The organism is Chryseobacterium paridis (assembly GCF_016595215.1).
GTDB classification, from domain to species: Bacteria; Bacteroidota; Bacteroidia; order Flavobacteriales; family Weeksellaceae; genus Chryseobacterium; species Chryseobacterium paridis.
In genome coordinates this window covers 2,427,835-2,485,384 of the sequence record NZ_JAENHK010000010.1, presented here as the reverse complement: position 1 = coordinate 2,485,384, position 57,550 = coordinate 2,427,835, and the positions used below count along the sequence as shown (strand labels likewise).

The following is a 57,550-nucleotide window of genomic DNA, read 5'->3' as shown; positions in this document are numbered from 1 at the left end:
CAATTTCTTTCGGACTAAACTGGTCAAGGATTTTTAAATCCTCATCACTTACATTCGGTGATATCTTTTTCATAGGTATGGAAAGCATCACATTTTCGTAAATTAACTGAGCTATATTAAATGCATGGTCTGTACTTGGAATGGTGATAACGTTTTCATCACTATCATCATATTCTTCTCCAAACTTTACCAATACTTTAATTTCATTCTCAATGGGATGATCGAATTCTACGTTTGTAATATCACATATTAATTCTACAATTCCATCTATTTTTATTTCAAATTCTAAAAAAGTCGTATGCTTTTCTAATAAAGCATCTACATTAATTCTAGGATTTGTAAATTCCTGTTCAGTGTCAAATAATTGAAAGAACGATTGATCTATCTCAAATTTGAACTGATGCTTGCCGTTTTTTAATCCGGAAAAGCTTACGTCATAGTTTCTTAACTTGTCCATAAAATGAGTGTGCAAAAATATGCATTTTTTTTATAATTACAAATAAAATGTCAAACAAATTAATTTAAAATGTATTTGATCTCTCTAGCCTTCGTTTTCATCAGGTAGGTCTTCATCTATTCCATTGTCTACAACCATTTTCCTTGGCTGCATTCTATTGCTCATTAGATCGTTATACTCACTTCTGTTCTTGAAAATTTTAATTGCTGTGAAAATAGCTTCAGTAAAACTTTGTTCATCAGCTATATTTTTTCCGGCAATATCATAAGCTACTCCATGGTCTGGAGATGTTCTGATAAAGGGTAGTCCAGCAGTGTAATTTACCCCCTCTTCGTAAGCTAAAGTTTTAAATGGAGCAAGTCCCTGATCATGATACATGGCTAAGACAGCATCAAAGTTTTTATATTTACTAGGTTGGAAAAAACTGTCTGCCGGAAATGGGCCAAAAGCTAAAATTCCATTATCTGAAAGTTCTTTGATGGCTGGGCTGATGATTTCTATTTCTTCATTTCCGATTACGCCTCCATCTCCAGAATGTGGGTTTAATCCTAATACAGCAATTTTAGGTTTTTGAATACAAAAATCTTCAATTAATGTTTGGTTTAAGGCTCTGATTTGTTTTTTGATTTTTTCTTTAGAAATATTTTCTGCTACCTTCACAATCGGGATATGGTGAGTAGAAACGGCTACCTTTAAATCATCGGTTACCAGAAACATAAGTCCTTTCTTATTGAACTTTTCTTCAAAATATCCTGTATGTCCGGCATGTTTGAACCCCATTTTCATCATCTCGTCCTTATTGATGGGTGCTGTTACAAGCACGTCAATTTCTCCTTTCATTAAAGCTTCTGTAGCAGCTTCCAGGGAAGAAATCGCCATATGTGTGGATTCTTCTGTTGGAGTCCCGAGCTCTACATTAGAATTATCTTTAGCAAGGTTGACCATATTGAGTTTTCCTGGCTGAGCTTGTGAAGCTTCGTTGATGTAATTGAAATTCAGATTCAGTTTGAATATATTTTTCTGATAGGTGAAAAGTTTCCCTGAACCAAAAATAATGGGAGTGAAAAAGTCCGTAATGGTTTTGTCTTTCAAAGACTTCATAATGATTTCAGGACCGATGCCATTGAAATCACCGATTGAAATTCCTACTCGTACTTTATAGTTTTTTGGACTCATTTTGATTATCTTTGAAGATTATAATTTTACAAATTTAGCAAAAAATAATATGTTCACAGGAATTATTGAAGCAGTAGGGGTTATTGAGAAAATTGAGGAAAAGGGGAGTAACATAGATTTTACTTTAACATGTCCTTTTACCAATGAATTGAAAATAGATCAAAGTCTAGCACATAACGGTTGTTGTCTAACGGTTGTAGAAGTTAAAAATGATCAATATGTTGTAACAGCAATAAATGAAACACTGGAAAAAACAAATCTTGGAAAATGGGAGGTTGGAACAGTGGTAAATCTTGAACGTTGTATGAAGATGGATGGAAGACTGGATGGGCATATTGTTCAGGGACATGTTGATAAAACAGGAGAAGTTGTAGGAATTGAAAATAAAGATGGAAGTTATTTTATAACTGTTAAATATGATAATGATGGAGATTTTGTAACTGTTCCTCAGGGTTCAATTACAATGAACGGAATAAGCTTAACGGTAGCTAAAAGTGAAGATTATCAATTTTCGGTAGCAATTATTCCTTATACCTGGGAGTTTACCAATATGCAGCATTTAAAAATAGGTGATAAAGTAAATCTTGAATTTGATATAATTGGTAAGTATATTGCTAGGTTAATTAATAAACAGAATGGCAATTAATAAATACAAAGGATATAGCTTGAGAAATCGTGTGTTTTTCGGTTTCTTGCTGGTATGTCTTTTAAGTGTTGTTGCTTCATCCCTCGTTCCATACTTTGTTTTAAGAAATAATTCTTTACAACAAAGTAAAATAGACATGCAGGAAAAGACCAGTGCCGTTATGAGGTTTCTGGATTATGCTGTAAGTAGTACTATTCTTGAAACGAAAGATCTCCCACAGGTTTTAGGGAATAAAATTTTTGAAATTGCGGATATTAATCAGCACGATATTGTTATTTATGACCTAAAAGGTCATTATTTACTTTCTAATAAAGATCAGGGGCTTATTTCTCAGAAATCAATTCCGGTAGATATTGTCAATAGAATACTTGCAACTGACGCAAGAGTGGATATTAAAGGGTATGATCAGTCAAAAGATGCTGTGTTTACTTCTTCATACATGGTTTTGAAAAATAATGTTTTGGAACCTGTAGGAATTGTTTATATTCCATTGTATCATAATGAATCGGCTTATCTGGAAGTGCTTCATCAGTATGTTAAATACATTCTTCTGGTAGATTTTTTCCTGATTATATTTAGTATCTGGATAAGTTGGGTGACGTCTAACAGTCTGGCGAAAAACATTACCAAATTTTCTGATATGATTACCCGTATTACATTATTTGAAAATGAAATGCGACCTATTAGATATTACAAGAATGATGAACTAAATGCTTTAGCAAGGGCTTATAACAGGATGATCCTTCAGATTCAGGATCAGAAGGAGAGGCTTCGTTTTAAAGCTTCAGAAGAAGCCTGGAGGGAAATGGCTAAGCAGGTAGCGCATGAGGTTAAAAACCCTCTGACACCTATGAAGCTGACCATTCAGAATTTCGAAAGAAAATTTGATCCACAGGATCCTAATGTGACAGAGCGGGTAAAGCTGATGAGTAAAACAATGGTGGATCAAATTGATCTGATTGCTACAGTTGCCTCTGCTTTTTCAGAGTTTGCAAAACTTCCTGAGAAAAATAATGAGACGATCAATCTTAACGCAGAAGTAGAAGATATTCTTCGTGTTTTTAGTGATGACAGTGTTTTTGTTCATACAAACAAAGGGAATATTATGATTAATATGGATAAGATTTATCTTTCCAGAATCATTACGAATCTTGTTACGAATGCAAAGCAGGCGCAAAGCGAGGATCGGAAATTGATAATTAATGTGGATATAGAGCAGCATCAGAGAAGAGTGATGATTTCTGTACAGGATAATGGGGTAGGTATTCCAGATAATATGTATGAAAGAATATTCGAACCGAATTTCACATCAAAAAACAGTGGAATGGGATTGGGCTTATCGATGGTAAGAAAAATGGTAGAAGATTATAAAGGTGAGATTTCAGTGAAATCAGAAGTTGATAAAGGCTCTACATTTACAATCACATTGCCTACCAATCTATAGTGAGACCTTTTAAGTTTAAACAATTTGATATTCTGCAGTCTCCGGAAGTTTTCCGTGTGGGGACTGACGGGGTTTTGCTGGGTGCTCTTGCCAGTGTAAACAAAGCAATGAGGGTTTTGGAAGTCGGAACAGGAACTGGTTTGATTTCATTGATGTTGGCTCAGAGAAATCTCAATGCGGAATTTCTGGGATTGGATATTCAGGAGAGTGCTGTCAATATTACTAAAGAGAATTTTGAAAATTCTTCTTTTAGTACAAGGTTAAAAAATATCTGTCAGGATTTTAAGACTTTAGAAACCGAAGAAACATTTGATCTGATTGTTTCCAATCCGCCTTATTTCGAGGAGTCTGATTCTGATAAAGACAAAATAGCCAGACAGACTATTGAGTTGAATTTCCATCAATTAATATCAAAAGCTTCCTCATTACTTTCTGAGAACGGAATTTTTTCGGTGATCATTCCGGCTGAAATAGGTGAAGATTTTCTAAAAATTGCAATTGAAAATAATTTGTTTTTAGCCAGAAGAATTAATATTAAAGGGATAGAGCATTCAAAAATAAAAAGGCTGATATTGGAATTTTCTTTATTTGAGAATGAGATTGAAGAATCTGATTTTGTAATAGAAAAAAGTCCGAGAAAATACTCGGACCAATATCTTGAACTCACAAAAGAGTTTCATATTTTCGGTAAATAATTATTCGAATAATTCTGTAGTATCAAGTACTGATACCTTTCCGTCTTCGCATCTGATAGCTTCCCCTGGAAAATTTTGAATCATATGGTAATCGTGAGTTGCCATTACTACTGCAGCTCCGTTTTCTAAAGCAACCTGTTTTAGTAATGTCATGATCTCATTAGAGGTTTCTGGATCCAGGTTTCCGGTTGGCTCATCTGCAAGAATAAGATCCGGATGGTTGAGTAGCGCTCTTGCGATGGCTATACGCTGTTGTTCACCTCCTGAAAGTTCGTGTGGCATTTTGTGCTTTTTACTTTTCATATTCACACTCCCCAGAACTTCATTGATGCGATCTTCCATTTTTATCTTATCACTCCATCCTGTAGCTTCCAGAACAAACTTCAAGTTTTTCTCTACCGTTCTATCAGAAAGCAATTGGAAATCCTGAAATACAATTCCTAATTTTCTTCTCAGGTTCGGGATGTCGGATGTTCTCATTTTAGCAAGATCAAAACCTACTACATCTCCATGTCCTGATGCTAAAGGAATATGCCCGTACAAAGTCTTTAAAAGAGAGCTTTTACCTGATCCTGTTTTTCCAATCAGATAGCAGAATCTTCCTTTTTTAATATTGAGATTAACGTCGGAAAGAACAGTAAAGCTTTTTTGAGCAATTTTTGCATGTTGCAAACTTATAATGCTGTCTCCTGATATATTTGTATGTGGCATAATTTAATTTTAAAAGGGCGATTTCTAAAAAAAATCTTTTCAGATTTTAAAAATAGAAAAAAGAAACTTAAAGAACCTAAATTTTAGTAAATTTTAACAACAAAAAATGCCTGAAAAACTTCTTTTCAAGCATGATTTGTATATGATAATTTCGAGATTATCTCTTAGCGCGTGCAGCACTTATAGTTAAACTCTTTCTGCCTTTAGCTCTTCTTGCAGCCAAAACTCTTCTACCGTTTGGCGTTGACATTCTTTCTCTGAAACCGTGTTTGTTTCTTCTTTTTCTTTCTGATGGCTGGAATGTTCTTTTACTCATTACTATATATTTAAATCGTAATTATCTATTTATTTTTCAGGTTGCAAAGATAAATATTTTTTTAGAAGTTACAAATTTATATTGTTTTTTTTTGAAATTATTTCAAATGTTTTTTTGCTAATATTTATGGTGTTAGCTCCAAAAAGGGCTGCTGAGGTTATTTAAATTAATGTCTGTTGATTTATTTAAAAGCTCTATCTTTGGAAACTCAAATTTAAAAAAAACATAATGATGTTTACACCTTCTGAACTTTTAGAAATAAAAACGCTTCTTAGTCCTGAAAATAAAATAGTTATTCTGACTCACTATAATCCGGATGGTGATGCTATTGGTTCCAGTTTAGGTTTAAAACATTATTTACATGCTAAAGGTATTGCAGCAGAAGTACTTGTTCCGAATGATTTTCCTAAGTTTCTTAAATGGATGCCAGAGGCCAGAAAAAGTATTGTTGCTGAATATAAAAGAAAAGTAGCATTCGATCTGATAAATGAAGCTGATGTTATTTTCTGCCTTGATTTTAATTCGCCTTCAAGAATTGGAATTTTAGGAGATTGGTTGGTAAAAGCTAAAGCAAAGAAGATTCTTATTGATCATCATCAACAACCTGAAGCATTTGATTATGTTTATTCTGACACAATTATTCCTGCAACTTCGCAAATGATCTATCATTTTATTGAGGCTATGAATGATGAAGCTTTAGTGAATAAAGATATTGCTGAATGTCTTTACACAGGAATCATGACAGATACCGGAGGATTCCGTTTTCGTTCAACAAGTGCTACAACGCATCGTATCATTGCGAACCTAATTGAAAAAGGAGCTGATCCTTCTGTGATTACTTCAAATACCTGGGATACTAATACAGTTTCTCGTTTGCACTTATTGGCTCTAATTCTAGGTCGAATAGAAGTGGTAAATGAGGGTACGGTAGCCGTTTTATATCTTACCAGAAAAGAACTTCAGGAATATGGTTTCCAAAAAGGGGACACCGAAGGTTTTGTTAATTATGGATTAAGCATCGTTGGGGTAAAAATGTCTGCATTCTTTATGGAGGATTTGTATGAAGATTTCATTAAAATCTCTTTCAGAAGTAAAGACAATGTAGATGTCAATCAGTTTTCAAGAAAGTATTTCAATGGAGGAGGACACATCAATGCTGCGGGAGGAAAGTCTAATGAGTCTTTACCGGATACGCTTGAAACTTTCAAAGCGAGAATTAGCGAAGAGAATTTATAAGGGAAAACAGAAGGAAGGGGCAAAATTGCAAAAAAGCTAAATGGCTCTTTGCTGTGATAGTTTTCAATTTTCAATTTTCAACTTTCAATTTAGTGTATCCTTTTTCTTCCAGCTCAATACACGCATATTCATAAACCTGTTGAAACATTTCATCCATATATTTCTTATTGAATAGGCTAAATTTGGTCATTTTGGGTGGGTCTAAGAAAATATTACAATAATTGACCTTGGAATAAACCGATTTTGCAATGGCTAAATGGAGGATTCTATCAAATTCTTTTAATAAGCTCATATTCTTTAGTTCGTCATAACTTATTGAGTTTACATGAGATGCGATCAGGAAATCACACTTATCAATAATGGGTCCGATAGGTAGGTTGTCTAAGACACCTCCATCTACATATATTTTTTCTCCTATCCTTACAGGTGGAAGTACAAATGGCACACTGGAAGATGCTAAAAGAGGTTGGAAAAGAGGTCCCTCTGAAAAGAAATCTACAATTCCCTGAGTCATTTCTGTTGCAGCGACGTATACCGGGATTTTTAAAATTTTAAAATCATCTTCCGGGAAATGGTCCGTAAATAATTTTAAAATAAAATTTGAACTGAAAATCCCATTTTTAGAAAGCTTTAAATAAGATCTTGAAAAAAAAGTAGTGCTCTTTACGATCTCCATCATTTCGTCAGGCGTTTTACCAAAAGAGTAAAAAGCTCCTACAATAGAGCCAGCACTGGTTCCAGAGATGATTTGTGGTTTTAAATCGTATTCTTCTAACGCTTTTAGTACGGCAATATGAGCAATTCCACGCATTCCTCCGCCAGAGAGCGTCAAGCCTATAATAGATTCCTTTTTGTTGAAAGAGAGTAAACTCATTGAGAAAATTAATCTTCACTAAGATAAAGAAATTTTAATAGACCCGATTGAAATTGGCTGAAATCAGATGGCGTAATTCTTTCTTACGAGAAGATGTCTTTTCTGTTACTACCTTTTGATAATCTAAGCTTTATCTTTTATAAAACTAAATTCTTAGGCATATTGTGTAGTAGCTCAGTATTGATTATTTCTGCGCAGATACTTGGCTTTTCCCAATGCCCATTATGCCCACAATCCAGGATGTATGATTTTATGTTTGTTCTATCAGGAAGGTTGTTGATTGTTGTTTCTGTTTTTACAGCATTGTCATGTTTCCCTGATAGGACCAGAATTTTAGCTTCAAGGTTTTCCAATACGTGCCTTTTATCTGTACGTTCGACCATCCCTTTTACACATGCGAGAGCTCCGAGGTTATTCGTAGAAAGTGCAACCTCTAATGCAGTTTCTATTTTTCCTTCTAAAATATCTCTTTCATTTGGGTTGAATAAATTAGGAACTCCTGCTTTTGCATAATTTGGAAATGCTTCCTGAATAATGCGATAACTTTTTATACGCTGTTTCTTCTTCTCTTCGTCATCAGGAAGGTAAGTAGAGAAAAATAAGGTTAAGCTTTTTAGTGATCCGGGGTATTTTTCAGCAAAGGCTAATGATACATAGCCTCCCATAGAATGCCCTAATAAGTGAACTTTTTCAAGTTTTTGGCTGTCCAGAACTTTTTTTACTTCGTCAGCCATAAGTTCACTGGTGTGAATATCTGCTAAAATTTCAGATTGTCCATGACCTGGTAAATCAATTTTCAGGATATTGAAATTTTCAGACAAATGAGGTTCCATATCATTCCAGATAGAAAGATTTTCCATGAAGCCGTGAAGAAGAACTAACGTTTCTTTTCCGTTTCCTTTTTTTTCAAAATTCAGCATGCTTTCGATATTAAAAGTGAATGTCAATATAATCAACAAATCCCGAGCCGTTTACCATATCCTGAAGTCTCCAGGTTTTTCCACCATCTTTAGATAAGAAAGTTTTCGTGCCTTGTCTTATGTCTATTTTTCCGTTTTCATTTTCAGAAATGCTTTGTGAAACACTTCCTGTGAAATTCATGTGTTTGTCAGAAACAACTTTCATGTAGCCTTCAATATGGACATAATCTTTTCCTGATTTTATATCTCCGAGAACTTTATAATGATCCTTTTCACCTTCTGTCTTTTGGAAATTGACAGAGCCGGACTTTTTGATAAGGTTATGGGTAAATTTGTGATCTCCGCTAAAATCTTTAAAATGATTTTTACTTTTAATACTGTCATTTATTTTTGTTCGGGCGGCATTAATAGAATCAATAATTTTAATGCTGTCTGTTTGATTTGGAGTTGACTGTGTCTCTTTTTTTGAACAAGAAACAAGTAGAGCTGTAATGGCAGCAATGATTATGATATTTTTCATCGAAGAATAAAAATTGTATCCTCAAAAGTAAATAAAAAAGAGCATTGTTAAAATGCCCTTTCTCTTTTATTTTGTTAATTCTTCATAAACTTTTTTCTCCCAGGGTTTGATGTCTGTAACGCCATATCGTTCTTTTTTAGAAATCGCAATATTATCCAGCATGTCTACAAAGTTCTTATAGTTCGAATCATCTGTAGGCTTTACAATGATAGTAAAAATTTCTTTTCTGGGAGCTTTATTGTAGGCTTCAGAAATGACTTTAGAGATATTTAATCCACTGAAATTTGTTTCTTTTAAGTTACTGGTGTTTAAATCTTCTTTCGCCTGTTGGTGATAAAATACTTTATTGTCTCTCCCAATAATAAATGTTATTTGATTTTTAGTATCAATATCTACTGGTGAAGGTATGGGGCTAGGATTATGATCCTTCGCAGGTAATCCCAGATCCATTACATTGGGTTTTGTAAAATTGGTAGTAAACATGAAAAAGGTAATTAATAAAAACCCTAAATCTACCATTGGAGTCATATCAATACGGATTGGTTTTTTCCGTTGTTTTCCTCCTGATTTCTCTTGTGCGATAACTTCAGCCATAAGTACAATTTTTAAATGTTAAACGGTTTTTAATAAAGACTGAGTAATTATTCTTTATTTGAGGAAATCTATACAAAGTTTATACCTAAATGATTAAAATGTCAACAATTTAATTATTTCATTAATGATTTATACTTAAATGTTGTTAAAATCAAGCGATTAAAAAAGCCTTATCAAAATGAATTGATAAGGCTGTATTTATTTTAAATAGAAAAACTATTTATTCTGTTTGTAATAATTAACACCACATTCAAGGAATTTTTTGAAATCCTCTTTTGGCATGTAACCAGATACAGGAGTATTGATTACTTTCCCGTTCGGAGTCACCAACACATAGTGGGGCTGGGAATTGTTATTGAAATTTACCTGCTGGAATAAGCTCCATCTGTCACCGATTGTTTTTACTTTTTTAATTTGTCCTTCTCCAAGATCAATTTTAGTTTTTTGGTCTTCCGGAAGTTCTTCCTTATCATCTACATAAAGAGAGGCAAGAACAACATCGTTTTGAAGGATAGGAAGAATATCCGGTTCACTCCAAACGAACTCTTCCATTTTTCTACAGTTTTCACAACCGTAACCTGTGAAGTCAATCAGGATGGGTTTATTTTCTTTTTTTGCTAATTCCACAGCGTTGAAGAAATCGTGTTCAGGATGCATTCCTAAGATTCCATCTTTTTCGTCATGGAAATAACTTACGTTCAATGGTGGCAGAATTCCACTTAATAATTGAAGTTTTGGACGTTCCGATGGAATTAATCCCTGAATTAGATAAATCACAAAGCCTACACCTAATACACCTAATATTTTTCTCGTAATAGAGATTTTAGGCTTTTTATCGTCATGAGGGAATCTTATTAATCCAAACAGATATAAAGCAAGACCAATGGTTATAATGATCCAGATAACAATGAACAATTCTCTTTTCAAAAAGAAGGTCTTGGAAACTAGATCTGCTTTTGATAAAAATTTTAAAGCCAAAGCTAATTCAATGAAACCTAAAACTACTTTTACGGTATTCATCCAGCCTCCTGATTTTGGAAGACTTTGCAACGCTTGAGGGAATAATGCCAAAAGTCCGAAGATGATTGCCCAAGCTAATCCGAAACCAGCTAAAGCAAAAGTTAAGAGCATAGGCACATTGGTAGACCCGGTAACGGCACTTCCCAGTAAGCTTCCTAAAATTGGCCCTGTACAAGAGAATGAAACAATCACCAATGTTAGAGCCATAAAGAAAATACCAATAATCCCTCCCGCTTCTTCAGCTTTGGAAGATTTATTAGCAATAGAGCTCGGTAATGTAATATCGTAATACCCGAAGAAACTACCTGCAAAGAAGATAAATATGATAAAAAAGGCTATATTCAGCCACACACTAGTGGAAATTTCATTGAAAATATTTCCTGCAATTCCATTAATTAAATGGAATGGTACACTTAATAAAACAAATATTAAAAGAATAAAAAATCCATAAATAAGTGCATCTCTTTTCCCTTTAGCCTTATTTTTATTTCCTTTTGTAAAGAATGAAACGGTTAAAGGAATCATTGGGAAAACGCAAGGTGTTAATAAAGCTATTAAACCTCCGATAAATCCTAGAAATAAATAAGTCCAATAGTTTTCGCTTACCTCAGAAGACTTAGTACCACAATCGGTAAGAGGTTTTTTGAAATCTATGGTCTCTATTTTTAATTGTTTCGGATCTAAATGAGACCCTTGTGTTACTGTAATCTCACTTTTAGCAGGGTTTTCTACAACCGTTACTGCCGCTTTTGTAGAATCTTTAGCAATTTCTGTAGTCGCTTCAGGAGTCACTTCTTCTGTTGCTCCTTTTGGAGTAACCTTTTGGTTGAATTCTAAAGTGTTAGGAGCAAGGCAAACCCTGTCGTCACACGTTTGGTATGTAATTTCTGCTATAACATCAGCTGGTTTTGTAGGGTCTTTAAGTTTGAATTTTTGTTTAAAGCCTGCGGAGTTAGAATAAAAGACAATGGTTCCTCCAAAAGCTTCGGAAAACTCTTCATGTTTTTTTCCGACCTCTTGAAATTTTCCGATCAGTTCAATATTTTTACCGGAGACTTTATATTCTGTAGGAATTCCCGTGTCTTCAGGAATATCTCTGGAGTAAATATGCCACCCACTTTCCATCGTTGCATTAAGAACTGCTTCGTACTGATTATTTCCTAGATCGTTAACCGTGAATTTGAATTTTACAGGATTTTTGATCTGTGCATTAAGTCCCGAAAATAAGAATACCAAAGCTAGTAACAGCCATGCTTTAAATTTACTTTTCATTTTTACTTTTAGTTAAAAAGGTTCAGGGTATATTTTGTTTTTTCAGTACATACAAATCTTCTGTCTTGCCTGTAAGGAATAACACCTAATACATTTTCATTGCCGTCTGCTAATACCCAAATTTTTTGCTTTGCTAAAATAGATAATTTTTCATCCTTAAAAAACTTAGAAACTTTCTTTTTTCCTGAAAAGCTTAATGGATAAAATAAATCGCCTTCTTGTTTTTTTCTCAAGATCAAAGGAAGCTGAATTTTTTCCATATCAAAATTCCAAGTAAAGCTTCTCTTATGTTCATCATCCAATTGAATGAAATTTCCTATGTTGATCTCGATAGATTCAGTATTGAAATCGAATTTCTCAATTAAAATAATATTTTCCTCACTCTCATTTTCAGAGATGTTATTGATGATAATCAATTCATCCCTATTAATGATCAGTTGGTATTCGGTTGAAAAAAAAGAACTTCCGGTTTCAGCAATGAAAATTTTTTTTATTTCTTCCTCTTTATTGAAACCGTATTTTTTTAGAATTTCAAACTTTACAAAATCGCTCTCTTTGTTTAGCTTTTCCTTTGATAGAATTATCTTTTCCAGGTTAAACGTAGAAAGGTTGTTTTCTATCTCCTGAATTTGTTTCTGAACAAAATCCTTAGTTTGATTGAGGTAAGAAGATGTCTTTTTGAAATTTTCCAAAAAATGATCATTTGTTTCCAATAATTTGGGAACGATTTCATTTCTTATTTTATTTCGCAGATAATCGCTTTTTTTATTGGAACTGTCTTCCCTGTATTCAATGTTGTGTTCCTTAGCGAAATTATAAATGTGTTCTTTTGAATATTGCAAAAGTGGGCGCAGAATTTTATTTTCATTGGCAGGGATACCGCTAAGACCTTTAATTCCGGATGCTTTTGATAGATGGATGAGGAAGGTTTCCAATTGATCATTCAAATGATGAGCTGTTACCAGATACTCGAGATTTTCTTTCTTTTGAATATTTTTAAAGAATTGATATCTGATTTCTCTTGCCCAAAGCTGAATGGAGTTTTCAGGTTTGTTATCTTTTTCTGAAACCTCATATAAATGAAATTTAATATGATTTTTCTCACAAAAATCCTGCACTACTTTTTGATCAGCATCAGAGTCCTTTCCCCGCAGTTTATAATTGATGTGTGCGATCTGGAAATTCAGCCCTACACTTTGAAACAGGAAGGCTAAAACCATAGAATCAGCACCGCCACTTACCGCTAAAAGATAGGTGTGTTTTTCGGGTGAGTTAACGAGGTTTTCCAGCTGATCTTTAATACTTAATTTTTTCAACATAGATGTTGAGAATTTCTTTTGTGCAAAGATAATTCATATAATTCAATTGAATTTTCTAACTTTGATCCGTCTAAAAAAGATTATTTATGAAGATATTAAAAATTTTAGCAGTTTCTGCAATGGCGTTGGGAATGACATCTTGTGTCAGCAAAAAGCAGTACGATGCATTGAGTTCTAACTACAAACAATGTATTGAAAATATTGGCGAAAGACAAAGAGAAATTCAGGATCTGAAATCTCAAAATTCTGCATTATCAGGTGAAAATAGTTTACTAAAAAGCCAGCATGATGCTTTGAAGTCATCTTTGGATGCTTGTTTATCTAATACAGGGAAAAGCTCTGCAAATATTGATAAATTAGTAGGAGAGATTAATGCTTCAAATTCTTATATCAAGCAATTGATTTCAAACAATGCTAAAAATGACAGTCTTAATTTAGCGTTATCAAATAAACTGAAAAGATCTTTGGATAATGTAACTGATGATGATGTTCAGGTAAAAGTGTTGAAAGGTGTTGTAATGATTTCTCTTTCAGATAAAATGTTGTATAAAACAGGTGACTACAATATCTTACCTGCTGCTCAGGAAGTGTTAGGAAAAGTAGCGAAAGTAATTAACGATTACGATAAATATTCAGTACTGATCGAAGGTAATACAGATAATGCTCCTTTAAGTTCAGCTAATTTGCCAAGAGATAACTGGGATCTTTCTGCATTGAGAGGTACAGCTGTTGCGAAAATACTACAAACTCAGTTTGGAGTAGATCCTTCAAGAATTACTGCGGGTGGACGTTCAGAGTACAATCCTAAAGCAACAAACATGAGTGTTTCAGGAAGAGCAGAAAACAGAAGAACGGAAATTATCATTATGCCTAAACTGGACGAGTTTATGAAGTTAATGGATATTGCTCCTAAGAAATAATATTTCAAACAACTTATATAATAAATAAATCCCGAATTTCTTCGGGATTTATTCTTTTAATCAAACTACTTCTTCTCTTTCTAATAATGAAATAATTCGCTTAATAAATGAATCGGATAATTTGCGTGTCTTTTTCTCAGAAGAAGGTACATTTTCTAGAGATCCTGTAACTTTTCTCTTTTGTCTGGTTTTACTTACTTCTGTTTCCATGATATATAATAATAATTAGGTGTCTTTACTATCTAGCAAAGGTACCAAAGTGTTATCTGGACAGGCACCGTATTTTTACGGTATTTTGCAGCGTGATTTCCCCCTTTTTAATTTTTATCTTTTGTGGATAATGCGTGGGTTTTATCTTTTATTTGGTTAAATTTGAATAACAAAAATTGGTAACATGAGTTTTTTTGAAGAAAAGAACCCTGAGATGGACAGGTATTTAGAAACACACGCTTCTTCCGAGCCTGAAATTTTAAAAAAATTAAGAAAAGAAACTTTCCAGAAAACGACACAGCCACACATGATTTCTGGCTATCAGCAAGGGAGACTTCTGACGATCATTTCACAAATGTTGCAACCAAAAAATGTTCTTGAAATAGGGACTTTTACGGGATATGCTACACTTTGTTTAGCAACAGGGCTTTCAAAGGAAGGAAAGATAACCACTTTAGATGTCAATGAAGATCTGGCTTATCTTCCACAAAAATATTTTTTGGAAAGTGAATACTCTCATCAGATTCACTTTAAACTTCAGGACGCTAAAGAATTTCTAAAAGATACGAATGACGTTTTCGATTTGGTGTTCATTGATGCTGATAAAGATAATTATGCGGAATATTTTAGATTAATTAAACCCCATACAAAATCAGGTTCTGTTGTGTTGTTCGATAATGTTCTCTGGTATGGAAAAGTTCTGGAAGAAAACCCTAAGCAAAGTTCAACACAGGTAATAAAGGAATTGAATGATTTGATTGCAAAAGATGATGATTTTGAAAATCTTATTTTACCTTTGCGTGACGGAGTAAATTTCCTTCGCAGGAAGTAATTAGAATATTTTGAAGGTTAATTTTTAATCTTTAAATTTTTTAATCATTTAATATAAAAATTAATGAATAAAGGAATTTGTATTGTTACTGTAGCTCCTGTTCGTGCAGAAAACTCGGATAAAGCGGAAATTGTAACAGAGATATTGTTTGGTGAAAGTGCAGATATTTTGGAAGTAGAGAAAAACTGGACCAAAATAAAAATGCATTATGATGGATATGAAGGGTGGATGGATACTAAGCAAATAAAGCCTGTTTCAGATGAAGACCTCGCCAAGAGAAAAGTGACTTTGATTACTGAGGATTTTTCTTCGGTACTGACGAATGATGGGAAGACATTGCTTTCCATAGGCTCAGAGGTGGAGTTTCCTGCTGTAGCATCAAGAAGAAGTCATGATATACGCGAGAGTATTGCTTTAACAGCAAAAGAGTTTCTGAATGTTCCTTATTTGTGGGGAGGGAAAAGTTTCTTTGCTGTGGATTGCTCTGGTTTTACTCAACTAGTCTATAAAATTCATGATATAAAATTACCAAGAGATACCTACCAACAGGCGGAAATTGGAGAGCCATTAACTTTTGTTGAAGAAAGTCAGCCCGGAGATTTAGCATTCTTTGAAAACCCGGAAGGGAAAATTATCCATGTCGGGATCATGTTGGAAAATCAGAAAATCATCCATGCTTCAGGGAAAGTAAGGATTGATACTCTTGATTCCACAGGCATTTTCAATAAAGAAATGAATAGCCATACTCATAAATTGAGAGTTATTAAAAACGTATTGTAATAATCATTAAGATGGTTGCTAAAGGACTGTTGGTTGTAAATATTTTTCTGCTTATTTCAATCTGGATTTTTACCGGATGGAAATATGCAGGGTTGCCTGAAATTGTTCCTACGCATTTTGTTGTCAATGGACCAGCAGATGGTTATGACCATAAAAGAACAATCTGGTTTTTGCCTTCCATTGCAACATTCCTGTTTTTTATTCTTTTTGCTGTTACGAGAAATCCTAATTCTCCAATGCTCAATGTTCCGGATAGTTTTCGAAATAAAAAATCGTTAGAACTGTTTGCATATAGTGTTTTACTTCCTTTGCTTTTATTATTTGGATATACTCTTTTAGAATCGATATCAGTAGCTGAAGGAAAGACAAATACATTGGGAAATTTGTTTTTTGTTCTTTTAGGATTATTGTTTGCTGTAATAGGGACGAACATATTTATCATGTTTAAAAAAGGAAAGAATGATCCAATCAAAAGATAATTCCCAACATTACATTTGGGGTGATCAATGTGATAGCTGGGTTTTACAAGATACTCCCGGACTTTCCGTCAAACAGGAAAAAATGCCCCCTGGGACATCTGAGAAGTTACATTTCCATAACGTTGCCAATCAATTCTTTTATATATTAAAAGGTGAAGCCTTATTCATGATAAATAATCAAAGTGTTTCAGTAAGGGCAGGGGAGAGTATTTCTATTCTACCAACGGTTCAACATTATATATGCAATGATTCTGGTGAGGAACTTGAGTTCCTAGTAATATCCAGTCCGACAACCAATAATGACCGAATTGAAATTGAAAGCAAATGATGGCCTTTATTTATAACATATTTATTAATCTTCTCATTTTTGGAATGAAGGTTTTTTCTTTGTTTAATGAGAAAACTAAAAAAGGAGTTGAAGGTAGGAAAGAGTCTTTATCTCGGGTAAAATCATCATTTTCATCAGCAGATAAAATTATTTGGATGCATGCTGCAAGTTTGGGCGAGTATGAGCAAGGGCTTCCTGTTTTAGAAAAACTAAAAGATAAATTTCCTCAACATAAAATTCTGATCACTTTTTTTTCACCTTCTGGTTATGAAAATGTTATTAAAAAGGAACATATTGCTGATGTTATCTGTTATCTTCCCTTTGATAAAAAGAAAACGTTACAGGAGTTTATAGCCCAATTTACCACTGAAATTTTTTTTACTGTTAAATATGATTACTGGTATAATCTTTTAGCGGAACTAAAGAATAGAAATGCTAAAATTTATGTGATCTCGGCATTGTTCTATGAAAGACAGTCCTTCTTTACATCCTATGGGAAATGGTTTGTTAAGCAATTGCAAAAAAATGTTGATTGGTTTTTTCATCAGACAGAATTTTCATATGCATTAGCCAAAAGCGTGGGGCTTGTAAAATCTTCCATAACAGGAGATACAAGATTTGATAGAGTAAAGCAATTGCGGAACAGGAATCATCACGTAGAATATATCAAGGAGTTTATTGGAGTAGAGAAATCCATTGTTTTTGGGAGTTCATGGCAAGCTGAAGAGAAAATTGCAAAATTGATCGCTGCTATGAATCAGAGTATAAAGATTATTATTGCTCCACATGATTTAAAAAGAGTTCAATATTTAAAAGAGGCATTTCCGGATGCATTGGTATATAGTAAGTTAAAAGATTTACAACCTATTAATTTCAATTCACAACTCTTAATTATTGATAGTATAGGATTGCTGTCAAAATTATATTCTTATGCAGATATAGCTGTAGTTGGTGGAGGATTTCATGATGCCGGACTTCATAATATCCTCGAAGCAGCTACTTTTGCAACACCCGTTATTTTTGGAAACCATTACAGGAAAAATCCCGAAGCAGATGAATTGATTTCTGTAAATGGAGGGAAATCTTTTGAAACCGAATATTTAGCAGCAGATTTTATCCTTTTCCTTACTAATAATGATGAAGAAATTGCAGAGATGTCTGAAAATGCCAGGCACTTTGTTGATGATAAGCCAGATTCTTCAACGCTTATTGTAGAGAAAATCACATCATTTTAAAAATCCCTGAGCTTTTATTTCTTTTATAATCAAATCAAGGTTATCAGGAATTTTATCAGATTTCAGCCAGTTGAGATCAAAGCTGTTATTGATGCATAGCTTCTGAAGATAGCGGTTGTTTAGGATCTTGTTTTCTAACTCTTCTAACGATTCATCGAATTCAATCCAGTAGTCTTCGTCAAGTTTTTTTACAGTAAGTAAAGCTTTTATTATTTTGTTGATCAAATAAAGGTAAAGCTTGTAGATATTATCAAATCGCTGATGTCCAAGTTTGTCATTATGATCTAAAATTTTATTGACCAGGAAAAGATGAAGCGATACCTCTCCAAATTTATCAGTAGTAACTTTTATATGTTCTGTAATTTCAGCACTTATTTTTCGGATAAGCACCAGGAAATATTTTGGGTTGCTTAAATACTTAGCAGCAAAAAGAACTTTTTCTTCGATGATTTCTTCCATCTGTGTCCTTTTCTGATCTGTTGTCTCAGTGTCAATAAGTTCAAAATAAAGTTTTTTAGAAAGAAGCTTATCTTTTTTAAGCAGTCTGAAAATTAAGCGATCCTTTTCTATAGAAGAAAAATTACTAAGAGCAGCTTTGAATTCCTTTGAGTACTCCATTAGTTGAAAATTTTAGAATATTTCATAAATCCGTTTAGCGCCCAGTTAGCGGTATAATATAATGACTTTAATGTAGAAAATTTCATAAAATCCTTGTAAACCAAGTATTGGTCCTTTACAATATGTTGTTTCTTTCTCGAAACGCTCGTGGAGTGCATTCTGTATTTTGCCATTGTTTTAGGAAGTGGTTTTCCTATTGGGATTTTCTTAAGTAAATTCAACCACATAACGTGGTCCTCACGTTTGCTGCCCTCTGGAAAATATTCTTTTCCTACTCTCTGAGAATCATACATTGAAGAAAGTAAAGACAGGCGACATGTTTTTAATAGATTGTCAAATGTTACCTCTTTATCTGCTTTAAAATCTTCTATTTGTGGAACAAGCTGTTCATCACATCTTGCATAATTCGAATAGGCAATCTCTGCGTTTTCCTGCTTCATGAAACTAACCATTTCCTCCAGGAAATCAGGCTCCCAAAAATCATCAGCATCCAAAAAAGTAATATATCTGCCCGTAGCTTTTTCCAAAGAAAGGTTTCTTGCATGTCCTGCACCTCCATTTTTCTCCGCGACAGATAGCTTTATTCTTGGATCATTGATCTTTTGAATAATTTCCACGGAATCATCTGTGGACTTGTCATCCGTAATTAACCATTCCCAATCCGTAAAAGTCTGGTTCATTACAGATTGTATAGTCTCTTCCAAAAACCTGGCAGAATTATAGCATGGAGTGATTATGGAAACTTGGGGCATACGTGTTTTTATGCAAATATAAGGTTTTAAAATATCTGTTTTATTGAAGGAATTTTAAGAAAATGAAAATTATAATTGCAAAACCTAAAAAAAATAACAGAGTATTTAAAAAAAATCATAATTTTAGGCCTTGAAAAATTTGATATATGAAGAAATTAGCATTACTATTTGCAGGTTTATCATTATTAGCAGCGACAGGGTGTAAAGATGACGATCCTCAACAGTTATTTCCTCTTAACGGACTTTGGCAGCCTGTAAAAGAAGTAATCACAACTGTTCCTACAAACGGAGCCGGAGTGTCTGATGAAATTACCTATACTACTTGCCAGAAAGATTCAAGATGGTTGTTCAATGAAGGTAACACCGGAAAAAGAACTGATAAAGATGAAATAGGAACACCAGCAATATGTAGTACAGTTTCTGATAGAAATTTCACGTATACTTACAGTACAAGTGATAACAGGATAGAAATTAAGTATCAGGGTACCGTAGTTCCGGATAAAGGGAAAGTAACCAAGCTCAATGAAAGTACACTTAACCTTATGATTGAAGATACAACAGATCCTAATCAGTATAAAACTAAGACTTATACATTCAAGAGAATTCCTCAATAATATATAAGGTATATATAAGATAAAAAGATCTCATCTTCAGATGAGATCTTTTTATTAAGATGCATTACACTAATTAATTAAAAATTAAAGTTCTATTTCTTTTAAAATCTTTATTTTTGTAATTCTTCAAATTTTTTGAAAATAATTTTAAATAAAATTTATACATAAAGTGTTTTACGATCATCAGCAGATAGAAAAAAAGTGGCAGAAATACTGGGAGGAAAAACAAACCTACAAGACTTTCGATACAACAGATAAACCAAAATTTTATGTTCTCGATATGTTTCCTTATCCATCAGGGGCAGGACTTCATGTCGGACACCCGCTAGGATATATTGCATCTGATATTTATGCAAGGTATAAAAGGCATCAAGGATTTAATGTGCTTCATCCAGTCGGTTACGATAGTTTTGGACTTCCTGCTGAGCAATATGCTATTCAGACAGGTCAGCATCCTGCTATTACTACTGAACAGAATATCACAAGATACGAGGAGCAATTAAGAAAAATTGGTTTTTCATTTGACTGGAGCAGAGAAGTGAGAACTTCTGATGCTTCTTATTATAAGTGGACACAATGGATATTTATCCAGTTGTTTCACTCATGGTATAATAAGAGTACGGATAAAGCTGAATCTATCGAAACTTTAATTCAACATTTTGAAGAAAAAGGAACACAAGGGTTAAATGCTAACCAAAATGAAGAATTAGATTTTACAGCAGAAGAATGGAAAAATGCTTCTGACTTAGATAAAGAAGATATCTTATTGAATTACCGTTTGGCTTACAGAGCAGAAACGACCGTAAACTGGTGTCCGGCTTTGGGGACAGTATTAGCTAACGATGAGGTGAAAGATGGTAAATCCGAAAGAGGAGGCTTCCCTGTATATCAGAAAAAAATGATGCAATGGAGTATGAGGATTTCTGCATACTCTGAAAGATTGCTTCAGGGATTAAATACCCTGGACTGGCCACAACCTTTGAAAGACTCCCAGGAATATTGGATTGGAAAGTCTCAGGGTGCGCAGGTACAATTCAATGTAGAAAATCATAACGAAATTATTGAGGTCTTCACAACGAGACCTGATACCATTTTTGGAGCAACATTTATGGTGCTGGCTCCTGAGAATCCTTTAGTAGATGCAATTACTACAGCAGATCAAAAAGTTGAAGTAGATACATATATTGAAGAAACCTCTAAAAAGACTGAGAGAGACAGAATGTCTGACGTGAAAAACGTGAGTGGTGCTTTCACAGGAAGTTATGCGGTTAATCCGTTCAGTAATGAAAAGATGCCAATCTATATTTCAGATTATGTATTGATGGGCTATGGTACAGGAGCTGTTATGGCAGTACCTGCTCACGATGAACGTGATCATAGGTTTGCAAAGAAATTTAATTTAGAAATCAAAAAGGTTGTTGAAACAGATGAAGATGTTCAGGAGAAATCTTTTGATTCTAAGACCAGCGTTTGTGTCAATTCAGATTTCCTAAACGGATTATCTTATGATGAGGCAAAAGCAAAGATGATTGCTGAAATTGAAAATCGTCACATTGGACATGGAACAACGAATTACAGACAACGTGATGCTATATTCTCAAGACAACGTTATTGGGGTGAACCCGTTCCTATATATTATAAGGATGGGATGCCATATACATTGCCTGCTTCTTCATTGCCATTAGAACTTCCTGAAGTTGAAAAATATTTACCAACAGAAGATGGAGATCCGCCATTAGGAAATGCAAAATCTTTTGCATGGGATGAAGCTAATCAGAAAGTTGTAGCTACTGATCTGATTGATGAGGTCACTGTGTTTCCATTAGAGTTGTCTACAATGCCAGGCTGGGCTGGAAGCTCATGGTACTTCCTTAGATATATGGATCCTCATAATGAAGAAGGTTTTGCTAAAAAAGAATTAAGTGATTATTGGGGACAGGTAGATCTATATATAGGAGGAAGCGAACATGCAACCGGACACTTATTGTATTCCCGTTTCTGGAATATGTTCTTAAAAGATAGAGGATATATTAATCAGGATGAACCTTTCCAGAAACTGATCAACCAAGGGATGATTTTAGGAATGAGTGCATTTGTATATAGAGTAGAAGGGACCAATCAATATGTTTCTAAGGCTTTAGCTAATCAATATAAGACTCAGAAAATCCATGTTGATGTATCCTTATTAAAAGGAACATCAGACGAATTGGATACTGAAGCATTCAAACAGTGGAGACCAGACTACACTGATGCAGAATTTATTTTAGAAGACGGAAAATACATCACAGACCGTGAAGTAGAAAAAATGTCGAAGTCTAAATATAATGTGGTGAATCCAGATGACATCTGTGAAGAATATGGAGCAGATGGTTTAAGATTATATGAAATGTTCTTAGGACCATTGGAACAATCAAAGCCATGGAATACCCAAGGGCTAAGTGGAGTATATGGTTTCCTTAAAAAATTCTGGAATCTATATTTTAATGGTGATGTATTTGAAGTTTCTGATGAAGAACCGACAAAAGCAGAATATAAAGTTTTACATACCCTAATAAAGAAGGTGGTTTTTGATATTGAAAACTTCTCTTTTAATACTTCTGTATCTTCATTTATGATTGCTGTAAATGAGCTGCAAAAAATAAAATGTAACAAACGCAATATTCTTGAACCATTAGCCGTTATCATTTCTCCTTATGCACCCCATATCTGCGAAGAGCTGTGGAGTTTGTTAGGACATGACACTTCTATAGAGTTTGAAAAGTTCCCTGAGCTGGTAGAAGCGTTTTTAATAGAAGATGAAATTGAATATCCGGTAAGTGTAAATGGTAAAATGAGGTTCAAATTATCCCTATCTGCTCAATTATCACCTAAGGAGGTGGAAGATTTGGTGATTTCTGATCCTAAGATGCAACAGATTTTAGAAGGAAAAACCCCTAAAAAAATCATTGTTGTTCCTCACAGAATTGTGAATATTGTAATTTAAAAAAAAATTAACATTGGCAAATTAAAAAAAATGATGGCCTAATTTTTTGAAATTTTTAAAGTATTTTTAAATACTGAGAAATATCATTAAAAAAAAAGAGAATAATTGAAATATCGAAATCGTAATAATATTTCATTATCAAAAAAATGCAAAATGTTTATTTAAGACTCTTGTATTTTAATTAATTTTGCCTTTAATTTACAACCTGTAAAATTTTAAAACAATATAATTTAGTTAAATATGGAAATGAATGTTTCAAAAAATGATGAGCAAGTAATTGCTAGAAAAGCAGGAGGTTTAAACCCGGCTATTATTATTCCTATTTTATTCGTTATAGGAGTTTGTATTTATTTATTCGTGCTAGGGAGTCCTGGTAACTTCAAAGATGCAGATAAACTAGGTAGTGGTTCTGTAGCTTTTTCAAGTGTTGAAGGAAAAGACATTCACCCAGAGTCGTTTTTAGGTATTATCTACAAAGGAGGGGTTATCGTACCAATCTTGATTACTTTCATGATCACTGTAATCGTTTTCTCTTTTGAAAGATATTTCGTTCTTGGAAAAGCAGCTGGAAAAGGAAATTTAGATAGCTTCGTAGTTCAAGTAAGAAGTTTATTAAATCAAAACAAAATTGATGAAGCTTTAGAAGAGTGCGACAGACAACAAGGATCTGTAGGTAATGTAGTGAAGGAAGGTCTTACGACTTACAAAGCTTTATCTCATGATACGACTTTAAACAAAGAGCAAAAAATGGTAGCTCTTAACAAAGCTATTGAAGAGGCTACAACTCTTGAAATGCCAATGTTAGAAAAGAACATGATGATTCTTTCTACTTTAGGTACAGTTGCAACGTTAGTAGCACTTTTAGGAACTGTAATCGGGATGATCAAAGCATTCTTCGCATTAGGTTCAGGTGGTGGTACTCCAGATGCTGCTGCACTTTCTACAGGTATCTCTGAAGCATTGATCAACACAGCTTTAGGTATTGGTACTTCAGCTATCGCTATTATCCTTTATAACTTCTTTACTTCTAAAATTGATGGATTAACTTACAAGATCGATGAGATCGCTATGAGTATCCAACAATCTTTCGCTGAATTCAACTAAGAATTTTTAGCAAGAAATTTGCATTAGCAATAAAAGAAGTTTAATTAAAAATAATAAAAATAATGGCGAGAGTCAAACCAAAAAGACATGGAGTAGTGACGGATATGACCGCGATGTGTGACGTTGCGTTCCTACTACTTACATTCTTTATATTGACCACTCAGTTTAAAAAACCTGACGTGGAGCAGATTAAACCGCCATCTTCAATATCAGAGAAGTTACTTCCTGATGCTAGTTTAATGACTATCAACGCTACTCCGGAAGGAAAGTTTTATTTCCAACCTGTTGAGAATGCATCAGAGAGATTACAGCTTTTAGATAAAATGGGTCAGAAGTATGGTATTACTTTTGACAACAACGAAAAAGCTGCATTTCAAAAAGTACAAGCGATTGGGGTTCCAATGAACCAACTTAAAAGCTATCTTGATTTGTCAGATGACGAGCAGAAGAGTTTCAAGAGTCCTACAGGGATTCCTATGGACAGTACAAATAAGCAGTTAGTAGACTGGGTACAACAGAGTTTAAGCGTAAATCCTCAATACAAGTTAGCGATTAAAGGAGACGTTAGCACTCAATACCCTAAAGTTAAAAGCCTATTTGAAGGTTTAAGAGATATCGATTTTCTTAAATTTTGGTTGATCACATCACAAGAAGGTAAACCTTAATATCAATTAGAAATGGCAGAAGTACAAGTACAGGAAAAAGGCGCCAAGGGCGGCAAGGTCCGTTCCAAGAAGCAGAGTACCAGAGTCGATATGACTCCGATGGTGGACTTGGGTTTTCTATTGATTACCTTCTTTATGTTCACAACCACGTTCAGTAAACCGAACGTTATGGATTTGGGTCTTCCGGCAAAACCGAAAGAAAAAGATAAAAAACCACCTCCAACAGAAATTAAACTTTCTAACTCTATTACCTTATTATTGGGTAAAGACAATAAGATTTTTTGGCATCAGCAAGATAACACATCTTTAACTGAGCAAAATCTTATGGAGACTTCTTTTGATAGAGAAGGTGTTAGAAAAGTAATTGAGCAGGCAAAAGCAAATGCGGCAGATAAAACTAAATTTACTGTAATTATCAAACCGACTGATGACGCTGTATATAAGAACTTTGTTGATATTCTTGATGAAATGGCTATTACAAAAAGCGAACAATACGGTGTTACCGATTTGAAGTCTTGGGAAACAGCTATGTATAACAAGAAAGTTGGAAATAATGGAGCTGCGGCTACACCAGCTACAAAGTAATTTAACCATAAAATTGAAAATCTATGGCAGATGAAAATGTATACGGTCAGAATCTTACTTTAGACGAGATTGTATTTGAAAATAGAAACAAGGAATATGGTGCTTATGATCTGAGACATCAGTATCCAAGACTTCTGACAAAATCTTTTATTGTTGGAACAGCATTATTCCTAGTTGCGGCTTTGTCTCCTTTTATTTATCTTACGATTAAGAGACTTACTGAACCAGAAAAGCAAGAAGTAAAAGCTGATTTGGTTGAAATTCTTCAGGAAGATAAAATTATCGAGCAGCCAAAAGAAGAAGAACCACCTCCACCACCTCCACCTCCAAAAGAGGAAAAAATTGAGGTAATTCAAAACGTGGTTCCGGAACCTGTAAAGGCTCCAAAGATTGAAACTCCACCACCACCAATTTCTAAGCAATTAGAAACAACAACTGGTTTGCAAAATCAGGAGGGGGTTAAAGCTCCGGCTTATACTCCACCACCTCCACCACCATCTACAGGAACTAAGACTTCAACAGCTGAAGTTAAGCCTCAGGTGAGTGATACTCAGGTTTATACCGAAGTAGAGCAAACTGCGGAATTCCCAGGAGGTATTAACGCATTTAGAAATAAAGTGTCTAGTAACTTTGATGGATCTGCAATGAACGGTGATGAAGGTACTGTAAAAGCTGAAGTAACTTTCGTTGTTGAAAGAGATGGAAGTATTACAGACGTTAAAGCGAGTGGAAAGAGTTCAGACTTTAATGCTGAAGCAGTAAGAACTATTAAATCTATCAAGACTAAATGGGCTCCTGCTAAGATTAATGGACAATCTGTACGTTACCGTTTCAGATTACCATTGACAATGAATTTTGAAGGATAATATTTATCTTTAAATAATAATTAAAAAAGAGAAGCATATGCTTCTCTTTTTATTTTTTTTGGTATTTTTGTCGCATGATGTTCAATTGGTTATCCTTAGTTACAGGATTGTTTTATATCGTTTTAGGAATTGTAGTTATTTTTTACAAGTTCTTCTTTATTATTTTAGAGCCTACTGTAGCGTACCCTCTCGGAGGTGTTATGATTTTGTATGGAATCTTTAGAATTTACAGAGCGGTTTCAAGAATAAAAAATTCAGGAAATGAAGAATAGTATGAAAGTTATAGTACTTTTTGTTTTAAGTATTATTGCTATAAGTTGTAAAAAAGAAGAGAAATCTCCGTCTTATTATAAAGGAGATCTTACCATTCTTACAGACGAATCCTTTAAAAGTGTTACAGAAGCATTAGCTGACGGATATATGATTAATTACCCTGAAGCACATATAAAAGTAGTTACCCAAAAAGAAGATCTCGGTTTTTTAGACTTATTGAAAGGTAAAGCCAGAGTTGCTGTCATGTCAAGGGAACTTAGCAATGATGAACTTAATGCTTATAAAGAACAAGTAGGATCTAAGTTTTTACCTGCAAGGTTTGCTGCTGATGCAGTTGTTTTCATAGTTCCTAAAAACTCTTCCAGGACTAGTATATCAATGGATGAAATTCAAAATGGTCTGCTTTCGGAGAATAAACAATTTATTTTTGACGGCGCGAATTCAAGTAACTTAAATTATGTTGCTCAGAAACTGAAAAAACAACCAAAAGATCTAAAGTTTTCTGTGATCCCAGGGAGTGAAAATATTATAGAGCAATTGAATAAATATCCCGATAAAATTGGAGTAATCGGACTTAATACTTTTAGTCGTCCCTATGATAAAGTCTCTATACAATTAAGAGATATGGTTAAAATATTACCTGTTGAAAGTAAAGGGAAATTGTACACTCCTGACATTTCTGGATTAAGAGAAATGAAATATCCTTTTACAAGAATTTTGTATTTTTTAACAAATGAAGGAAACTTTAACATTGCCAATGGATTTATTAGATATTCTTGTACTCAACTAGGGCAAATGATCGTTCAAAAAGAAGGTTTGCAACCATACAATATCTATAAAAGAGAAGTGCAAATGCGTTAAAAAATATTAAATTGATGGTTTACCCTAAATAAATACACTATTTTGGTCTGAAAATTGTGTATGTCTTAACTCGATTTAGAAATATAAAATGAAAGATATAATGATTATGAATGTAAAAAAGATTGCTTTTGGAGCAGCGGTGGTATTTTTTGCCAATTTTTCGTTTGCACAAACATTGCAAGATGGTATTAATAGCATCGATAGTGATAAGTTTGCTCAGGCAAAAACTAACTTCACTGATATGATCTCTAAAGCACCTACTGCTGAAAATTATTTCTACTTAGGAAATACTTTTCTAAGACAAGGTGAACCTGATTTTGCTAAAGCAACTGAGAGTTTTAATAAAGGTCTTGCAGCAGACAGCAAAAGCTATTTGAATAAGATTGGCTTGGCGGCTGTAAAATTAGGAAAAGGAGATAAAGCTGCTACAGCTGAAATCCAGAAAATTGTAAGTGACTCAAGAGAAAAAGATGCTGAAGTATTGTTCAGAGCTGCTGAAGCTTTAACTTTATTTGAGAAAAATAACTCACCAGACTTAGCAATTCAATTCTTGAATAAAGCGATTGAAAGAGCTCAGAAAAAAGAGGTTCCTGCAAACTACTATTATACGCTTGGAGATGCTTATAGATTGAAGAAAATTCCGGGAGATGCAATGACAGCTTACGATAAAGCTTTGCCTCTTGCTAAAAATAAAGCTTCTGTTTACACAAGAATGGGTACTTTATGGATGGCTGCACAACAATGGAAGTTAGCTAAAGAAAATATTGATAAAGCAGTTGGAGTAGATGCAACATATGCTCCTGCTTATAAAGCGTTAGCTGCATATGATATTAAATATCAACAAAACGAAAAAGCGACTCAGGACTTGATCAACTATACGAAATATGCTGATGAAGATCCATATACTCAATTAGAAATTTCTAAGCTTTATTTTACCAATGAAGATTATACTAATTCCAAAATGGTTTTAGATAAGATTTTTGATAAGATTGAAGATCCTATTAAATTCAAATTAAGAGCTTACCAATTATACGCTGAAGGGAAATATGCAGACGCTAAACAAAATATGGATAGCTTCGTTTCTCAAGCAGAAAAATCAAGAGTACAGCCTGCAGATCAAGGTTTACAGGGTCTGATTGCAGCTGGATTAGCGAAAGATGAAAAAGATGCTGCTAAGAAAACTGCTTTAACAACTGAAGCACAGCAAAAAATTGCTATCGCTAAAGCTGCTAAAGACGAAACAATGAAGTGGGATATGGAGCTGGCTAAAATTGCTGGTGGAGGTGCGTCTCAAGGATCTGCTGATGCTGGACCTACTAACCCTACGATTGAAGGATTAAAGCAAAAAGTAGCTGCTAATGCTCAAGATACAGATTCATTATTTAAGTTAGCAACAGCTTATCAGGATGCTAAAAACTGGAATGGAGCAATCCTTACATGGCAGAAGATGAGTACTCTTCTTCCTGACTGGGCACCTGCTTATTACAGTTTAGGGTATTCTTATCAACAAGCTGCTAATAATGATGCTGCAAAGATTGCTTATGAGAAATTCATTAGTACTGTAAAACCAGCAGATATGGAGGCTAACAAACAAACTTTAGCTTATGCTTATTTTGCTGTGGCTTACATGAGCAAAGATTCTGATCTTGCAAAGGCTAAAGATTATGTTGCTAAATCTGTTCAGTTAGATCCAACATATCAGGATGCTGTTAAACTTAACGGAGAGATCAATAAATAATTTAAAATTTAAATTATAAATATTAAAACTTCCCATTCGTAATGTTTGGGAAGTTTTTATTTTAAGCCTTATCTTTGAAAACGTGAAACGCCCTTAGTTGAAAATTCGAAAATATGAGCATGATTTTTGGGCGTTCCATCTGACAAATTCAATAATAAAAAGAACACATGAAAACAGACATACTTGCTTTTGGAGCACATCCCGATGATGTAGAACTAGGTTGTGGCGGTACAATCGCCAAAATGGTATCAGAAGGTAAAAAATGTGTTATTGTAGATCTTACAAAAGGGGAATTAGGAACAAGAGGTACTGATGAAACCAGGAAAGTTGAAGCAGGAGATTCTGCGAAGATTTTAGGGGTTTCTGCAAGAGAGAACCTGGGCATGAAAGATGGCTTTCTGGTTAATTCTGAAGAGTACCAGATGAAGATCGTAAAAATGATCCGCAAATACCGCCCGGAAATCGTTTTGGCTAATGCAATTGATGATAGGCATCCAGATCATGCAAAAGGCGCTAAATTAGTTTCTGATGCGTGCTTTTTAGCAGGGCTTAGAAAAATAGAAACAGTCGAAGGAGGGGAGAGCCAGGAGGTATGGAGACCAAAGCAAATTTTCCATTATATCCAATGGAAACATATTCAGCCGGAATTCGTTATTGATATCTCTGAACATCTTGATAAAAAGATTGAAGCTTGTATGGCATTCAAAACTCAGTTTTATGACCCTAATTCTACGGAACCAGTAACTCCAATTGCTACAAAGGACTTCTTTGAGAGCTTAACTTATAGAGCTCAGGATCTTGGGCGTTTATCGGGAGTCGCTTACGCTGAGGGCTTTACATCAGAGAGATTAATTGCTTTGAAAAATTTTGACGGAATTGTTTTGTAATTAAAAATTCTTTCCTATATTTGCAACCACAAAACGGTGATTGTAGCTCAGTTGGTTAGAGCGTCGGATTGTGGTTCCGAAGGTCGGGGGTTCGAGACCCCTCATTCACCCAAGAAAAGTACACTTTTTAAAAGTGTACTTTTTTATTTTCTACCATATCCAAAAGTTTTCTTTTGAGAAATAAGAAATAATAAAGCTGTTATTTTATTTTAGAAAAAGAGAATTGAATGACCTGAGAGTGTTTTATGGAGAATTTTCAGGAGTGAATGATTGAAAATAGAGGTTTTGACCATTAAGATTCTCATTAAGTTGTTAAGAGTATTAAGAGCTTTCTCCTGCGTCGAAATGATAGCATTTGAAAAAAATCCCTTTGTTATTCAGAGCGAAGCGAAGAATCTCAACATAGTAAGTGCAATAGCTTAAAACCAATACACATAAATAGACATTAAGAGAGAATAAGTTATTAAAAAGATTGAGAGCTTTCTCCTGCGTCGAAATGACAACGTTCAAAAAAAACTACCTCCATTATCATTAACTGCATCGATATAATATTCATCGACTGAAAAGGAGATAATCTGCGATTCCTCAATTCAGCAGTTTTGTTTTTTTTTGCCTTTCAACGTAATTGGGCATAAAAAAAGCACCTTTTTCCAGATGCTTGTGTTTTTAGATATTCTTTTTTTATACTTCGTCGTCAGAATCTATAGTATAAGATTTGCTTTTGAAGTCTTTGTCATGTTTTTCTGAAATTACATCCTCACCCTTCTCATTAATGATGAAATCTGTTGACTCATTGAACATTTCCTGGAAACTTTTAAAATCTTCTTTATAAAGGTAAATTTTGTGTTTCTCAAATGTAGCCTCTCCATTTTCTCCGAAGTTCTTTTTACTTTCGGTGATCGTAAGATAATAATCCCCTGCTTTCGTCTCGCGCACATCAAAGAAATATGTTCTTCTTCCTGCTTTTAACACCTTCGTGAAAATTTCATTTTCATGGCGTTCCTTGTATTCACTCATTGTTAGATATTTTTTAATCTTGTTAAGAACAAATATAAAAGATTTCTTTTAATCACAAAATTTTTTTTATGATTTATTTAACAATTTTGAATGAATCGACTAAGCAGTTACAGAATTGGTAATTTCGGTAAGATTAAGGATTTTATCGGCTTTTTGTGCGCTAGACTCTCTGTGTGTGATGATTATGGATGTCGCATTATTGATTTTTGTGTCAATATTTTCAAGGATATTTTGCTCTGTTTCGGTGTCCAAAGCAGATAGAGAATCATCAAAAATAATGATATTTGGATCCTTAATTAAGGCCCTTGCGATACAAATTCTTTGTTTTTGACCTCCCGAAAGCATCACTCCACGCTCCCCAACGGTGGTTTTATATTGGTCTTTAAATCCGATAATGTTTTTATGGACATCAGCGATTTTAGAATATTCAACTACTTTTTCATGAGATGGATTGTCTATGGCAAACCCAATGTTATTTTCAATAGAATCTGAAAACAGATAGCTTTCCTGCGGAATATAGCCAATAAAATTTCTATATACTTCCAGGTTGTGATCTTTAAGATTTTTTCCATCAATTAAAATCTCTCCCTCCGTCGGATCGATCAATCGGCAAAGAAGTAAAGCAATAGTTGATTTTCCACTACCGGTTTTTCCCATAATTGCTAATGACTGTCCAGCATTAATCGTAAAACTTAAGTTCTCCAAAGCTTTAATTCCTGTATTGGGATATACATAAGAAACTTTTCTGAATTCAATATCTCCTTTGATAGTGTAGTCATCGAAATTTGTATTGATGATTTCAGACTTTTTATCTAAGAATTCATTGATCCTTTGCATAGAAGCTTCGGCTCTCTGGTTAACTGAAGTTACCCAGCCCACCATTGAAAATGGAAATATAAGGGTGTTGATATACATAAAGAAATCTGCAATTTTACCAATACTCAATTGTCCGGCAATATATTTTTGACCACCAATTACGATGATAGCTACATTTAATAATCCAATAACAAATAAGATAATGGTAAAGAAATATGCCTCAGTCTTTGCCAGGTCCAAAGCCTTATCCTGATAGTCCGTGACTTTTACTCCGTAATTTTTCTTAATGTAGTTTTCTCTTGCAAAGAATTTTACCACTCTTATTCCGGAAAAACTGTCCTGTACAAAAGTCGAGATACCAGACTGGCTCTTTTGCATAATTTTCGACTTTTTGTTAATGATAGAACTTACTTTAAAAATCAGATATGATAAAATAGGAAGTGGTAGTAATGTCCATAGGGTCATTGATACATCCGTTTTTATCATATAGATACTCGTGATAAGGAGTAAAATAACGAGATTGACCACATACATTACACCAGGACCCAAATACATCCTTACTGCTACAATATCCTCACTCAATCGATTCATTAAATCTCCGATGGTTGTCTGCTTGTAATCGGTTAAAGACAACTCCTGATAATGTCTGTAAATTTTATTTTTGAGTTCATATTCGATTCTTCTGGATGCTACAATGATGGTTTGTCTCATCATAAATGTGAAAAATCCGGTCAATAATGAACAGCCCACAATAATGGCAACATAAATTAATACTTGCCTGTTAAATCCCATTTGCCCACCTTTAGTAAGCTCATCTACAGATTTTCCTACAAACTGAACCTTGTAAGTATTGAAAAAATTACTGGCAATTATAAATAATAGCCCCCAAAACAGCAGAATCTTGTGTTTCCAGAAGTAGGGGTTCAGGGTTTTTAAAGCTTTCATATAGTTTCACAAAATTACAAAATTACCTTCACACTACGAATTTCATAAATTTTAAATTTTGTATCTTTGCACCCATAAAAAGCTCTTTGAATGTTAGGAAGAAGACAAATCCGTGAAAAAGTGGTGGAAAATGTATATTCATACTACCAAAACCCGATTAAATTTGATGTTTTAGAGAAAAACATGTTTTCAGGTATAGAGAAAATCTATCATCTCTATATTTATCAGCTGAATTTTTTGGTGGGTCTTAAAGACCTTGCTGAAAATCAGATGGAAATTGGGAAGAAAAAATATTTGAAGACTGATTCTGATATTAACCCCAATCAGAAATTTATCAATAATCAGGTGTTGATCAAGTTAGAAGAAAATCCCGAAAGGCTTTTCTTTACTGGCCAGCATAAAGAATTAAAATGGGATTTGCATGATGATCTCTTGGTGAAAACTTTCCAAAGAATTACAGCAGGAAAGCGATATCAAGACTTCATGAAAGTGGAGGAGTATTCTTTCGAAGAAGATCAGAAATTCATTGGTAAATTATTTTTAAGATATATTGCTGAAAATGAAGATTTTCATGACTATCTTGGTGACAAGGAATTAACCTGGTCAGATGATATTCATATTTCCAATTCAATGGTGCAGAAAACGATTGGTTTTCTAAAAGAAGATGAAGAGAGCAGAACATTGATCAAGATGATCAAAGATGAAGATGACAAAGCTTTTGCAGGGAAACTCCTTAGAGATACCCTAAACAATTGGGAGAACAATGAGAAGAAGTTAAGTGAAAGATTAGAAAACTGGGATTTAGAAAGAGTTTCTTTAATGGATAAGGTTATTTTATCTACTGCTATTTCAGAACTTGATAATTTTCCTTTTACTCCTTCAAGAGTAATTATTAATGAGTATATCGAAATCGCAAAAGTATTTGCTACAGATCGATCTAATATCTTCATTAATGGTATTTTAGATAAATATTGTAAAGATCAAAATAGAATTTAACATGAAAAAGACGTTATCAATTATCGCTTTGTCTATTATAGGCTTTGGTTTAGTTTCTTGTAAGAAAGAAAACAAAGAAGTTCAGGGTAGTGATGCTGTAGCTACAGATTCTACTGCAACTGCAACTCCAGCTAATTCTGAAGTAACTCCAGCTCCGGTAGCAGGAGAAACTGCAACTCCGGCTGCGTCTAACCAACCATCAACTACACTTGCTTTGTCAGAAAGTAACTTCGATTTTGGAAAGATCAAAAAAGGAGATAAAGTAGAGCATGTATATGAAGTTACAAATACTGGAAAAAATCCATTAGTAATTTCTGAGGTTAAGCCAGGATGTGGATGTACAGCTCCTGATTTTACTAAAGAGCCAATTTTACCTGGTAAGAAAGGAAAAATTACATTACATTTTGATTCTTCAAGCTTTGATGGAAACGTTCAGAAATATGCTGATGTATATGCGAACGTAGAAAAGTCTCCAATTAAATTAACATTCACTGCGAATATTCAACCATAATTAAAATGAATATGTTAAATATATTTTTACAGGCACAACCTCAAGGTGGAGGATCTTCTATGATGCTAATCATGATGGGTGTGATGTTTGTAGGTTTTTATTTCTTAATGATAAGACCACAAATGAGAAAACAAAAGCAGGAAAAAACTTTTCAGGAAAATTTGAAAGTGGGAAGCAGAGTAGTACTTACTTCTGGACTTCATGGAAGAATTGCTCAGATTCAGGATGATGGTTTTGTTATCGAAACATTATCAGGAAAATTGAAATTTGAAAAAGCTGCAGTATCAAGAGAATTCACTGATAATCGTTTTGGTGAAAAAGCAACAAAAGCAGCTGAAAAAACTGTTGAGAAAAAAGAAATTGAAACTGAGAAAAAATAATTTTCCTGGTTTTATAATATACAATCGGCGCGGTAAACAAAGTTCACCGCGCCGATTCTTTAAGTACTGTTTTCATTTAAATAGAGATGATCACAGTTCTTTACATCTTTGCAAAGTCAATAACCACGCATTTTTATTGTTTAAACTATCTTTGTGCAATGAATCAAAATATCAACAAAATTGTTCTCATTTTAGGGGCTAATTCTGATGTTGCAAAGCAATCTATCAAACAATATGTACAAAAAGGATATGCTGTTATTGCAGCTTCCAGAAATACAAAAGAGCTGGATAATTTTGTCATGGAAAACCACTTAGACCATTCGAAGGTGACGGTTTTATATTTTGATGCAACTGATTTTGATTCCCATCAAAATTTTTATGATAGCCTTTCTGTCAAACCCAATATTGCAATATATGCTGCGGGCTTTCTGGTAGACAACCAAAAAGCTTTATCTGATTTTAATGGGGCAAAGCAAATGATGCAAGTAAATTATATGGGAGGTGTTTCAATCCTCAATATTATTGCAATGGATAAGAGTAATAAGAAGCTTGAAAGAATTATTGGACTCTCTTCATTATCCGGAGTAAGAGGGAGAAAGAGTAATTTTATCTATGGGAGTACAAAATCTGCATTTACTCAATATTTGGCAGGACTAAGACAGGAATTGTCATCGAGAAAGATCATTGTTAATGCACTTGTCATTGGATATATTCGAACCAAAATGAATGAGGGTTTACAATTGAATGAATCTTTAATGATGGAGCCCGATTATGTGGCTAAATTTATTGTTAATGCCGGAAATTCATTTACTATAGTTCCTAATTTCAAATGGAAGATAATTTATTATATTTTGAGAATTTTACCTGAAAACCTGGTGGCGAAATTACCGTAATATTTTTCATTAAATATTTACCTTACTGAATATATTTTCATGAATTTAGATAAATTGATTTATTTTAATTTTTAGCTTGTGTTTGAAAGGGTATGTTTTTGATAAAGTGATCTTTACGAAAGTTGGAGATCCGTGTTTTTTTCATTATTTTTAACCTTTGAATTATTTCTTTTCCAAAGATTCAATTTCAAAAATGATCATTGATTAAGGCTTCAATAAGCCGTTCTGTTGTCCAATCTATTGTTTATGCATAAAATTTACTTTAAGCCAAAAGGTTTAAGGTTTATTTCTTTTTGGGAGAAGAACAGAATTTCATACAACCTCATTTTTTAAATCTATTAGGGAGATTAAATGCAATAAATAAAATTTAAATAAATACAAAAGATGGATGATTTAAAATTAAACAACATTCAACAGCATTGGGATGCTTTTATAACCTCAGCAATTGCATGGGCGCCAAAGATTATTACGGCTGTGATCTCAGCATTATTGATATATGTAATCGGATCATGGTTGATAAGAATGATTAAAAGATTAGTTGAAAAGGGCTTTAAAAAAAGAAATATGGAGCCTTCTTTACAATTGTTCCTTCTAAATATTATTAACTGGGGACTCAATATTCTTCTCTTTATTGTTGTGGTGACACAGTTAGGTGTCCAGACTTCTGCATTTGTAGCTATGATTGGTGCTGCTGGTTTGGCGGTTGGATTAGCTTTACAAGGCTCATTAACAAATTTTGCGGGAGGAATACTTATTTTATTGCTGAAACCATTTAAGATTGGAGATTTTATTTCAGCCAGTTCTGGAGTTTCCGGAACGGTGAATGCAATTGATGTTTTCCACACCAGACTGATTACTCCGCAAAATCAATTGATTGTTATACCGAATGGGGAAATTTCAAATAAGAGTATTACCAATTATACCCAATTGGGAACCCGAAGAACGTGGTTCGATATTGGAGTTTCATATAATGCTGATTTGAAGCAGGCAAAAGAAATTTTGATGGAAGTAATAACAAAGAATCAATATGCGCTTAAAGACCCTGCACCACAAGTTGTAGTGACTGAACTAGGGGATAGTGCTGTTAATTTATCAATTAGAGTTACGACTTCCAATGAAAATTATTGGGCCATGAATGAAGAATTGATTATAACTTGTAAAGCTGCTCTCGATAATGCAGGAATTGAAATTCCTTTTCCTCAGCGAGATGTACACATTTATAATAAATAATTATACCTTATTATTAAAAATATTGATTCCTGCATTCATTACAATGCAGGAATTTTTTAATTATATCTGTAGTTAAAATGCCTAAAGATTCTGCAATAATTCTAAAGCCTTCATCATATCAATACCTTTTCCTAAAACAGGTTTAAACAGATCTCCTTTTTCTTTAATTCTGTCCAAGGAGTTATGAATATTAAAATCAGTAGGTTTTAATCCAGGTTTTACTTCTTCCCAATCTAAAGGCATAGAAACAGAAGCTCCTTCCTTGGGTCTTAGACTGTATGCACTTGCTAAAGTCTGCCCTGTTCTGTTTTGAAGATAATCCAGATAAATTTTCTTGTCATCTCTTTTCTGTAAGCTTCTTTCTAAGGTTGTTAATTTTGGAAGTTTTTCATTCACCTGCTTCATAATAATATGAGCGAAATCTTTTACCTGGTCGAAGTCGTATTTACCACCTGTAGGAATGTAAATATGAATTCCCGTACTTCCGGAAGTTTTACAATATCCTTTAATTTTAATTAAACTTAAAACTTCGTTCACTTGTAACGCTGCTTCTATTACATCATCAAAACTGTTTTTTTTGGATGGGTCCAGATCTAAAACAAGATAATCCGGATGCTCTAAATCAGGAAGGGAGCTGTTCCAGGGATTAAGATCAATGCAGCCAAGATTATTGAGGTAAGCTAAAGTCGCTTTATCATTACAGTAGATATAGTCAATGTACTTATCGTTGGATTCTGAATAGACCTGTGTTGTTTTTATCCATTCCGGAATATGGTCATTTGCATCTTTTTGATAAAAACCCTGCTCATCGATTCCGTTGGGAAAACGATTTAGAGATAATGGACGATTTTTCAAATGAGGTAAAATATATGTAGCTACTGATTGATAATATTCAATGACGTCACCTTTTGTGATGCCGTCTTTAGGAAAGTATATTTTATCCTGATTGGTTAATTTTACCTTATGTTTATCTAACGTAATTTCTTTTTCTGAATTTTCAGCCTTCTTTGATGGTATTTTAGCTTTCATTTCTCTAGATTTTATAATAGTTGAATCATTGATTTCTTCAGGTTCTTTATCTTCACGGATAGCAACAAAAACAGGATGCCGGAAAATCCCATCTTTTGTGATTTCAGAATATTTAATTTCACAAACCAGCTCTGGTTTAACCCATGTTACTGGCATATTTGTTTTAGGGATGGTTTCAAATGGTGAATCCTTTATAATTAATTTTTTCAACCGTTGATGAAGTTGGTTGAGTGATTCCTTATTAAATCCTGTCCCCGTATGCCCGGAATAAATTAATTTTCCATCTATATATTTCCCTAATATTAAAGCTCCAAAGGCCTCTCTCGAGCCTCTAGGTTCTGTGAATCCACATATAATAACTTCTTCAGTATTGGTGAATTTTATTTTAAGCCAATCAGCAGTTCGGTGATTTTCAATATAAAGGCTGTCAGCTTTTTTTGCGATCATTCCTTCAAGTTTCATTTTTTTCATCTGTTTGAAAAAATCGACTCCTTTTTCGAGGACGTGATCACTATATTTAATGACATCTGTTTCGATTAAGGCTTCTTTTAAAAGTTCTTTTCTTTGTAATAAAGGCAGTTCTTCAGTAGAATGTCCATTTAGCCAAAGCAAATCAAAAACCTGATATACCAGCGTGAGATTGGGGTTGTCTCCGATCTGTTGTAACAGCTGAAAATTAGGTTTTCCATTTTCATCATAGGCGACAATTTCACCGTCCAGAATCATTTTATGATTTTGTCGATCAAATTCCGCTGAAACTTTTTTAAATTTTGACAGGAAAGAAATTCCGTTTCTCGAATAAAATAAAGGCTCTTTTTTGCTTAAATCTGCAACAGCTCTATAGCCGTCCCATTTAATTTCAAAAGCCCAATCTGCATCATTGAAAGCCTTTTCAGAGGATTTTGCAAGCATAGGTTTTATGAAAGATGCAAGTTTCTTTTCATTAGTTAAGGCATTGAAGTTTTGAAACCTGGTTTCTGTAGTTATGACTTCTTTTTGCTGCTTTTTAGGCTTTTTTTTTCCTCTAAAAATTTTGTTACCAAGGATTTTGCTGACGTGTTTTCTTCAGCATCATAATTTGTTTTTGCAAAATCATCATTATGTTTTATTAATAACCAGGAGTTATCTTCAGTATTTTTCATTTTAACCAAAGCAAATTCACCTTTCAGCTTTTTACCATGGAGAATAAATTTCAATGATCCTGCATGCAATTCTTTTAACAGCTCTTTTTCATCGGACAGTTTGCTGTTTTCTTCTAATGGTTCATAGGTACCGCTATCCCAGATTTCTACCTGACCGGCACCATAATTTCCCTCGGGAATATTCCCTTCGAAATCTTTGTAATCATAGGGGTGATCTTCGACCATCATAGCGAGCCGTTTATCCTTTGGATCCAGTGAAGGACCTTTAGGAACAGCCCAGCTTTTCAGGACTCCTTCCATTTCTAAACGAAAGTCATAGTGGAGACGTGATGCGGCATGCCTTTGAATAACAAAAATAAGTTTGTCCTTACTTTTTTTTGTTTTCCCTTTAGGCTCGCTGGTCTCGTCAAATTTTCGTTTTTCGTTATAATCTTTTAAAGCCATTATGATGCATTTTTAGATTTTGAATTTTGTAAACTGGCTTTTAATTGTGCCATGAGATCTATAACCTTGCCTTCTTTTGCAGGTTCAGCTTTTTGATGCTTTATATTCTTACCCTTTGCTTTTTGTTTGATTCTTTTCATTAAAGCTTCAGAGTAAGTATCCTTGTAAACGCTTGGGTCAAATGTTTCAGAAAGTTGTTCAATAAGGCTTTTTGCCATTTTCAATTCTGCTGGCTTCGGAGCCTTTTTAGCTGGGATTTTTAGATCTTTATAATCTCTGATCTCCTGATCGAACCTTAAGCGGTTTAATACTAATATTTCATCACTGTAAGGGCGAACCATTCCAATTGCTTCACTTTCACGGAGAACAAAGGTCCCAATTCCAACCATTTTGGTTTCCTGCAAGGCTTTTAGTAAAAGTCTGTATGCATTTTCACCATTTTTTTGTGGTTCCAGAAAATAGGGAGTTTCAAAATAAACACTGTCAACCTCAACTTCTTTTACAAAATGTTCAATAGAAAGGATTTTGCTTTTTTCAGGACTTGCTGCTTCATAATCTTCATCTTCAAGTACGACATATTTGTCATCCATTAAATAGGCTTTTACAATATTCTCCCATTTTACTTCTTTTCCCGTTTTTTCGTTGACCCTTTTGAATTTAATGTTTGAAAAATCTGATTTATCAAGCATATCTAAATCCAATTTGCTGGTTTCTGTGGCGGAATAAATTTTAATAGGGATATTGACTAGTCCAAAGCCAATGGCACCATTCCAAATTGCTTTCATTGTACTATGTTTGTTTAATAACGTACAATGATTGTGCCGGGTGAAAAATATTAATAAAATATAGGTATTTAATTGATTAAATGAGATGGTAATGATCGATAGATAATTTATAATTTGTATTTTGGGCCGAAATAAATAACCAATAATGAAGACTATATTTACTTTTATATGTTTACTGGGGGTAAACATCTTTTTATCTGCACAGAAAATTGAATACAAGAATAATATTATTGCTGTAGATGGCGATAAGATTGGTAAAGTTCAAGTGCAGAAACAAAATTTTGGGCTTACTAAAAATTTTGATCTTTATTCGATGGATGGCCAAAAATTAGTGATTGCAGTATTAAGTACAGAATTTGAAGGTGATAAAAATGACAATGCAAGCATGTACTATCGTTTTACATTTTTGCCAACTAATCAGGTTGGAATTTTTAAACTATCGACATTAGGTATGGAGAAGGGATTCGTAAACTTAATCGGTAAAGGAGGAATCATTGATGGGAACAATCTTAACGCAGATAAAGTGACAGAATTAATAGCTTCAAAAGGTGTGTCACCACGAACGACCGTAAATTATACTTTAGTGTCAAGGAATAAAAATTGGCCAATCGAATTGAAGGAAACAAAATCCATTGAACAGGGAGGAGAAATGATAGGCTTTTTTACTTCTACTGGAAATATGGGCGGGCAGGATTCTTATGAGTTTTTTGTTCCTGATGGTGTTATGGTAGCTAAAGTAAGTTTTGCCGGAGGAAACAATGCTCAAAACTTTGAACTATTTACTGCTCGTGATAAGGTACGAAAAGTAGTTTCTATCCCACAGAAGGATAAAGTAAGTTCTCTGTCATCTGTTATAGATCCTAATTTACTTACGCTTAAAAGAATTACTGCGTGGTTGGTGCAGAATAATTACTTATAGAATGAATAAGAATCTTGTAGTGGTTTTTAGATTTATATGAGATTAAATAGCTGTATTTATTCATAGATACTACTACCTTTCAAAATATCTGAGAAGACCTTCCAATTTACTTTCTCTAAATTTATATTCTGATTTGTATTTTTGTAGTATCCATCAATATCTTCAATATAGCGGGACATTGCTTCCAAATAATCTTCAATAGTTTTATTTTCCCATTGTTCTCTATTTTCAATGAAATCTTTTCTGAGATTATCTATAAAATTGACAAGTTCTTCTTTTCTCATATTTAGAAATAAAAAAAGCGAGGTGAAAAACCTCGCTTTAAATTTATGCTTTTAAATTCAATTGTAATTCCAACTCGTCAAGCTGTGCATCTGCGATGGACGCTGGAGCATCAATCATCACGTCACGTCCTGAATTATTTTTAGGGAATGCGATATAATCTCTGATCACTTCATTTCCATCAAGGATTGCAACCAAACGGTCAAATCCGAAAGCTAAACCACCATGAGGAGGTGCACCATATTTGAATGCATTCATCAGGAACCCGAATTGAGCTTCTGCTTCTTCTTTTGAAAATCCTAATAAGTCAAACATTTTAGATTGAAGATCTTTGTCAAAAATTCTGATAGATCCTCCACCGATTTCGTTTCCGTTAAGAACCATATCGTAGGCATTGGCTCTTGCTTTACCTGGATCGGTTTCTAACAAATGAATATCTTCCGGTTTAGGAGATGTGAAAGGATGGTGCATCGCATGATATCTCTGAGTTTCTTCGTCAAATTCCAATAGTGGGAAGTCAACCACCCAAAGAGGAGCAAATACATTTCCTTTTCTTAATCCTAAACGATTTCCAAGCTCCATTCTTAATGCCGAAAGCTGAGCTCTCACTTTGTTCTCATTTCCTGAAAGGATAAGCATTAAATCTCCTTCTTTTGCTCCAAATTTCTCGATGATTTTAGATAAATCTTCTTCATTGTAGAATTTGTTAACAGAAGATGTTTTTACTCCATCATTCTGGAATTTAGCCCAAACCATTCCTGAAGCTCCAATTTGTGGACGCTTTACCCAATCTACCAATTCGTCGATTTGCTTTCTTGTGTAGTCTGCACAACCTTCAACATTGATTCCAACTACTAATTCTGCATCATCAAATATTTTGAAATCCTTTCCTTTTACAAGCTCGTTTAATTCCACGAACTCCATTCCGAAACGGATATCTGGTTTGTCATTTCCGTATTTTTGCATTGCTTCTGCAAAAGTCATTCTTGGGAAAGCTCCAAACTCCTGACCTGTAATATCTTTGATCAGGGTTTTAGTCATTCCTTCGAATACATTCATTACATCTTCCTGTTCTACAAAAGCCATCTCACAGTCAATTTGTGTGAATTCCGGTTGTCTGTCTGCTCTTAAATCCTCATCACGGAAACATTTCACAATTTGGAAATACTTGTCCATTCCACCTACCATCAATAGTTGTTTGAAAGTTTGTGGAGATTGAGGTAATGCATAAAACTGCCCAGGATTCATTCTGCTTGGAACCACAAAGTCTCTTGCTCCTTCAGGAGTAGATTTAATCAAGACAGGTGTTTCTACCTCAATAAATCCTTCTTCTGAAAGATAATTTCTTACTTTCTGCGCCATTTTATGACGGAAGATCAATTTATCCTTTACCGGATTTCTTCTGATATCCAGGTAACGGTATTTCATTCTTAATTCCTCACCACCATCTGTTTCATCTTCAATCGTAAAAGGGGGAAGTTGAGAATCATTAAGAACTGTCAAGGTTTCAACTAAAATTTCAATTTCTCCAGTTGGAATATTGGGATTTTTACTTACTCTCTCAATTACTTTTCCTTTAACCTGAATCACAAATTCACGGCCCAGCTTCTTGGCTTCTTCCATCAATTGAGCAGAAGAACGATCCTGATCAAAAACAAGCTGAGTAATTCCGTAACGATCTCGAAGATCTATCCAAATCATAAATCCTTTATCACGGATAGTTTGTACCCATCCGGAAAGTGTAACTTCTTCATTAAGATTTTTTAGAGATAATTCTCCGTTTGTGTGCGATCGAAACATTTGTTTTAGATGTTAGATATTATACTTTTGATATCAGCCTTATTATGGTCTGAATTTTAAAGTGCAAAGATAAGTTTTTTGAAGGTCTTATAAATAAAAAAAACTTCCGAAAGGAAGTTTTTGATTTTATTTAGAATATTTTATTTTAAAATTTCCGTAAGAGCAGTCTGCTTGTATTTAATGGAAAAATCTTTTGCAGTTTCTCCTTTTTTATTTTTTGTGTCTTTGTTAGCCCCTAGAGTCAGTAAGGATCTGGCAGGATCTGCCTTTCCATATCTTGCGGCAACCATTAATGGAGTCTGATTATCACATTCTTTATTTACATCTGCGCTATTGGAAAGTAAATAATTAAAAATATTTTTATTGTCATATTTTATACTCAATGAGAGGGGAGAGTAAGAATTTTCTTTTGTGGCAAAACACTTGTTATAATCTGTTTTTGCAAAAACAGTTTTGAAAGCAGCAATATTGTCTGATTGGAATGCTTTCATTTGCTCACTTGTAATTTGCTGTGCGAATAATGAATTAGCAAAAATAGAAATTGAGAAAATTAATGCAGTAGAGATTATTTTTTTCATGAAAATTTTATTTTAAGAATACACAAAGTTAATTTATTTTTTTGATACAATTTACTAAGATTTGAATTTCAGTTTTAGAAATTGTGTAAAATATTTACTATTTGTTATAAATGACGAAATGTATTTAATGAATTATTCTTTTACAAACTCTAGAATGTCTCCCGGCTGGCAATCCAATGCATTGCAGATTGCTTCCAGAGTGGTAATTTTTAAAGCTTTTGCCTTTCCCGTCTTAAGAATAGAAAGATTAGCTTGTGTAATGCCGATTTTTTCAGCAAGTTCTTGTGACTGCATTTTGCGTTTTGCAAGCATGACGTCAACGTTAATGATAATTGGCATATTTTAAATGGTTAAATCGGCTTGTTGTTGAAGTTCCAGTCCTTTTTTGAAAAATTCAACGATAAAATATACCATCGTTCCAAGGAATAAGAAAGTAAATGATGTTAAGAGAATACTGAGGTTAAGCTGTGGGGTAAAATTATAAACCCAATTCAAAATTAATAAAGGAACGTAAATGATGTTCAGTAAGGAAAACCTTTTTAGCCATTTAATGACCTCGGGATTAAAAAGTACGTTCTTACTCATACCATTGAAAATTTTATAAGTTGAAAAGAAGAATAGAGTAACAAAGGTAATTTGGAGTAAATTATTCAGGAACATTTTAAAATTAAATAGTCCTGTTAGCATCTGGGTATCAGTAAAAGGATATTTAAACCTGAAAAATAGATGATCTTTACCAGGAATACTTTCTCCCCAGCTGATTGTGTCCCCAGCATAAAAAGTTTCCGAAAAAATATGACTTCCTGTTTTTAAATTGTAGTAAGAAATTCCATATCCAAATAGTTCATATATAAAATGAAATGCAAAGAAAATAAACAAGAAGAAAAGGACATAGCTTATTGCTGTCGAAATAGATTTTTTACCTAATAATTTCATGATGTAATATTTTGTTGTAAATATATAAATAATTATCGTAATACAATAAATAATTGTTGTGTTTTTTTTTGAATCATGAAAAATTATTCATTCTGTAAGAGCCTGTTTTTCTTTTAGCTATTTGTATTTCAATTCGTGTAGAGAAATCCTAATACAATTGCAACTTTTATTTTATTTAAAATGGAAAATGGAGATGGCTAAAGTTTAGATTTATAAAAATTTTAACATCTGAAGTTCCTCTGTTTTTGTTAAGATTTCTTACTTTAGTACATATCAACAAATAATTATTACTATGGGAAAAGGAGACAAAAAATCGAGAAGAGGTAAAATTAATAATGGGAGCTATGGAAAAAGAAGACCTAGGAAAGCCTCTAAACTAATTGCAGCTTCAGAAGAGAAATCGAAGAAGTAAGAAAATAAAAAAGACCAAAGATTAATCTTTGGTCTTTTTCTGTATTTCAAATTAAATTATTTTCCAAAAATACTTCCCAGAATTCCTCCTAGTCCTCCTTGTTGTTGATTTTGCTGTCCCCCTCCAAGAACACTTCCTAAAATATCATTTAAAGGATTTCCCGAAGATTGAGATTGTCCACCACCAAGTACACTTCCTAAGATGTCATTGAGTGGGCTTGATTGTTGAGCCTGAGCTTGGTTGGATGCATTTCCAAGAATTCCACCTAGTAAATCTCCTAAACCTCCAGCGCTCACATTGTTCTGTTGTTTTTCTTTTCCGATATAACCCATAATAACAGGTGCTAGCATGGCTAGAATCGGACCGATTTTATCGATTGAAATTCCGGTATTTTGAGACAGCTGATTTTCCACATTTTGTTTGTCATTACCAAAAACATGGTTCAGGATTGACCCGCCTTCTGCTTGTCTTGCTTCAACTTGTGAAGAATCATCTAAAATACTTCCATTATGATCTTTATCCAAAGCATTATTTAAAGCTTCAGCTTCTTTTGAATCTTGAGACTTATTTCTCAGATAAGAAATAATTAGAGGTGCTGCTACAGCTAATAGAGCAATAATTTGATTTTTACTGATTCCAAATTTGTTCTCAGCCTGCTCTGCAACCTGGTTACTTGTACTTCCCGTAAGCAAATCGATTAGATTCATGTTTGTGTTTATTTAAATTGTTAAGTAAACCAAAGTTATCAAAAAATATTCCCTATCAATTTTTTTAATCTAAAATAACTGTTAAAGTTTGTTATTTTATATAAGTGATTGACAATGAGTTTAGTTTTTTAAGATAGGAACATTAGAACATGCCTCGCCAAACATCAATGATTTTACAATAGGTTTCAATTGTTCCACGAGTTCCACGTAAGCGTTTTCAGGAATTTCTTTATCTGAGCATCCTTTAACCAAAACTCTTTTTCCCCTCATTTCATCAAAATCATAAGTTTGGATCGCATTGTGCATCAGTATTACTTCCAGATCTTCGCGATTACCAAAAACTATTTTTTTTGCAACATCAGTAAGCTTAGCAGTAATGACAAAGTAAGCCCATAAAGGAACTATTGCATCTGCAGAGTTATAAATATAAATATAGGTATCAGTATATTCTTCAGTATTAATTGCAGCCACTTGTTCACGGAAGTCTTTTTCTTTTAAAATCATTTCCTGAAAAAGGAAATCTTTCAGATCAATACCCTTTCTTATTCCTTTTGGAACAAGCGCAGCAAGATCAAAATTTACGAGGCCGCTTTCGTTTACTTTATTTCTGATTTCAAATTCTTCTGACATTTTTTATCATTATCTTTGAGCAAATTTACAAATTAAGATTCAACAACTTCTTAATTTGTTCTCTATCCTTATTATAGAAATGAAATATTATATCATAGCTGGAGAAGCATCAGGGGATCTACACGGAAGCAATTTAATGAAGTCTTTGAAACAAAAAGATCCAAACGCAGAATTCAGATTCTGGGGGGGAGATTTGATGACTCAGCAAGGAGGTACTATAGTAAAGCATTACCGTGATTTAGCCTTCATGGGTTTTCTGGAAGTTGCAATGAATCTTCGGACCATTTTGAATAATATCAAATTCTGTAAGGAGGATATTAAGAATAATCTTCCGGATGTTTTAATTTTGATTGATTATCCGGGGTTCAACCTGAGAATAGCAAAATTTGCTAAAGAACTGGGAATTAAAGTTGTGTATTATATTTCTCCTCAACTGTGGGCCTGGAAGGAGGGAAGGGTAGAGATTATAAAAAAGTATGTAGATGAAATGATGGTAATTTTGCCATTTGAGGAAGATTTTTATAAAAAACACGGTGTTCATTCTCATTTTGTAGGTCATCCTTTATTAGATGCTATATCCAGTTTACAAGATATTGATAGTAATGCTTTCAAAAAGGAAAATGGATTAAATGACAAAGAAATCATTGCTTTGCTGCCTGGATCCCGAAAGCAGGAGGTTGAAAAAATGCTTGAAATGATGCTTTCCGTAAGACCTTATTTTAAAGAATATCAGTTTGTAATAGCTGGAGCTCCGAGTCTTCCGAAGGATTTTTACGAAATTTATGTAGATGATAATGTGCATTTTGTTTCTAATAAGACCTACGACTTATTAAGGTGCTCGAAAGCAGCTCTTGTAACGTCTGGAACAGCTACACTTGAAACTGCTTTGCTCAATATTCCTGAAGTGGTTTGCTACCGGGGGAGTAAGATTTCTTACGCTATTGCTAAAAGATTGGTTAAAAATATCAAGTATATTTCTTTGGTCAATTTAATCATGGATAGGGAAGTGGTAAAAGAGCTTATTCAAAATGACCTGAATACAGGGAATCTGGTTGAGGAATTAAAAAAGATTCTGGAAGGCGAAAAAAGATCAAAGGTTTTAAATGACTATAAACTTTTGAGGGAAAAGCTTGGTGGAAGCGGAGCAAGTGATCATGCTGCAGAAGTAATTCTAACAGTTTAAAATATTTTAATAATAACATCAATCGCGGAAAGAAATTTCTGCGATTTTTTTATATATGTGATTTTTTATTAATTTTATTCGTGCGTATTCATGGTGAGGTAATTGCTTTTTGAATGCGTCTTTTTTTTGAATAAAAACTAATAACCTAAATGTACTATGACAACAAGAAGGTCTTTTCTGAGGCAAGGTCTACTTGCAGCTGGGGGTGTACTGATTCCCAGTTCATCTTTTGCTAATTTTATTTTATCAGGTAATAAAAAAGTTATTGTAATTGGTGCAGGATTTTCTGGATTGGCGGCAGCCTGTAAATTTGATCCAAGAAAGTTTGATGTTACCGTTTTAGAAAGGCAAAACTCCATTGGAGGAAGGGTCTTTTCTCATACAATGAAAAATGATCTTATCATAGAGCTTGGTGCAGAATGGGTTGGGAATTCACATCAACGTATCCTTACACTTTGCGATGAAATGAAACTGAAATTAGATACCAATCAGATGGATACACATATTCTATACAATGGTATTTACAGCCCTCCTAAAAAGTCACATTTTAGTAAAGAATGGGATGCTAAATTTGACCAGTTACTGGAAGATTATAGAAATTTTAGTGATGAGGATAAAGAGCTACTGGATAAAATGGATTGGTGGCGATATTTAGTTAACAACGGCTGTAAAGGGCGTGATTTAGATCTCCGGGAATTGTTTGATAGTACAGACTTCGGAGAGAGCATAAGACAGGTTTCTGCAAATTCAGCTCTTTCTGAATATTTTGAAAATATTACAGAAGAAGGCCGAAAAAACCATACGAACAACCAAATGGATCAAAAGATTGTTGGTGGTAACAGGAGATTAGCAGATAAGCTTTCAGAAAGATTAGGAGGGAAGAGGATTTTATTAAATCATACTGTAACCCGGATTGAGCAAGGAGATAAGGTAAAGGTATTCTGTGCTAATGGAAAAGTTTTTGAAGCGGATAAAGTGATCTGTACTTTGCCCACCTTTGCCTTAAAAAAAATCGACTGGAAACCTGGTTTGCCAGAAAATAAAATAGAAGCACTTAACGAGCTTCAATATTGCCGGATCAATAAACATGCTATGTTGTTTGATAAACGATTCTGGAAAGCTGAAAATTTTGATATGGTTACAGATCAATTACCTCATTATTTTTATCATGCTACCCAAAAGCAACCAGGAACATCCGGAGTTTTGATTTCTTACAGTATTGGAGACAAAGCTGCGGTAATTGCCAACCAAAGTCATGAGGTGAATTTTAAAAGTATACAAGAGACATTACGTCCGGTTTTTGGAGATGTAAAACCTAATCTTTTGCAACAGGAAAACTATTATTGGGGCAATGATGACCGTTCAAAAGGAGCCTATGCACTTTATGGACCTGGGCAATGGTTCAGAATCAAACCGATTTTGAAAGAACCTTTTTTGCATACGCATTTTGCAGGAGAGCACCTTGCCGATTGGCAGGGCTTTATGGAAGGCGCTATTATGTCTGGCGAAGAAGCCGCAGGAGAGATCATTTGATTCCACAGTTTAAAATATTTAAATGCTTTATAATGAATCGCAGGAATTTTTTTCTGCGATTTTTCTTTTATAAAACGAATTCATTGTTGTTTTAAAAATTCTAAAGTTTTGATGTGCAAGTTTTTATCTCAATACATATTTTTGATTAACACAAATTTTGAATTGAATAAACAACCACTTCTTATTCTCGCTATATGTTTTATTCTTGGAATCTTTTTCCAGGACCAGATATTACTTGGCAAAACCTCAATTGTTATTGTAGTATTTATATGTTTTGGAATAATGACATCCTTATTTTTTCAATCCTGGTCTTTACATAAGCTAAGAGCGATTCTTTTAGCTTTAATGTTTTTTCTTTTAGGGATTACCTTACATTCATTACATACTTTTTCTTTCAGACCTGATGTAAAATCATCCAAAGAACGTATAACTTTTAAGATGTCAAGAAAACTCAATTCAACGGAGAAGTATAAAAAATATGAAATAATTGCAAAAATTGGTAATGATGAGGTTAATTCAATTTTATACATTTCTAAAAGTGAAGAGCAGCTGGATTTTAATCACTATTACAAAGCATTGGTTTTTATTAATAAATTAAAACCTCCTTTGTATGATTTTCAATTTGATTATTCTAATTATCTCAAAAGGAAAAATATTTGGTATCAGATGTATTTGTCAGGAGATGTCTTATCTGTGGCAAGAACTGACCTGGGTTTTAAAGAATTGATTCAACAGCAAAGGCTGGAGGTTTTACAAAACATTGACAGTGTCAATATCTCAGCAGAGACGAGGGAGTTCTTGAAAGGGATTATCCTTGCAGACAGAACGGAAATTGATCCATCAGTTATACAGGATTTTAGCAGATCCGGGTTAGTGCATTTTCTTGCTATTTCCGGTACGCATATTATGGTGATTTTTGGATTGTTTTACTTTCTTCTTAAACTTCTTCTTCCACTGAAATTGAGGAAGTATACAGTTATTGTAAGCTTAGTGTTTATCTGGTTGTTTGCGACATTTATTGGGTTTGGAAATTCTGTAGTCCGCTCATGTACAATGCTGACTGTTTATTTTATTTATGTTTTGCTTCAAAGAAAACCTGATGTATTGCATTCAATGGCATTGTCTGCATTTGTAATTTTATGTATAGACAGTCAACAACTCTTTAATATAGGGTTTCAATTAAGTTTTACTGCTGTTTTAGGGATTTTCTGGTTAAATCAACCCTTGCTAAAGTGTTTCCCAAAGCAGGATAACTATATGAAAAAATTAATTTTCAACACAATATCTATTTCAGTTGCTGCTCAGCTTGCTACTATTCCTTTAGTTTTATATTATTTCCATCAGTTTTCATTGAGCTCAATCTTTGCCAATTTTATCATTGTTCCCTTTTCTGAGCTCATCATCATGTCTTCTTTTTGTATGACTTCATTGTTTGCTTTTACGATAAGTTTTGATTGTGTCAACACAGGATATGATATGATGGTGAAAGGGTTACTGAAATGTGTTCATTGGTTTGCCAGCTTTGATATCTTTTTTATTGAAAATATTTCTATGAGTTTAATTGAAGTTTTTATATTATTCTTATTAGTATACTTGTTAAGGTTTGCAATTCTCAAATTTAATTTTGAAAATAGGATGAAACTGATCATTTTAGTTTTAGTATTTTTTATTACAAGATATTCATTTGATATTATAGAAAACCAAAGACAGGAAGTGCTTGTCCATCATATAGGAAAAGATAAGGTGCTTTCAGTAAAAAATGGAAGTACCGCATTTTTTTGGATAACAGATAATTCAAACAGAGAAAAGATTATCAGATATATTGTTAATCCCTACAGTTCCTCAAGGAGATTAAAAAGAATTGAATTGAAAAATTTAGACAAGTTGACGAAAAAGATTATCTATAATGGCAAAATTTATGATATAAATTAATTGTTACATTTTTATTTTTTTCTTTTATTTATTATACTTTACGCTCTTATTTAGAAAGATTACAAACTGGCTAATAGTGAGATTTCTCACTTTTCAATATTGTTAACATTTCCTAATTTTGTAGAAATTCAAATTTAAACTTAATATGGCAGGTTTAACGAGTTCTACAATAGGTAGAAAATATGCTATGGCATTATCAGCTATGTTTTTGCTGATTTTTCTTATACTGCATTTAACAACAAATTTATTATCTGTTATAAATCGTGATGCATTCAACACGGCATCTGATTTTATGGGGTATAATCCTTTTGTTCAATTCTTAATGCAACCTATTCTTGGTTTCGCAGTACTTTTCCATTTTATTATGGGATTTGTATTGGAAATAAAGAATAATAAAGCGCGTCCGATTAAATATGACTCTAACAACGCTTCTGTGAATTCATCATGGATGTCTAGAAATATGATTATTTCCGGAGCTGTTATATTAGCTTTTTTAGCGCTTCACTTTTATGATTTCTGGATTCATGAAATCAATTATAAGTATGTAGAAGGACTTGCTCCTGATACAGAACGTTTCTGGCCGGAACTGCATGAGAAATTTGCTGATATCTGGAGAGTGGCTTTATATGTAATCTCATTTGTGTTATTGGGATTGCACTTAGCACACGGATTCCAGTCTTCTTTCCAGTCAATTGGTGCAAGACATCCGAAATATACTCCGGTAATTAAAGCAATAGGAACTTGGTATTCAATCCTTATCCCTTTTGGATTTATTTTTATCGCAGTTTATCATTTTATAACTCAATAATATCAATATACTAATATGAGTAAGTTAGATTCAAAAATTCCAGCGGGTCCTTTAAAGGATAAATGGAAAAATCATAAAGATCATATGAACCTTGTTGCACCAAACAACAGAGATAAAATTGATATTATTGTTGTAGGTACAGGTTTGGCAGGTGGTTCTGCTGCAGCTACTCTGGCTGAGCAAGGATATAATGTAAAAGCATTCTGCTATCAGGATTCTCCAAGAAGAGCACACTCAATTGCAGCTCAGGGAGGTATCAATGCAGCTAAAAATTATCAGGGAGACGGTGACTCTACATACAGATTGTTTTATGACACAATCAAAGGTGGTGACTATAGAGCAAGAGAGGCAAACGTTTACAGATTAGCTGAAGTTTCTGCAAATATTATCGACCAATGTGTTTCTCAGGGAGTTCCTTTCGGTAGAGATTACGGCGGTCAGTTAGATAACCGTTCATTTGGTGGGGTTCAGGTAAAAAGAACTTTTTATGCAAAAGGGCAGACTGGTCAGCAGTTATTATTAGGTGCATATTCTTCATTAAGCCGTCAAATCGGAAAAGGAAGAGTGAAAATGTACAACCGTCACGAAATGCTAGAATTGGTAATCGTAGATGGAAAAGCAAGAGGAATTATCGCTAGAAACCTTGTAACTGGTGAGATTGAAAGACATTCAGCTCACGCTGTTGTAATTGCTTCAGGAGGTTACGGTAATGTATACTTCTTGTCTACCAATGCAATGGGTTCAAACGTTTCTGCGGCTTGGAAAATTCATAAAAAAGGAGCATATTTTGCAAATCCTTGTTATGTACAGATTCACCCGACTTGTATTCCTGTTCATGGAACACAGCAGTCTAAGCTTACTTTGATGTCTGAATCATTAAGAAACTCTGGAAGAATCTGGGTTCCTAAGAAAATTGAAGATTCAGTTGCCATCAGAGAAGGAAAATTAAGACCTGAAAATATTAAAGAAGAAGATAGAGATTACTATCTTGAAAGAAGATATCCGGCATTTGGAAACTTGGTACCACGTGATGTTGCATCAAGAGCAGGTAAAGAAAGATGTGATGCTGGTTTCGGAATTGAAAATAACGATACCAAAGAAGGTGTTTACTTAGATTTCTCCACAGAAATCATTAAAAAAGGTAAAGAAGCAGCTATTGAAAAGCATATTCACAATCCTACAGATCAACAAATTTATGATTTAGGTAAAAGTTGGATTGAGGAGAAATATGGTAACTTATTCGTAATGTATGAAAAGATTACCGCAGATGATCCTTATAAAACTCCAATGAAGATTTATCCTGCCGTTCACTACACAATGGGTGGTGTTTGGGTTGATTACAACTTGCAATCTACAATCCCTGGATGTTTCGTAATTGGTGAGGCTAACTTCTCAGACCACGGAGCTAACAGATTGGGAGCTTCTGCATTAATGCAAGGTTTGGCAGACGGATATTTTGTTCTTCCTTACACCATTGCAGATTATCTTTCTGCAGATATCAGAACAGGAGAAATTCCTACGACTTCTGCTGAGTTTGACGCAGCTGAAAAAGAAATTAAAGACAAGGTAAATTTCTTTGTTAATAATAAAGGAACACATTCAGTAGATCATTTCCACAAGCAATTAGGACATATCATGTGGAATAAGGTTGGAATGGGAAGGACTCCGGAAGGTTTGAGAGAAGCGATAGTAGAAATCGATGAAGTGAAAAAAGATTTCTGGAAGAACGTAAAAGTAATGGGAGAAGCTGAAGGGATGAACACAGAGCTTGAAAAAGCGTTCAGAGTAGCAGATTTCTTGGAGCTTGGACAGCTAATGGCAATCGATGCTTTACACAGAAACGAATCTTGTGGAGGACATTTTAGAGAAGATCATGCTACTCCGGAAGGTGAAGCAGAAAGAGATGACATTAACTTCAAATATGTAGCAGCTTGGGAATATAAGGGTGATGATATTAAACAGGAAGTTCTGCACAAAGAAGATCTTATCTATGACAATATCGAAGTTAAAGCAAGAAGTTACAAATAATCTCCAACCTATAAATATAAAATTATGAGTGCAAAAAAAGGCCTTCATCTTACGCTGAAAATTTGGAGACAAAAAAATACGAAAACTAAAGGTCAGTTTGAGACCTATAAAATATCGGATGTTTCCACAGATTCTTCATTCTTAGAAATGCTGGACATCCTTAACGAGAATTTAATTAACGAAGGAAAAGAACCTATCGCTTTCGATCACGACTGTCGTGAAGGAATCTGTGGAATGTGTTCTCTTTACATCAATGGTAGAGCTCATGGTCCTGATACAGGTATTACGACTTGTCAGCTTCACATGAGAATGTTCAAGGATGGTGAGACAATCGTTATTGAACCATGGAGAAGTGCAGCTTTCCCTGTAATTAAAGATTTAATGGTGGACAGAAGTGCATTCGACAGAGTAATGGCCGCAGGTGGTTTTATTTCTGTGAATACTTCTGGAAATACATTAGATGCCAATGCAATTTTAGTTCCTAAGGAAGATGCAGATAAAGCGATGGATGCTGCTGCATGTATCGGTTGTGGAGCTTGTGTAGCTACTTGTAAAAATGGTTCTGCTATGTTGTTTGTTGGAGCCAAAGTTTCTCAGTTCGCATTACTTCCTCAAGGTAGAGTTGAGGCGAAAAGAAGAGTTCTGAATATGGTAAAAGCAATGGATGAAGAAGGATTTGGTAACTGTTCGAATACAGGAGCTTGTGAAGTTGAATGTCCTAAAGGGATTTCTTTGGAAAACATTGCAAGAATGAACAGAGAATATATGTCAGCATTAGTTGATAAAGGATAAAATCAGTTCAAAAAAATAAAAAAAATCGTCTCCTTATCGGATGGCGATTTTTTTAGTTAAATGTTTCATAAAAAGTACTATTTAATTGTATTTAGTATACTTGAAAAACTTATTTTTGCTTAATTATAAAAATCAAAATGAAAAAATATCTTTTATTGTTTATCATTGCAATATTTGTGATGTCTTGCTCTAAAAAAGTAGAAGTAAAAGGAAAAATAACAGGAGGATCTCCATTAGAAAGAATCGAATTTATTGAGGCTTCAGGAGTTGCCACATTGCCATTAGCCAATATTGGGGTGAAAAATGATGGGACATTTTCCGGAAGTTTCGAGGCGCCTAAAAATGGGATGTATCTTATTTCTTATGCTGGAAAACAAAACTTAGTTTATCTAAAAGGAGGTCAAACTCTTAATATTTCAGGAAGTGGAATGAGTTTCCCTAATGACTATGTTATTACAGGAGATGCAAAAAAGAATAACGATTTCTTTACAGCTTCTCAAAAGTATCTTACTAATTATGCTCAAACAGTTAACATGAATGAGCTAATGACGAAAGATGAAAAAGGTTTCCTTGCTGGTATCCAAAAAGTTGAAAAAGATATTGATAACAATATTGAAGAAAATGTAAAGAAATTCAGTCCTGACAGTGAGGTGGTACAATGGAAAAAGAATGATCTTGCCAGTACTTTACTATCTATTATCAGTCAGTATGAGATGAGACAAGGTCAGATGTCTGGCAATCCTTCATTCAAAGTGGGGAAAGCGTTCACTGATTATGAAAATAAGCTTCAGGAAAATAAGGAGGTTATGATAAAAGAAAATCCTTATTACAGACAATATTTATTGGCTAAAATGAGCCCTGAATTTCAAAAATATGCTGAAGCAAATAGCAAGAATAAAACTGATATTACAACTTCAGAATTATTTACTCAGTATTTGAAAACGAAGAAAGATATTTCTCAAACAGCTAAAGATTATCTATTAGCATTTGTAATGGCTCAATCTGATATTCATCCAGGTTCACCAGTTAAAACTACTGATAAGATTAAGAAGATCATTGATGAAGATATCAAAGATCCTACTATCAAAAGTGACCTTACTAAAATTCAGATAGCTGTAAACGGAGTTAAAATTGGAGAAGTTGCTCCAGATGCTTCTTTAATAAAACAAGATGGAAAGTCATATAAACTTTCTGAGAATAAAGGGAAACCATATATGTTGCTTTTCTATGCATCATGGAATCCATATATTGGAGAAGCTGCAGTTCCTGTGTTAAAGGAAGTAGTTAATTTTTATAAATCGAAAATGAACTTTGTATTTGTAAATGTAGATGATACTAAAGATCAGTTTATAAAAACAAGTAATACTCTGTTGAAAGGAATTCCGGGAGTAAATGTTTATGGTGATGGAGGATTAAACTCTGATATTGCTAAGAAATATGGTGTTTATGGATTTAAATTACCTTGTTTTGTAATCATAGACAAAGATGGTAAAATTGCCAGCAGATCTTTTGTGAATTTAGGAGAGCCTGAATTAGTAACAATATTAGATAAATTAACAGGGCTTTCTGCACCAAAAGTTAATCCTAATGTACAATTACAACCAGGTTTAGGTGCTGATCCATCTGCTCAACAGATGAATCCGCAACCAGCAAATCCTCAACCTGCTCCAACAAAATAGTAAACTTTAACATACATGAAAAACCTTGTCCTAGGATAAGGTTTTTTTTATTGTATTTTTGCAAAATGAAACCGAAAGGTTACATTCCAACAGATAGAAAAAATAGAAATTACGGATGAGACAGAAGAAGAACATTATTCTTGAAAATATCAGGTTAATAGCAGCCGGAGCTAAAGGTGTGGCAATAGGTAGAACAGAAGAGGGGAAAACAGTATTGGTTTCAGGAGCTATTCCAGGAGATTTAGTAAATGCAAGAGTGAAAAAATCTAAGTCTAAATATTACGAAGCTGAAGCAGTAGAAGTTGTAGAAAAATCTCCCTATAGAGTAGATCCTAAGTGTGTTCACTTTGGAACTTGTGGGGGATGTAAATGGCAAAACATGAGCTATGAAAAGCAACTTGATTTCAAACAGGAAGAAGTTTATAATAATATCAAAAGAATTGGCGGGATCGATCATTTTGAAACAGTTCCTATTTTAGGTGCTGAAGAACAATATTTTTATAGAAATAAAATGGAGTTTTCTTTTTCTAATGCGAGATGGCTTACTCAATATGAAATTAGTTCTGAAGAAAATTTTGGTAGCAAGGATGCTTTAGGGTTTCATATTCCAGGAATGTGGAGCAAAATTTTAGACCTTAAAGAATGTTTCCTTCAGGAAGATCCATCCAATGCTATCCGATTAGCAGTGAAGAATTATGCAGTAGAAAAAGGGTTAGATTTCTTTGATGTTAGAAATCAGGAAGGGTTCTTAAGAACTTTAATGATGAGACAGAACTCTAAAGGAGAATGGATGGTACTATTCCAGCTTTATAGAGAAGAAAAAGAAAATAGAGAAGAGCTTTTTCAATTTTTAATACAAAAATTTCCTCAAATCAAAACCTTAGTTTATGCTATTAATCCTAAGCAGAATGATTCCATTTATGACCTAGATATTAATGTTTACTTTGGTGAAGGGTTTTTAATGGAAGAAATGGATGGATTGAAATTTAAAATTGGTCCAAAATCGTTTTTCCAAACCAATTATAAGCAAGCATTGGAGCTGTACAGAAAAACCTTAGAATTTGCCGACTTGAAAGGTGATGAAGTAGTTTATGATCTTTATACTGGAACTGGAACTATTGCACAGTATGTAGCCCGAAAAGCAAAGCAGGTTATCGGAATAGAATCAGTTCAGGAAGCTATTGATGCTGCTATCGAGCATGCAGAATTAAAT

The 57,550-nt window shown here is 33.8% G+C and carries 59 protein-coding genes and 1 tRNA gene (2 of these 60 running past the window's edge); 36 read left to right on the top strand and 24 right to left on the bottom strand.

The genetic code is table 11. The annotated features are described in order from the left end of the window. Both JHL15_RS20705 and pdxA read right to left on the bottom strand, forming a co-directional pair. Positions 1-457, bottom strand: partial view of a YceD family protein gene (locus JHL15_RS20705; RefSeq protein ID WP_200248974.1) — the 5' portion only. Its footprint begins 65 nt before the window's first position; only the first 457 of its 522 coding nucleotides appear in the window; the start codon lies at positions 455-457; the stop codon falls past the left edge of the window. 84 nt (positions 458-541) lie between these two features. Further along, positions 542-1,633, bottom strand: a complete 1,092-nt coding sequence (pdxA, locus tag JHL15_RS20700) for a 4-hydroxythreonine-4-phosphate dehydrogenase PdxA (RefSeq protein ID WP_200248973.1) — start codon at positions 1,631-1,633, stop codon at positions 542-544. Between the two features lie 49 nt (positions 1,634-1,682). On the opposite strand from pdxA, the gene JHL15_RS20695 reads away from it, so the two are divergent. Genes JHL15_RS20695 through JHL15_RS20685 form a run of 3 tightly spaced genes read left to right on the top strand, consistent with a single transcriptional unit; the run spans position 1,683 to position 4,418 of the window. Then, complete coding sequence (locus tag JHL15_RS20695; protein ID WP_200248972.1) at positions 1,683-2,279, top strand: riboflavin synthase; 597 nt, start codon at positions 1,683-1,685, stop codon at positions 2,277-2,279. After that, on the top strand, positions 2,269-3,723 hold the full coding sequence (locus JHL15_RS20690) for a sensor histidine kinase (protein ID WP_200248970.1): 1,455 nt from the start codon (positions 2,269-2,271) through the stop codon (positions 3,721-3,723). The genes JHL15_RS20695 and JHL15_RS20690 overlap by 11 nt, the downstream gene beginning before the upstream one ends. Beyond that, the gene (locus JHL15_RS20685) at positions 3,723-4,418 is read left to right on the top strand and encodes a tRNA1(Val) (adenine(37)-N6)-methyltransferase (RefSeq protein ID WP_200248968.1); all 696 of its coding nucleotides are present in this window, start codon (positions 3,723-3,725) and stop codon (positions 4,416-4,418) included. The genes JHL15_RS20690 and JHL15_RS20685 overlap by 1 nt, the downstream gene beginning before the upstream one ends. On the opposite strand, the gene JHL15_RS20680 is transcribed toward JHL15_RS20685, so the two are convergent. Together JHL15_RS20680 and rpmH are read right to left on the bottom strand one after the other, a co-directional pair. Next, complete coding sequence (locus JHL15_RS20680) at positions 4,419-5,129, bottom strand: cell division ATP-binding protein FtsE (protein ID WP_089027955.1); 711 nt, start codon at positions 5,127-5,129, stop codon at positions 4,419-4,421. A gap of 157 nt (positions 5,130-5,286) precedes the next feature. Then, complete coding sequence (gene rpmH / locus JHL15_RS20675) at positions 5,287-5,445, bottom strand: 50S ribosomal protein L34 (RefSeq protein ID WP_034681061.1); 159 nt, start codon at positions 5,443-5,445, stop codon at positions 5,287-5,289. A gap of 231 nt (positions 5,446-5,676) precedes the next feature. On the opposite strand from rpmH, the gene JHL15_RS20670 reads away from it, so the two are divergent. Further along, complete coding sequence (locus tag JHL15_RS20670) at positions 5,677-6,681, top strand: DHH family phosphoesterase (protein ID WP_200249230.1); 1,005 nt, start codon at positions 5,677-5,679, stop codon at positions 6,679-6,681. Between the two features lie 70 nt (positions 6,682-6,751). Here JHL15_RS20670 and JHL15_RS20665 read toward each other — a convergent pair whose 3' ends face one another. The 6 genes from JHL15_RS20665 to tilS all read right to left on the bottom strand — a co-directional run bounded on the left by JHL15_RS20665 (position 6,752) and on the right by tilS (position 13,200). After that, entirely contained in the window at positions 6,752-7,555 is an 804-nt protein-coding gene (locus tag JHL15_RS20665) for a patatin-like phospholipase family protein (RefSeq protein WP_200248966.1), read from the bottom strand. Between the two features lie 137 nt (positions 7,556-7,692). After that, entirely contained in the window at positions 7,693-8,475 is a 783-nt protein-coding gene (locus tag JHL15_RS20660; RefSeq protein ID WP_200248964.1) for an alpha/beta fold hydrolase, read from the bottom strand. Positions 8,476-8,485: 10 nt separating this feature from the next. Next, positions 8,486-8,995: a hypothetical protein gene (locus tag JHL15_RS20655; protein WP_200248962.1), complete on the bottom strand. Its 510-nt coding sequence runs from the start codon at positions 8,993-8,995 to the stop codon at positions 8,486-8,488. 66 nt (positions 8,996-9,061) lie between these two features. Beyond that, on the bottom strand, positions 9,062-9,589 hold the full coding sequence (locus tag JHL15_RS20650; protein WP_200248959.1) for a biopolymer transporter ExbD: 528 nt from the start codon (positions 9,587-9,589) through the stop codon (positions 9,062-9,064). Between the two features lie 216 nt (positions 9,590-9,805). Next, positions 9,806-11,881, bottom strand: a complete 2,076-nt coding sequence (locus JHL15_RS20645; RefSeq protein ID WP_200248956.1) for a protein-disulfide reductase DsbD family protein — start codon at positions 11,879-11,881, stop codon at positions 9,806-9,808. Positions 11,882-11,889: 8 nt separating this feature from the next. Next, complete coding sequence (tilS, locus tag JHL15_RS20640) at positions 11,890-13,200, bottom strand: tRNA lysidine(34) synthetase TilS (RefSeq protein WP_200248954.1); 1,311 nt, start codon at positions 13,198-13,200, stop codon at positions 11,890-11,892. An 86-nt stretch (positions 13,201-13,286) separates the two neighbouring features. Here tilS and JHL15_RS20635 point away from each other — a divergent pair, with 86 nt between their 5' ends. The 6 genes from JHL15_RS20635 (at position 13,287) to JHL15_RS20610 (ending at position 17,984) form a co-directional block, all read left to right on the top strand. Next, a complete protein-coding gene (locus JHL15_RS20635; RefSeq protein WP_200248951.1) occupies positions 13,287-14,120 on the top strand; it encodes an OmpA family protein in 834 nt (277 codons plus the stop codon). 394 nt (positions 14,121-14,514) lie between these two features. Then, positions 14,515-15,162 (top strand): O-methyltransferase, encoded by a 648-nt coding sequence (locus tag JHL15_RS20630; protein ID WP_200248949.1) that lies wholly within the window; start codon positions 14,515-14,517, stop codon positions 15,160-15,162. A gap of 63 nt (positions 15,163-15,225) precedes the next feature. Next, positions 15,226-15,942 (top strand): C40 family peptidase, encoded by a 717-nt coding sequence (locus JHL15_RS20625; RefSeq protein WP_200248946.1) that lies wholly within the window; start codon positions 15,226-15,228, stop codon positions 15,940-15,942. Between the two features lie 11 nt (positions 15,943-15,953). Beyond that, positions 15,954-16,421, top strand: a complete 468-nt coding sequence (locus JHL15_RS20620) for a DUF1648 domain-containing protein (RefSeq protein ID WP_200248941.1) — start codon at positions 15,954-15,956, stop codon at positions 16,419-16,421. Further along, entirely contained in the window at positions 16,402-16,749 is a 348-nt protein-coding gene (locus tag JHL15_RS20615; RefSeq protein WP_200248938.1) for a cupin domain-containing protein, read from the top strand. Before JHL15_RS20620 ends, JHL15_RS20615 begins: the two co-directional genes overlap by 20 nt. Next, positions 16,749-17,984: a 3-deoxy-D-manno-octulosonic acid transferase gene (locus JHL15_RS20610; protein WP_200249229.1), complete on the top strand. Its 1,236-nt coding sequence runs from the start codon at positions 16,749-16,751 to the stop codon at positions 17,982-17,984. Before JHL15_RS20615 ends, JHL15_RS20610 begins: the two co-directional genes overlap by 1 nt. On the opposite strand, the gene JHL15_RS20605 is transcribed toward JHL15_RS20610, so the two are convergent. Together JHL15_RS20605 and JHL15_RS20600 are read right to left on the bottom strand one after the other, a co-directional pair. Then, positions 17,976-18,602 carry a deoxyuridine 5'-triphosphate nucleotidohydrolase gene (locus JHL15_RS20605; RefSeq protein ID WP_200248935.1) on the bottom strand — a complete coding sequence of 209 codons (627 nt, stop codon included), beginning with the start codon at positions 18,600-18,602 and terminating at the stop codon, positions 17,976-17,978. The genes JHL15_RS20610 and JHL15_RS20605 overlap by 9 nt on opposite strands. Further along, positions 18,602-19,354: a glycosyltransferase family 2 protein gene (locus tag JHL15_RS20600; RefSeq protein ID WP_200248932.1), complete on the bottom strand. Its 753-nt coding sequence runs from the start codon at positions 19,352-19,354 to the stop codon at positions 18,602-18,604. Before JHL15_RS20600 ends, JHL15_RS20605 begins: the two co-directional genes overlap by 1 nt. A gap of 146 nt (positions 19,355-19,500) precedes the next feature. On the opposite strand from JHL15_RS20600, the gene JHL15_RS20595 reads away from it, so the two are divergent. From JHL15_RS20595 to JHL15_RS20545, 11 genes are all read left to right on the top strand, one after another. Continuing rightward, complete coding sequence (locus JHL15_RS20595) at positions 19,501-19,968, top strand: lipocalin-like domain-containing protein (protein ID WP_200248929.1); 468 nt, start codon at positions 19,501-19,503, stop codon at positions 19,966-19,968. A 169-nt stretch (positions 19,969-20,137) separates the two neighbouring features. Beyond that, on the top strand, positions 20,138-22,951 hold the full coding sequence (leuS, locus tag JHL15_RS20590) for a leucine--tRNA ligase (protein WP_200248927.1): 2,814 nt from the start codon (positions 20,138-20,140) through the stop codon (positions 22,949-22,951). Between the two features lie 240 nt (positions 22,952-23,191). Next, positions 23,192-24,055 (top strand): MotA/TolQ/ExbB proton channel family protein, encoded by an 864-nt coding sequence (locus JHL15_RS20585; protein ID WP_172280800.1) that lies wholly within the window; start codon positions 23,192-23,194, stop codon positions 24,053-24,055. 62 nt (positions 24,056-24,117) lie between these two features. Beyond that, the gene (locus tag JHL15_RS20580; RefSeq protein WP_200248924.1) at positions 24,118-24,720 is read left to right on the top strand and encodes an ExbD/TolR family protein; all 603 of its coding nucleotides are present in this window, start codon (positions 24,118-24,120) and stop codon (positions 24,718-24,720) included. A 12-nt stretch (positions 24,721-24,732) separates the two neighbouring features. Then, on the top strand, positions 24,733-25,305 hold the full coding sequence (locus JHL15_RS20575; protein ID WP_200248921.1) for a biopolymer transporter ExbD: 573 nt from the start codon (positions 24,733-24,735) through the stop codon (positions 25,303-25,305). 23 nt (positions 25,306-25,328) lie between these two features. Beyond that, a complete protein-coding gene (locus JHL15_RS20570) occupies positions 25,329-26,171 on the top strand; it encodes an energy transducer TonB (protein WP_200248919.1) in 843 nt (280 codons plus the stop codon). Positions 26,172-26,245: 74 nt separating this feature from the next. Next, positions 26,246-26,443 (top strand): DUF308 domain-containing protein, encoded by a 198-nt coding sequence (locus tag JHL15_RS20565; protein ID WP_373428030.1) that lies wholly within the window; start codon positions 26,246-26,248, stop codon positions 26,441-26,443. Beyond that, complete coding sequence (locus JHL15_RS20560; protein WP_200248916.1) at positions 26,433-27,305, top strand: PstS family phosphate ABC transporter substrate-binding protein; 873 nt, start codon at positions 26,433-26,435, stop codon at positions 27,303-27,305. Before JHL15_RS20565 ends, JHL15_RS20560 begins: the two co-directional genes overlap by 11 nt. Positions 27,306-27,393: 88 nt before the next feature. Continuing rightward, positions 27,394-29,043, top strand: a complete 1,650-nt coding sequence (locus JHL15_RS20555; protein WP_200248913.1) for a tetratricopeptide repeat protein — start codon at positions 27,394-27,396, stop codon at positions 29,041-29,043. A 167-nt stretch (positions 29,044-29,210) separates the two neighbouring features. Beyond that, the gene (bshB1, locus tag JHL15_RS20550) at positions 29,211-29,930 is read left to right on the top strand and encodes a bacillithiol biosynthesis deacetylase BshB1 (protein ID WP_200248911.1); all 720 of its coding nucleotides are present in this window, start codon (positions 29,211-29,213) and stop codon (positions 29,928-29,930) included. Positions 29,931-29,965: 35 nt separating this feature from the next. After that, positions 29,966-30,041, top strand: a tRNA-His gene (locus JHL15_RS20545). Positions 30,042-30,611: 570 nt separating this feature from the next. Here the strand turns inward: JHL15_RS20545 and JHL15_RS20540 are convergent. Continuing rightward, complete coding sequence (locus JHL15_RS20540) at positions 30,612-30,947, bottom strand: DUF3276 family protein (RefSeq protein ID WP_034679055.1); 336 nt, start codon at positions 30,945-30,947, stop codon at positions 30,612-30,614. 99 nt (positions 30,948-31,046) lie between these two features. Next, positions 31,047-32,708, bottom strand: coding sequence for an ABC transporter ATP-binding protein (locus JHL15_RS20535; protein ID WP_200248910.1), 1,662 nt, complete (start codon positions 32,706-32,708; stop codon positions 31,047-31,049). Positions 32,709-32,798: 90 nt separating this feature from the next. Between JHL15_RS20535 and JHL15_RS20530 the strand changes: the two genes are divergently transcribed. From JHL15_RS20530 to JHL15_RS20510, 5 genes are all read left to right on the top strand, one after another. After that, entirely contained in the window at positions 32,799-33,704 is a 906-nt protein-coding gene (locus JHL15_RS20530; RefSeq protein ID WP_200248908.1) for a transcription antitermination protein NusB, read from the top strand. 1 nt (position 33,705) lies between these two features. Beyond that, positions 33,706-34,215: a DUF1573 domain-containing protein gene (locus JHL15_RS20525; RefSeq protein ID WP_200248907.1), complete on the top strand. Its 510-nt coding sequence runs from the start codon at positions 33,706-33,708 to the stop codon at positions 34,213-34,215. Positions 34,216-34,226: 11 nt separating this feature from the next. Then, complete coding sequence (gene yajC / locus JHL15_RS20520) at positions 34,227-34,595, top strand: preprotein translocase subunit YajC (protein WP_200248905.1); 369 nt, start codon at positions 34,227-34,229, stop codon at positions 34,593-34,595. Positions 34,596-34,753: 158 nt separating this feature from the next. Then, complete coding sequence (locus JHL15_RS20515) at positions 34,754-35,488, top strand: SDR family NAD(P)-dependent oxidoreductase (protein ID WP_200248903.1); 735 nt, start codon at positions 34,754-34,756, stop codon at positions 35,486-35,488. A gap of 384 nt (positions 35,489-35,872) precedes the next feature. After that, a complete protein-coding gene (locus JHL15_RS20510) occupies positions 35,873-36,718 on the top strand; it encodes a mechanosensitive ion channel family protein (protein ID WP_200248902.1) in 846 nt (281 codons plus the stop codon). Positions 36,719-36,799: 81 nt separating this feature from the next. On the opposite strand, the gene ligD is transcribed toward JHL15_RS20510, so the two are convergent. From ligD to ku, 3 genes are all read right to left on the bottom strand, one after another. Beyond that, complete coding sequence (gene ligD / locus JHL15_RS20505; protein ID WP_200248900.1) at positions 36,800-38,659, bottom strand: DNA ligase D; 1,860 nt, start codon at positions 38,657-38,659, stop codon at positions 36,800-36,802. 71 nt (positions 38,660-38,730) lie between these two features. Then, complete coding sequence (locus JHL15_RS20500) at positions 38,731-39,333, bottom strand: DNA polymerase ligase N-terminal domain-containing protein (protein ID WP_200248899.1); 603 nt, start codon at positions 39,331-39,333, stop codon at positions 38,731-38,733. After that, entirely contained in the window at positions 39,333-40,118 is a 786-nt protein-coding gene (ku, locus tag JHL15_RS20495; protein WP_200248897.1) for a non-homologous end joining protein Ku, read from the bottom strand. Before ku ends, JHL15_RS20500 begins: the two co-directional genes overlap by 1 nt. Positions 40,119-40,263: 145 nt before the next feature. On the opposite strand from ku, the gene JHL15_RS20490 reads away from it, so the two are divergent. Then, positions 40,264-41,037, top strand: a complete 774-nt coding sequence (locus tag JHL15_RS20490; protein ID WP_200248895.1) for a hypothetical protein — start codon at positions 40,264-40,266, stop codon at positions 41,035-41,037. Positions 41,038-41,093: 56 nt separating this feature from the next. Here the strand turns inward: JHL15_RS20490 and JHL15_RS20485 are convergent, their stop codons facing one another. From JHL15_RS20485 to JHL15_RS20465, 5 genes are all read right to left on the bottom strand, one after another. Beyond that, complete coding sequence (locus JHL15_RS20485) at positions 41,094-41,321, bottom strand: DUF7660 family protein (RefSeq protein WP_200248892.1); 228 nt, start codon at positions 41,319-41,321, stop codon at positions 41,094-41,096. A gap of 43 nt (positions 41,322-41,364) precedes the next feature. Continuing rightward, positions 41,365-43,119, bottom strand: coding sequence for an aspartate--tRNA ligase (gene aspS, locus JHL15_RS20480; protein WP_200248889.1), 1,755 nt, complete (start codon positions 43,117-43,119; stop codon positions 41,365-41,367). Between the two features lie 140 nt (positions 43,120-43,259). Next, complete coding sequence (locus JHL15_RS20475) at positions 43,260-43,697, bottom strand: ankyrin repeat domain-containing protein (RefSeq protein ID WP_200248885.1); 438 nt, start codon at positions 43,695-43,697, stop codon at positions 43,260-43,262. 132 nt (positions 43,698-43,829) lie between these two features. Then, positions 43,830-44,036 (bottom strand): helix-turn-helix domain-containing protein, encoded by a 207-nt coding sequence (locus JHL15_RS20470; RefSeq protein WP_200248883.1) that lies wholly within the window; start codon positions 44,034-44,036, stop codon positions 43,830-43,832. Positions 44,037-44,039: 3 nt separating this feature from the next. Continuing rightward, the gene (locus JHL15_RS20465; RefSeq protein ID WP_200248881.1) at positions 44,040-44,633 is read right to left on the bottom strand and encodes a DUF2975 domain-containing protein; all 594 of its coding nucleotides are present in this window, start codon (positions 44,631-44,633) and stop codon (positions 44,040-44,042) included. A 292-nt stretch (positions 44,634-44,925) separates the two neighbouring features. Here JHL15_RS20465 and JHL15_RS20460 point away from each other — a divergent pair, with 292 nt between their 5' ends. Next, positions 44,926-45,045 (top strand): 30S ribosomal protein THX, encoded by a 120-nt coding sequence (locus JHL15_RS20460; RefSeq protein WP_200248879.1) that lies wholly within the window; start codon positions 44,926-44,928, stop codon positions 45,043-45,045. 56 nt (positions 45,046-45,101) lie between these two features. Here the strand turns inward: JHL15_RS20460 and JHL15_RS20455 are convergent, their stop codons facing one another. Both JHL15_RS20455 and JHL15_RS20450 read right to left on the bottom strand, forming a co-directional pair. Then, positions 45,102-45,752 carry a DUF937 domain-containing protein gene (locus tag JHL15_RS20455; protein WP_200248877.1) on the bottom strand — a complete coding sequence of 217 codons (651 nt, stop codon included), beginning with the start codon at positions 45,750-45,752 and terminating at the stop codon, positions 45,102-45,104. A 120-nt stretch (positions 45,753-45,872) separates the two neighbouring features. Further along, complete coding sequence (locus tag JHL15_RS20450; protein ID WP_200248874.1) at positions 45,873-46,382, bottom strand: DUF2480 family protein; 510 nt, start codon at positions 46,380-46,382, stop codon at positions 45,873-45,875. Positions 46,383-46,461: 79 nt separating this feature from the next. Between JHL15_RS20450 and lpxB the strand changes: the two genes are divergently transcribed. From lpxB to rlmD, 8 genes are all read left to right on the top strand, one after another. Next, entirely contained in the window at positions 46,462-47,565 is a 1,104-nt protein-coding gene (lpxB, locus tag JHL15_RS20445; protein WP_200248872.1) for a lipid-A-disaccharide synthase, read from the top strand. Positions 47,566-47,721: 156 nt separating this feature from the next. Next, positions 47,722-49,098 (top strand): flavin monoamine oxidase family protein, encoded by a 1,377-nt coding sequence (locus tag JHL15_RS20440; RefSeq protein ID WP_200248870.1) that lies wholly within the window; start codon positions 47,722-47,724, stop codon positions 49,096-49,098. A gap of 111 nt (positions 49,099-49,209) precedes the next feature. Further along, complete coding sequence (locus JHL15_RS20435; RefSeq protein WP_394369209.1) at positions 49,210-51,030, top strand: ComEC/Rec2 family competence protein; 1,821 nt, start codon at positions 49,210-49,212, stop codon at positions 51,028-51,030. A gap of 145 nt (positions 51,031-51,175) precedes the next feature. After that, the gene (locus tag JHL15_RS20430) at positions 51,176-51,838 is read left to right on the top strand and encodes a succinate dehydrogenase cytochrome b subunit (protein WP_200248864.1); all 663 of its coding nucleotides are present in this window, start codon (positions 51,176-51,178) and stop codon (positions 51,836-51,838) included. Between the two features lie 15 nt (positions 51,839-51,853). Continuing rightward, positions 51,854-53,866 (top strand): fumarate reductase/succinate dehydrogenase flavoprotein subunit, encoded by a 2,013-nt coding sequence (locus JHL15_RS20425; protein WP_200248863.1) that lies wholly within the window; start codon positions 51,854-51,856, stop codon positions 53,864-53,866. 24 nt (positions 53,867-53,890) lie between these two features. After that, the gene (locus tag JHL15_RS20420; RefSeq protein WP_200248861.1) at positions 53,891-54,658 is read left to right on the top strand and encodes a succinate dehydrogenase/fumarate reductase iron-sulfur subunit; all 768 of its coding nucleotides are present in this window, start codon (positions 53,891-53,893) and stop codon (positions 54,656-54,658) included. A gap of 137 nt (positions 54,659-54,795) precedes the next feature. Beyond that, positions 54,796-56,337, top strand: coding sequence for a TlpA family protein disulfide reductase (locus JHL15_RS20415; protein ID WP_200248859.1), 1,542 nt, complete (start codon positions 54,796-54,798; stop codon positions 56,335-56,337). A 115-nt stretch (positions 56,338-56,452) separates the two neighbouring features. Beyond that, positions 56,453-57,550, top strand: the 5' portion of a protein-coding gene (gene rlmD / locus JHL15_RS20410; protein WP_200248858.1) for a 23S rRNA (uracil(1939)-C(5))-methyltransferase RlmD. Its footprint extends 309 nt past the window's final position; only the first 1,098 of its 1,407 coding nucleotides appear in the window; its start codon is at positions 56,453-56,455; its stop codon lies beyond the right edge, outside the window.

Excerpts from the sequence above, each read along its gene's own strand:
- pdxA (WP_200248973.1), bottom strand. The coding sequence starts at position 1,633 with ATGAGTCCAAAAAACTATAAAGTACGAGTAGGAATTTCAATCGGTGAT.
- JHL15_RS20695 (WP_200248972.1), top strand. The coding sequence starts at position 1,683 with ATGTTCACAGGAATTATTGAAGCAGTAGGGGTTATTGAGAAAATTGAG.
- JHL15_RS20690 (WP_200248970.1), top strand. The coding sequence starts at position 2,269 with ATGGCAATTAATAAATACAAAGGATATAGCTTGAGAAATCGTGTGTTT.
- JHL15_RS20680 (WP_089027955.1), bottom strand. The coding sequence starts at position 5,129 with ATGCCACATACAAATATATCAGGAGACAGCATTATAAGTTTGCAACAT.
- rpmH (WP_034681061.1), bottom strand. The coding sequence starts at position 5,445 with ATGAGTAAAAGAACATTCCAGCCATCAGAAAGAAAAAGAAGAAACAAA.
- JHL15_RS20670 (WP_200249230.1), top strand. The coding sequence starts at position 5,677 with ATGTTTACACCTTCTGAACTTTTAGAAATAAAAACGCTTCTTAGTCCT.
- JHL15_RS20665 (WP_200248966.1), bottom strand. The coding sequence starts at position 7,555 with ATGAGTTTACTCTCTTTCAACAAAAAGGAATCTATTATAGGCTTGACG.
- JHL15_RS20660 (WP_200248964.1), bottom strand. The coding sequence starts at position 8,475 with ATGCTGAATTTTGAAAAAAAAGGAAACGGAAAAGAAACGTTAGTTCTT.
- JHL15_RS20655 (WP_200248962.1), bottom strand. The coding sequence starts at position 8,995 with ATGAAAAATATCATAATCATTGCTGCCATTACAGCTCTACTTGTTTCT.
- JHL15_RS20650 (WP_200248959.1), bottom strand. The coding sequence starts at position 9,589 with ATGGCTGAAGTTATCGCACAAGAGAAATCAGGAGGAAAACAACGGAAA.
- JHL15_RS20645 (WP_200248956.1), bottom strand. The coding sequence starts at position 11,881 with ATGAAAAGTAAATTTAAAGCATGGCTGTTACTAGCTTTGGTATTCTTA.
- tilS (WP_200248954.1), bottom strand. The coding sequence starts at position 13,200 with ATGTTGAAAAAATTAAGTATTAAAGATCAGCTGGAAAACCTCGTTAAC.
- JHL15_RS20635 (WP_200248951.1), top strand. The coding sequence starts at position 13,287 with ATGAAGATATTAAAAATTTTAGCAGTTTCTGCAATGGCGTTGGGAATG.
- JHL15_RS20630 (WP_200248949.1), top strand. The coding sequence starts at position 14,515 with ATGAGTTTTTTTGAAGAAAAGAACCCTGAGATGGACAGGTATTTAGAA.
- JHL15_RS20625 (WP_200248946.1), top strand. The coding sequence starts at position 15,226 with ATGAATAAAGGAATTTGTATTGTTACTGTAGCTCCTGTTCGTGCAGAA.
- JHL15_RS20620 (WP_200248941.1), top strand. The coding sequence starts at position 15,954 with ATGGTTGCTAAAGGACTGTTGGTTGTAAATATTTTTCTGCTTATTTCA.
- JHL15_RS20615 (WP_200248938.1), top strand. The coding sequence starts at position 16,402 with ATGATCCAATCAAAAGATAATTCCCAACATTACATTTGGGGTGATCAA.
- JHL15_RS20610 (WP_200249229.1), top strand. The coding sequence starts at position 16,749 with ATGGCCTTTATTTATAACATATTTATTAATCTTCTCATTTTTGGAATG.
- JHL15_RS20605 (WP_200248935.1), bottom strand. The coding sequence starts at position 18,602 with ATGGAGTACTCAAAGGAATTCAAAGCTGCTCTTAGTAATTTTTCTTCT.
- JHL15_RS20600 (WP_200248932.1), bottom strand. The coding sequence starts at position 19,354 with ATGCCCCAAGTTTCCATAATCACTCCATGCTATAATTCTGCCAGGTTT.
- JHL15_RS20595 (WP_200248929.1), top strand. The coding sequence starts at position 19,501 with ATGAAGAAATTAGCATTACTATTTGCAGGTTTATCATTATTAGCAGCG.
- JHL15_RS20585 (WP_172280800.1), top strand. The coding sequence starts at position 23,192 with ATGGAAATGAATGTTTCAAAAAATGATGAGCAAGTAATTGCTAGAAAA.
- JHL15_RS20580 (WP_200248924.1), top strand. The coding sequence starts at position 24,118 with ATGGCGAGAGTCAAACCAAAAAGACATGGAGTAGTGACGGATATGACC.
- JHL15_RS20575 (WP_200248921.1), top strand. The coding sequence starts at position 24,733 with ATGGCAGAAGTACAAGTACAGGAAAAAGGCGCCAAGGGCGGCAAGGTC.
- JHL15_RS20570 (WP_200248919.1), top strand. The coding sequence starts at position 25,329 with ATGGCAGATGAAAATGTATACGGTCAGAATCTTACTTTAGACGAGATT.
- JHL15_RS20565 (WP_373428030.1), top strand. The coding sequence starts at position 26,246 with ATGATGTTCAATTGGTTATCCTTAGTTACAGGATTGTTTTATATCGTT.
- JHL15_RS20560 (WP_200248916.1), top strand. The coding sequence starts at position 26,433 with ATGAAGAATAGTATGAAAGTTATAGTACTTTTTGTTTTAAGTATTATT.
- JHL15_RS20555 (WP_200248913.1), top strand. The coding sequence starts at position 27,394 with ATGAAAGATATAATGATTATGAATGTAAAAAAGATTGCTTTTGGAGCA.
- bshB1 (WP_200248911.1), top strand. The coding sequence starts at position 29,211 with ATGAAAACAGACATACTTGCTTTTGGAGCACATCCCGATGATGTAGAA.
- JHL15_RS20540 (WP_034679055.1), bottom strand. The coding sequence starts at position 30,947 with ATGAGTGAATACAAGGAACGCCATGAAAATGAAATTTTCACGAAGGTG.
- JHL15_RS20535 (WP_200248910.1), bottom strand. The coding sequence starts at position 32,708 with ATGAAAGCTTTAAAAACCCTGAACCCCTACTTCTGGAAACACAAGATT.
- JHL15_RS20530 (WP_200248908.1), top strand. The coding sequence starts at position 32,799 with ATGTTAGGAAGAAGACAAATCCGTGAAAAAGTGGTGGAAAATGTATAT.
- JHL15_RS20525 (WP_200248907.1), top strand. The coding sequence starts at position 33,706 with ATGAAAAAGACGTTATCAATTATCGCTTTGTCTATTATAGGCTTTGGT.
- yajC (WP_200248905.1), top strand. The coding sequence starts at position 34,227 with ATGTTAAATATATTTTTACAGGCACAACCTCAAGGTGGAGGATCTTCT.
- JHL15_RS20515 (WP_200248903.1), top strand. The coding sequence starts at position 34,754 with ATGAATCAAAATATCAACAAAATTGTTCTCATTTTAGGGGCTAATTCT.
- JHL15_RS20510 (WP_200248902.1), top strand. The coding sequence starts at position 35,873 with ATGGATGATTTAAAATTAAACAACATTCAACAGCATTGGGATGCTTTT.
- ligD (WP_200248900.1), bottom strand. The coding sequence starts at position 38,659 with ATGCTTGCAAAATCCTCTGAAAAGGCTTTCAATGATGCAGATTGGGCT.
- JHL15_RS20500 (WP_200248899.1), bottom strand. The coding sequence starts at position 39,333 with ATGGCTTTAAAAGATTATAACGAAAAACGAAAATTTGACGAGACCAGC.
- ku (WP_200248897.1), bottom strand. The coding sequence starts at position 40,118 with ATGAAAGCAATTTGGAATGGTGCCATTGGCTTTGGACTAGTCAATATC.
- JHL15_RS20490 (WP_200248895.1), top strand. The coding sequence starts at position 40,264 with ATGAAGACTATATTTACTTTTATATGTTTACTGGGGGTAAACATCTTT.
- JHL15_RS20485 (WP_200248892.1), bottom strand. The coding sequence starts at position 41,321 with ATGAGAAAAGAAGAACTTGTCAATTTTATAGATAATCTCAGAAAAGAT.
- aspS (WP_200248889.1), bottom strand. The coding sequence starts at position 43,119 with ATGTTTCGATCGCACACAAACGGAGAATTATCTCTAAAAAATCTTAAT.
- JHL15_RS20475 (WP_200248885.1), bottom strand. The coding sequence starts at position 43,697 with ATGAAAAAAATAATCTCTACTGCATTAATTTTCTCAATTTCTATTTTT.
- JHL15_RS20470 (WP_200248883.1), bottom strand. The coding sequence starts at position 44,036 with ATGCCAATTATCATTAACGTTGACGTCATGCTTGCAAAACGCAAAATG.
- JHL15_RS20465 (WP_200248881.1), bottom strand. The coding sequence starts at position 44,633 with ATGAAATTATTAGGTAAAAAATCTATTTCGACAGCAATAAGCTATGTC.
- JHL15_RS20460 (WP_200248879.1), top strand. The coding sequence starts at position 44,926 with ATGGGAAAAGGAGACAAAAAATCGAGAAGAGGTAAAATTAATAATGGG.
- JHL15_RS20455 (WP_200248877.1), bottom strand. The coding sequence starts at position 45,752 with ATGAATCTAATCGATTTGCTTACGGGAAGTACAAGTAACCAGGTTGCA.
- JHL15_RS20450 (WP_200248874.1), bottom strand. The coding sequence starts at position 46,382 with ATGTCAGAAGAATTTGAAATCAGAAATAAAGTAAACGAAAGCGGCCTC.
- lpxB (WP_200248872.1), top strand. The coding sequence starts at position 46,462 with ATGAAATATTATATCATAGCTGGAGAAGCATCAGGGGATCTACACGGA.
- JHL15_RS20440 (WP_200248870.1), top strand. The coding sequence starts at position 47,722 with ATGACAACAAGAAGGTCTTTTCTGAGGCAAGGTCTACTTGCAGCTGGG.
- JHL15_RS20435 (WP_394369209.1), top strand. The coding sequence starts at position 49,210 with ATGTGCAAGTTTTTATCTCAATACATATTTTTGATTAACACAAATTTT.
- JHL15_RS20430 (WP_200248864.1), top strand. The coding sequence starts at position 51,176 with ATGGCAGGTTTAACGAGTTCTACAATAGGTAGAAAATATGCTATGGCA.
- JHL15_RS20425 (WP_200248863.1), top strand. The coding sequence starts at position 51,854 with ATGAGTAAGTTAGATTCAAAAATTCCAGCGGGTCCTTTAAAGGATAAA.
- JHL15_RS20420 (WP_200248861.1), top strand. The coding sequence starts at position 53,891 with ATGAGTGCAAAAAAAGGCCTTCATCTTACGCTGAAAATTTGGAGACAA.
- JHL15_RS20415 (WP_200248859.1), top strand. The coding sequence starts at position 54,796 with ATGAAAAAATATCTTTTATTGTTTATCATTGCAATATTTGTGATGTCT.